This window comes from Nostoc sp. (assembly GCF_036917975.1).
Taxonomy (GTDB): domain Bacteria; phylum Cyanobacteriota; class Cyanobacteriia; order Cyanobacteriales; family Nostocaceae; genus Nostoc.
In genome coordinates, this window is sequence record NZ_JBALEJ010000112.1 from 1 (window position 1) to 52,662 (window position 52,662).

Below are 52,662 nucleotides of genomic sequence, written 5' to 3' on the forward strand. Positions count from 1 at the left end.
CTTCGTTTACCGTTTTTTCTAATCTCAGTAGAATCACAGTATGGACAATACACAGTAGAAAACCTCAATTCATCCCTCTATTATGCAACGCCGAAAATAACTTACTTTTGATTCACAATGATCGTGACTTTGAAACTATTGCCCAAGTGCGTAGGCGTAGCCCGTCGTAGACATCGCTCCAACAACTACGTTTTCAAGCTTAAGTGTTTAATGCGTAGGCGCAGCCCGTCGTAGACATCGCCTAGTTTATTGTCGAGTGAGGGCTTAGGCGTAGCTCGTCGCAGACATCACTACAAGGGGTTACTTCTTGTGCATTTTGCACACTATTTTTAAATATACAGTGACTTTTTGTAAAGTTTGGGCTAATCATATATCTACCCCTAAAATTTAGAACTATACTAACTTGACTAGTTAAATTCTCTAGGAAAATTTCTCTGTGATCAGCCTAGCAAGTGTCTCCAGTACCGTGTCGGAAGTGGAAAGTGATGGTTTAGATGAAATTGACAACCTTGATAGGCAACTGTATCAGCGCTTCCAGAATAAATTTTTGGTTCATCCTTCATTGACGCGACTTATAGTTAGTTTTCAAGCTAACAAAACTAGACCTATCTATCGATGGTATAAATACAAAGAAGCTTTTTCTGCATCTCTTATAGAATATCTATTGCAACAATATAAAATTACTCAAGGCAAGGTTCTAGACCCATTTGCAGGCAGTGGAACTGCACTATTTGCTGTTAGGGAAGCTGGGATTAATTCTGACGGTATTGAATTATTACCTATTGGTCAACAAATAATTAATGCTAAAAAGATTTTAGATTATGAATTCACTCCTGAAGATTTCGAGAGTATAAAATATTGGTCAAAATTACAGGTTTGGAGGCAGCATGAACAGAAAAAACACTTACCCGAATTGAGAATTACAAAAGGGGCTTATCCTGAACTAACTAGAAATGCAATTGAGCAGTATCTTGAAGCTTGTAAACAAGAGAATAGTAGAGTACAAGCAGTTTTAAACTTTGTCTTACTGTGCGTTTTAGAATCTATAAGTTACACACGTAAAGATGGACAGTACCTCCGTTGGGATTATCGTTCTGGTCGTGGACAGGGCAAGAAACCTTTCAATAAAGGCGAAATTCTAGAGTTTGATAATGCGATCGCCAATAAAATCAGTGAAATTATTGATGATTTACTGCCCTCTACACAACAAATTGAGCTTTTCCCAATTAAAAATTCTCAAGGTAAAATACATCTTTATGGAGGATCTTGTCTTGAGATTATGCCGCACCTAGCGAATTCCGTATATGATGCAATTATTACATCCCCACCCTATTGCAATCGATACGACTATACTCGCACTTATGCATTAGAACTAGCTCTACTTGGTATTTCCGAAAAAGAGTTAATTAACCTTCGTCAGGAAATGCTAAGTTGTACAGTTGAAAATCGCCCCAAAGATTTATTGACTATCAACTCAGACTGGAAAAGAGCTTTAACTATTGCTGATTCACACAATTTGTTGCAGGCTATCTTGAAATATCTAGATAACCAAAAAGCAAAGGGTGTGTTGAATAATAATAATATACCAAGAATGGTTAGAGGATATTTTTATGAGATGGCGTGTGTAATACAAGAATGTTTTCGTGTTCTTAAACCAGGGGCACTTTTATTTATGGTTAACGACAATGTTCGTTATGCAGGCGCAAGCATTTCAGTCGATATGATCCTCTCTGATTTTGCTGAACAACTAGGTTTTGTGATTGAAAATATTCTTGTTTTGCCAAGTGATAAAGGTAATAGTAGCCAGCAAATGGGAAATCATGGACGCGATCCATTGCGAAAGTGCGTTTATGTGTGGAAAAAGCCATAACTCGAATTCTTATGTGTTCCTATCGTAATCATCTTCAATCTATTGATGATCTGATAACAACTTATGAAGCAATCCGTGCAGGTTTTGTAGCTCTTGCCCTGGAGAAAAATCGACGTGCTACGCCATTCGTCGCAGAAGCAAGGGCGCTTAAAGAAGCTGCTGCTCAAGCTGAGAATCCTATTGAATTACTAAAGATTAAGGGCATTGAAATGGGACTGTTAACTGCGGCAGGCTTATCTGATAAATCTCTAGCGCACCTGATGTCAGAGGATAAAGTGGAAGCTATAAATGGTCTGATCAAAAATTTTCTTGAACCAGCAGGTGCAAACTTTCCAGAGGAATTGGTTTTTAGATTTTTGCTGACTCGTGGTGATACACTTGGTGGCTCAATGCGAAATGTTGGAGGCGCGTTGGCACAAAGAAAGCTGACTCGTGCAATTCTCTCCACTCTCACGATCGCAGGCACAAGATACCACTGGCAAAACTCAAAGAGTAAAAAGTGGATAGCCATGACAAATAATGACTCAGAAATTGAGTTATCTTTACGAGGAATAAGCTGGGAAAGCGAGATTGGTAATCGCACACTAATTTATAACCTGACTGTCCCGCTAGTTAGAAGTAATGTGGATCTATGTTTGTTTAACTTAGCCCCAGCAGAATTAGCAGCCAACAAATCTAGCGCCATTGAACCATCTGTAGTTGCACCATACGTTATCGCCCTTGGTGAACTTAAAGGGGGTATAGATCCCGCAGGCGCAGATGAACATTGGAAAACTGCACAAGCAGCACTAAATCGTATACGTGATGCATTTTCCAGGGTAGGGCATTCACCTCTGACTTTCTTCGTAGGATCAGCGATTGCTAGAAGGATGGCAGGCGAAATCTGGAATCAATTGGAAAATGGCACTCTCAGTAACGCTGCTAACCTAAATCAAGAAAACCAAGTTGCATCTATTTCTCGTTGGTTGTGCAGTCTATAAAGACGTATTTGAGTATGTTGATTGTGTCTCTGGATTATGCGATCGCACCATTTAATCTAAAAAATCGTCATTATAAATAGTCTTTCATTTTACAGTTATTCTTTAAGCAAAATGCAAGCAAAATCTCAAAACCAGACTCCATAAGAGTTATACTATCTAAAGTATCAAAACAAATTCTTCCTAAATAACCCTGCAACTTGTATTTAGGCTAGAAATAGACTCTTTTTTCTCCCACCGCCAAAAAACCTTGCATTATATAATGTTGAGGAGCGTTGGTGCGTAGCCCGCCGGAGGCATCGCTAGGTTCGGAGTAATCCCAAGAGTGCATTTGACGGAAAGGAAGACCCATCTTTTGGAAGACGTACTTCTCTTTCACACCAGAGGCTACAAGGTCGGGCTTGAGGGCTTTGATAAATTCCTCGAATTCGTAAGCGGTAACGTCGTCATAAACGATGGTGCCGTTTTCGATGTAGCCAGTGGTACGTTTGTAGTCGTCATTATGAGCGAACTCATAACCAGTACCAATCATCTTCATTCCCAAATCTTGGAAAGCTGGGACAACGTGGCGAGGACGTAGACCACCAACCATGATGGCAACGGTCTTACCTTCCAAGCGGGGGCGATACTTCTCAAGAATCGTATCCATTGTTGGCTGATACTTGGCGATGACTTTCTCTGCGTTTGCTTGGATTGTCTCGTCAAACTTAGAAGCAATTTCCCGTAAAGATTCAGCAATCTTTGTGGGGCCGAAGAAATTGTATTCTAGCCAGGGTATTCCATAAGCTTCTTCCATGTGACGGCTGATGTAGTTCATCGACCGGTAACAGTGGATGAGGTTCATCTTCACATTGGGGGTCATCAACATTTCGTTGATGGTGCCATCACCAGACCACTGAGCGACTACGCGCAAGCCGATTTCTTCTAACAGGATGCGGCTAGCCCAAGCATCTCCACCGATGTTGTAGTCACCAATAATGGCTACATCATAAGGAGTACCTTCAAACTTGAGTGTACCGTCTTTTTTCGCTTGGTCGGATCTGGTGAATACCCAGTCACGAACCATGTCGTTAGCGATGTGGTGTCCCAAAGATTGAGAAACACCCCGGAAGCCTTCGCAACGCACGGGTACAACTGGCTTGCCGATTTCTTTCGATGTCTTCCGAGCAACTGCTTCGATGTCATCCCCAATTAGACCGATGGGGCATTCAGATTGAATGGAAACACCACGGTTGAGGGGGAAAAGTACATCAAGTTCTTGGATCAGCTTGACGAGTTTCTTGTCACCACCAAACACGATATCTCTTTCTTGGAAGTCAGAGGTAAAGTGCATGGTACCAAAGGTATCAATACCTGTGGTGCCGATGTAGTAGTTACGACGACCAGACCAAGACCAGTAACCGCAACCTACAGGCCCGTGGCTGATGTGGATCATGTCCTTAATAGGGCCCCAAACCACACCTTTAGAACCGGCGTAAGCACAACCACGAGCGGTCATTACCCCAGGCAAGGATTTGATGTTAGACTTAACGCCGCAATCGGACTTACCTTCTTCGTATACGTTTAAGTGCTTTTCGCGCTTTTTAGCAGCTTTTTCAGGATAAGCACTGAGAACTTCTTTAATTAGCTCTTTTCTTTCTTCGATGATGTTTTGATTTTCTGGAGGTGTCATACTTAGCCTCTGTGACTCGTAAGGATGGGGGCATAGGGGGACTAGGAGTCCCCTCTAAGGTTAGGGGGGAGATGGAAGAGAGAGAGGATAAAAGGGAAGATATGAAACTCTTCCTTTTTCCTTGTGCTAAAGCGTTATTTCTTAGCGGCTACTTAGACTAAACTTCAGCAGCAGTCTGAGCAACCAACTTAGCAGTATTTTCTTCGCTTTCGAGAATACCGAATTCAATCAACAATTCTTCTAGTTCTTCCATTTCGATAGGTGTAGGAATAGCTAGGTTTGTGTTGTTGATGATCTTGGTAGCCAATGTCCGGTATTCGTTAGCTTGGTTGCTTTCGGGTGCGTATTCGTTAACAGTCATGCGGCGCAATTCAGCGTGTTGAACAATGTTGTCACGGGGTACGTAGTGAATCATTTGGGTGTTCAACCGTTTTGCCAAGGTTTCGATTAGTTCGATTTCCCGGTCAGTGTTACGGCTGTTACAAATCAAACCACCCAAGCGCACACCGCCTGTGTGAGCATATTTAAGAACACCACGAGCGATGTTGTTAGCAGCATACATCGCCATCATTTCACCTGATGTAACGATGTAGATTTCTTGTGCCTTACCTTCACGGATAGGCATTGCGAAACCACCGCACACAACGTCACCTAATACGTCGTAAGATACGAAGTCTAGGTTTTGGTAAGCACCGTTTTCTTCTAAGAAGTTGATGGCGGTGATGATACCACGACCGGCGCAACCTACACCGGGTTCTGGTCCACCAGATTCTACGCAACGAACGTCACGGAAACCGGTTAGCATTACTTCTTCGAGTTCGATATCTTCTACTGCACCACGTTCTGCTGCGAGGTGAAGAACGGTTGTTTGAGCTTTGCTGTGCAGCATCAAACGGGTGGAGTCAGCTTTAGGGTCGCAACCGACGATGAGGATGCGTTGACCCATTTCTGCCATAGCTGCTAAGGTGTTTTGGGAAGTGGTAGATTTACCGATACCGCCCTTACCGTAGAAAGCTATCTGTCTAATCTTTTCTTCTGTCATGATTCGTATTTCCCTGCAATTGGTTGGTTGGTGGGTATGCGCGTTTGTCAGTTGCGTTCACGCCAGTTGAGCGACAGTAGTGAGCGCGTGTAGAGCATCGTTGGTACAGTTGGCATAAATGCCTGCTGGGGGCGATCGCTCCACAGCCAAAATTATTGACAGTAAGTACATCGATCTTCCTCGTTAAAAATTTTTTCTTTTGGTTTTTTGTCCTTTGTCCTTTGTCATTTGTTTTGACAAAGAACAAAGAAAATTACGCAATTTACAAATACGTCATAATGTGTTTCAGCTTGCAAGATTCAATAGGACTTGATGTTGTTATTTGTCAACAATCAATGCATAAGTCCTATTACTTGTTCAAAATAGCGCCCTTCATATTTGTGACGCGATCTAGTGCAGCTTTGGTGTTTTCTGGTGACACTCCACGCACAGCCATTGCTTCGCCGAGATGCTTGGCGATCGCATCGAAGTGTTGTTGCTGTAAATTCAATCCTGCGTGGGTTTTGTCCATTGGACGACCGCCGTATTGCTTTGGCCCTTCAAATATTTGAGCTAAGAAAGCAACTAGATGATTGCGTTGCTTCGCCATATCTGTACCAGCAAAAACGGGACTGAGGAGGCTGTCTGTGGCAATGCGTTTGTGGAGTTCATCTACTACTTGTTCAATAGCTGGTTGTCCGCCAATGTTGTCGTACAATGTACTCATATTCTGTTCCTTTGAAGCGAGTTAGATGATGAAATTTGCAAGTAGGCGCTTAATCTTTTTGCCTATATGCTGTTAGCCGTAATAGTGGTAGGACTGATACCAATTCGTAATTCGTAATACCTTGGGGGGAGCGATCCTTTGGGTGTCTACGTAATTCGTAAAAAAGATAAGTTAGATTTCAATCTGTATCTTTCTTTTGGCGAATTGGGATGAAGCATTGAGTGGAGACAATGATTCAATTCAAATCCTACTTTCTGTTCCTGGCTGAATGCATATTAGGGCGTATTTGTAGAATACGATAAGTCCTACAGCAATTCCTAAACTGCTTCGACTACAAGGCTCTTGCTGACACGATCTTGTAATCTGGCTTCGATCGCAATTTTCAGAGTTGCTGTACTACTAGAACAGGAACCGCAAGCACCTTGCAGTACAACTTTAACGCGATCGCCTTCGACATCATAGAGTTCTACATCTCCCCCATCTGCAATGAGTACGGGTCTGACTTCTTCATCAAGAACCTTTTGAATTAGAGCAATCTTTTGGACGTTGGTTAGCGATCGTTCCTTAGATGTAACAATTTCTGTGGCAACTTGTACGCCGTAATTGTTGAGAGCAGGTGAGGCGTATTCCTGTTGAACTGATCTAATAATATCATCAATGTTCGCCAGACAGGAACCGCATCCGCCACCAGCTTTTACATAATTTGTTACTTGTTCGGCATCCGTGAGATGATTTTCTAGAATCACGCGGCGAATCTTAGACTCGCTGATGCCAAAGCAACTGCAAACTAATGCACCTTCATCATCATCATCGTGGGTAGCTAGAGGAATGCCACGATAATTATAGATAGCGGCTTCTAGCGCTTCTTGTCCCATGACAGAGCAATGCATCTTTGCTTCTGGTAAACCACCCAGGTAATCTGCAATGTCTTTATTGGACACTTTCAAAGCTTCATCTAAGGTTAAACCTTTAACCATTTCGGTTAATGCACTAGAAGATGCGATCGCACTAGTACAACCAAAGGTTTGAAAACGGGCATCTAAAATTTTATCAGATTCTACTTCCACTTTCAGGTGCAATCTCAGAGCATCGCCGCAAGCAATGCTGCCGATTTCACCCGTTGCAACCTTAACTCCAGCTTCGCCCGTTTCTTCAATTTCTCCCTGATTTTTGGGATCGTAAAACAGTTCTAATACTTTATCGGTGTAGTCCCACATAATGAATTTTAGATTTTAGATTTTGGATTGTAGATTGGGGGATTGGCAGGCAATTTTGGATTTTAGATTTTGGATTTTGGATTGGATTTCAATCTAAAATCTAAAATCCAAAATCTAAAATTCCTAGTCTCTACCGATGCGCTAGTGCTTGTTCTTGTCCTTGCAACCAACCTGCATCATCATTTTTGAAGGGTGAGAGGGCGCGTAAACGTTCTACAATACTGGGCATTACCTCTATTACTTGATCGATTTCGGCTTCTGTGGTGTAGCGACTAAGACTGAAGCGGATAGAACCGTGCAAAGTTGTGTAGGGTAAGCCCATTGCCCGCAGGACGTGGGAAGGTTCCAGAGAACCGGAGGTGCAAGCAGAACCGGATGATGCACAGATACCGTATTTGTTCAATAACAGTAGAATTGCTTCACCTTCGATGTACTTGAAACCGATATTTGTGGTGTTTGGCAATCTCTGCGTAACGTCACCGTTGACTACACAATTGGGAATTGTAGCGAGTAAAGTTTGTTCGAGGCGATCGCGCAGCTTTCTTTCTTTTGCGATCGCTTCTTCTAAGTGTAACAGTTCTAGTTCCGCAGCTTTGCCCAAGGCGATAATTGCTGGAACATTCTCTGTTCCCGCCCTACGTCCGCGTTCTTGGTGTCCCCCAATCATGAAGGGACGGAACCGCACCCCGCGCCGAATATATAAAGCACCAATTCCTTTCGGCCCGTGCAGCTTGTGACCAGACAGGGTTAACATATCCACAGTGCTAGTCTTCATATTTAAGGGGATTTTTCCCACTGCTTGCACCGCGTCTACATGGAAGATAGCACCAGATTCTTTGACGCGCAACCCAATTTGCTCAATCGGGAAAATCGTGCCTGTTTCATTGTTAGCATACATAATTGTCACCAAGGCGGTGTTACCCGTCAAGGAAGCTTCTAGTTCATCTAGATCCATCTGCCCTTGATGATTTACTGATAGATAGGTAACACTATAACCTTGGGTTTCTAATTGTTTGCAGACATTGAGTACTGCGGGGTGTTCAACTTGGGTAGTGACGATATGTCGCTTTTCTGGTTGCGCTAACAGTGCGGCTCGAATCGCGGCGTTATCTCCCTCAGTTCCACAACTTGTGTAGACAATTTCTGACTCATCGGCTCCCAGGATGGCTGCAAGTTGTTCTCTTGCGGTTCTCACTGCTTTACCGACTTGCCCACCAAAGGTGTGCATACTGGAGGGATTGCCGTAATAATCTGTGAGGTAAGGTAACATTACCTCTATAACTTCTGAGTCTACCTTAGTGGTAGCATTATTATCAAGATAGATGCAGTTATTTTGCATTGTTGTCTTCAATTACGAATTACGAATTACGAATTACGAATTATTTGGGGTTGGCGCTTTTGCAACTGTTCGGAGTATTTCTGAGAATAGGTGTTAAACCAACGTTCCCAGTAATCTTGTTTATTTGTTAATTTAGCGACTACACGGTTGTAATTGGCAAACCAGCCTTCCCAATAATCGCTAGGCAGCTTAACGCAACCGTCGCAGGTGGGACAACCAGCTTTACACTGAGCCACGGTATGAATGCTACCAACGCAGTTTGTACAAAGTTCAGGGTCAATCCAGTGCTGTCCGTCAACCACTTTAATTGCATTTGTCGGACATACCGTTAGACAGAGATTGCAGGAAATACACTGGCTAGTAAGAATTTTGTAAGCCATGATTTATTCTCCTTTTGGGGATTGGGTACTGGGGATTGGGTACTGGGGATTGGGTACTGGGTAATGGGTAATGGATACTGGGAAAATTCTTCCTTAATTCCCAGTCCCTAGTCCCTAGTCCCCAGTCCCTAATCCCCTGTCCCTATTCCTAATTCCCTAATTCCTTAACGTATTGCTCGTAGAACTCCAAAGCAACCTTTTCAATCACGTCGTAAGCTTCAACAGCCTGTATTCCAGCTTCTTGCAATTTTTCTTGAGGACTGTTACCAATCTTAGAGACTAAAACTGCTTTGCAATCTGCGATCGCTTTCATAATATAGTCAAAAGAAGCTTCTTCGCCGTATCCACCTTGGCAGTATTGGTCAATTTTGCGATGACCGATAAAGCGAACTTCATTCCCACCCACTTCGTAAATTTGGAATTCTTTCGCATGACCGAAGTGTTGGTTAACTAATCCGCCGCCTTTGGTTGCGACTGCAACGAGAACTTTCGGACTATTGGCAATTTTCTTACCAGCTAACGCCTTATCTTTGGCTACTTTAAGTTCTTCTTTAAACTTCTCAATTCCTTCGTGAACGGTAGCGCGTTGTTCCATGTCATATTCGGGAGCCATTTCTAAGAACTTCTCTTTAGAAAATTCTTGGCTGCGGTCTTCTCCCAACAATCCGACTGCATCGGCACGGCACTGGCGACAGTGACGCATCATTTTCATGTTACCGGAGCAGTTATCTTGAACTTCTTTGAGTTCTTTGGGTGTGGGGCCGCGTTGACCGGTTAAACCGAAGTGTGTGCCATGTTCTGGTGCAGAAATCAATGGCATGATGTTGTGCAAGAATGCACCTTTTTCACGGATGACTCGATTCACTTCGACTAAGTGATGGTCATTAATTCCGGGAATCATCACAGAGTTGACTTTGCACAAGATGTCAGCATCTTTCAGAGCTTGCAATCCTTCCATCTGTCTTTCGTGGAGAATTTTTGCGCCTTCAAGACCTCTATAACGCTTGCGTTTGTAGTGAACCCAAGGATAAATCTTAGCACCGATCTCTGGATCTACCATGTTAATGGTGATCGTCACGTGATCTATATTTAATTGTTTAATGCGATCAATGTAGTCTGGCAGCATTAAACCATTGGTTGATAAGCACAGCTTGATATCTGGTGCTTGCTCTGCAATCAACTCAAATGTGCGGAAGGTTTTTTCTGGGTTCGCCAATGGGTCGCCAGGGCCGGCAATTCCCACAACTGTCATTTGGGGAATCTTACCACCAATGACCAAAGCTTTATGTGCAGCTTCTTCTGGTGTTAGCAATTCGCTAACTACTCCAGGACGGCTTTCGTTAGCGCAATCATATTTGCGGTTGCAATAGTTGCATTGAATGTTGCAAGCTGGTGCAACTGCAACGTGCATCCGGGCGTAGTGGTGATGAGCGTCTTCGCTGTAGCAGGGATGTTTAGCAATGCGTTCTTGGAGCTTTTCGTCCCTTTCCACGGTGGCGCTGCTGGTGCTGTCACAGCCGCAACCACCTGATTTTGCTTGGGTTGGCGATTCCGTAGCGTTGGAGTTGAGGAGTCGTGTAGACGATGATGTCATTGAGTTTCGCAAAAGGTCGGTGGACTTGGCTGCCACTGTGGGAGATGTTGTTGCTGCTCTTTCATGCCCAGAATTGAAGTCGCGTCTTCCACACTGCCTGCAAACCCTTGGGTTGGGGCGACTTGTTTGCAAGTCAGGCAGGCGATAGATATCTGATGTTCGGCTGGTGTGTGTCAACGTTCGGTTCTTGGGTAGAATTAGTGCTTACAGCCGCGACTTCTCTTCACTTCAGGCATGGTGCTATGTCATCCCTCCACTCACTTTTCGCTTTGTTTTGTTTCAGAGCGTCAAGTGATTGGCGATATAAGATTTATAGCAGCCGTCTCCCAGCCAGATATTGCGTCTCTCTAGGATAGAATTTATTGGATTTATTACTTTTGTACTCAAACACTAAAAACCCTAATTATTCAAGCATTACAAGAATTAAAAAAGTTTTTTTCGGGTAGGGGTTCTAGTCTTTTTTGGTTGGGGTTCTAGTGTTTATATATGGGGGTTCAGGATTTCTTTGTACTCAGTCAAAACCCAATCCCAGCAATAACTTTAACTAAATTTAAACTGGGTTTGGGTTATTTAAATGTGTACTCAGATTGCCCTCAATTTCCGTCAAAAGCAATAAATGCCAAGGGTTTGAGGGTGAAAAACTGGAGTAGTCTATATCGTTCTACTCCAGAAAAAAAGCGAAATTCAATTCTGTATCTAACATATCATTTTTTTGAAGGTAAAAATGCAATTCATATTTTTTTAATTTTTGCTTTGACAATCATATTCAGTTGTGGTTGTAAGTCTTGTCTGGTAAGCCATTTGAACTGGTAAGAATAGATGTGTTGCTGCACATAATTTTCAAACAACTTAACTTTTAACTCCTTTTTTTCATTCCCACAATGAGGAGATGGGTAAGAAACTGTGGGATTTTGTGTTTAAGAGAAACAACAAACTATAATCTAACATGATTATGCGATCGCAATGAATTTTCTGAATTGCTCACTACAAACCTTAACGAAAAACCCCCTTCCCGTGTTGGGAAGGGGCAAAAATTAAAATATTTCTTCTTTTAGGAGAGAGGTTATCCAGATACCGCTCTTTGTTGCTGATACTATTTAGCTACAATCAAACCAACCCTGAAAAAATCTGAGTTATGATCGCCATCCCCCAACAACCGCCAAAAATGACAGTTGAGGAATATCTGGAATGGGAACCTCAGCAAGACCTTCGCTACGAATATGCCAATGGCGAAGTATTTGCCATGACAGGCGGTACAATTCCCCATAATGACATTGCGCTAAATCTCTACAGACCTTTGTACCCTCATCTGCGCTCCAGAGGTTGTCGAGTGAATGTGTCAGATGTAAAAATGCAACTCACTCCCCAGAGTCGCTACTATTATCCTGATGTTATTGTCAGTTGCAACCCTGAAGACCTCAATGCCCGCAAATTTATTCAACATCCCAAGCTGATTGCCGAAGTTCTTTCGCCAGGTACAAGCGCGAAAGATCGGGGTGAAAAATTCACTTATTATTTGACAATCCCCAGTTTGCAAGAATATATCTTGATTGACTCGGAAAAAATCTCCGTTGAGCGTTACTGTCGGGGTGAGGGGAGGATGTGGCTTTACTATCCCTACACGGCTGGAGATATCGTCACTTTATCGAGCATTGAGTTTGAATGTCCAATTGAATTGCTGTATGAAGGTGTTGTATTTACCACTGAAGAATAAAGAGAATATTCCATGTTAACTTTTAAAGAGCGATGTTTACGACGGCCTGCGCGGCCTGCGCCTACGCACCTTAAGCAACTGCATAGCCAGTGTAGGGTCTTAACTCCGGTGGACGAAACCCCAGAACAATGTGTTCTTTAGGAATTCCAGCCCGTTCTAAATCGGCGGCAATGCCTTCTTCCGTGCCATCCCGTTGAATCCAGATTTTGCCATCAATCAGGTCAATATGAACCAGACAGCCATGAATGCGGCGATCGCCATCCCAACCTAGATCCATCCACAAATAGCGAGTCTCTTTCAGAGAGGCTGCGCCAACGCGGGTTCGATCAAACACCACTTCTGATTGAATCTTGGCATAGGAATAGGGTAGTGAAGCATATTCACTGAGGATAGTTTCAATTACCTGGCGATAGTGGTCTAATTGGGTATAATCCATTGTTTGATGACCTCCTGTTTTGGATCAAAGGTAATCAGCTTTAAACGATGATTTTTTAGTAATAGTTTGCCGATAGGTTCTTCAAATAAATCATCAAAAACACTGTTAGGTACTGCAAGATATAACACCCGTTCTGGCTCTAATTCAATCAATATATCTTGATATAAAATATACTGGCCCAATGCTTTTTCTAAATCATCAACATCTGATCTTCCAGTAAAACTTTTAATTTCAACTGCAATTTTAGATTCTGCTTTTTGCGCCGCTAACAGTTGTCTAGCACCTAAATCAATATACAAATCTTTTTTACCAAATTTAAGAGTCAGTGGGTCATGAGTAATTGTCCGAATGGCACTAAGAAAAGATACAGCCCTTGCTCTGACTGGTTCCCAGCCTCCAGGCTGGGAACCCACTCTGGGAGGCTCCGCCTCCAGTAGCTTGACAAGAGGCAGAGCCTCTTTTAAATACATTCCCAGCCTGGAGGCTGGGAACGAGGTGACACAAGCCTTTGGGCTTTTTTTAGTGCCATTCAGTAATTGTCCATTTATCTTTAATCAAAGCATTTTTGACACTATTGTGATAGATGTCTCTAGCTGGCATACAGGTGTAGTCTTAGACTGATATTTCTATTTTAGGAAATCGCTACACTAGATTTATCAGGAAAAACAGGCTGTCTGAGTTCATTCAGCAAAACAGGGTAGCAGGAGGAATGCGATGAAAGCAGTGGTTATCCGTCGGTATGGCGCGGCTGAGGTGTTGCAGTACGAAGACGTGGAACAGCCGAAAATTGAGCCAACTCAGTTACTTGTGAAAGTTCGTGCTAGTAGCGTTAATCCCGTTGATTGGAAAATTCGCCAAGGGATGTTGAGTTTGATTACCGGCAGTAAATTTCCGAAGATTCTGGGATTTGATGTGGCGGGAGATGTGGTAGAGGTTGGTTCTGGTGTTACGCGCTTTAAACCGGGAGATGCTATTTATGGCAGTACTAGCTTCCCTGGAGGAGGTTACGCGGAGTTTGCAGCCGTTCCAGAAAACTTGGCGGTGCTTAAACCAACAAATCTAAACTATGAAGAAGCTGCTGCTGTGCCTTTAGCAGCGCTCACGGCTCTGCAAGCGCTGCGAGATCAAGGAAATATTCAAACAGGACAAAATCTCTTAATTAATGGTGCTGCGGGCGGTGTAGGGATTTTTGCAGTGCAAATTGCTAAGGCTTTAGGGGCAGTGGTGACGGGAGTTAGCAGTACCAAAAATTTGGATTTGGTAAAATCTTTGGGAGCAGACCGCGTGATTGATTATACGCAGCAAGATTTTACCGAAGATACAACGCAGTATGACATTATCTTTGATGCAGTGGGTAAGCGATCGCTCTCAGAAACCAAAAGAGTCCTCAAACCCAACGGAGTTTATATCACCACATCACCCAGCCCGAAAGTCTTCTTAGAGATCGTCTTAACAGCGTTCCTTCCGGGTCAAAAAGCCAAATTGGTGTTTGAAAAGCCTAACGCGAAGGATTTAGTTTATCTGAAAGAATTGATTGAATCTGGTAAAATTCGTGTGGTGATTGATCGCACATATCCCTTACAAGAACTAGCGGCGGCTCATGATTATAGCGAAACTGGGCGTGCTGTGGGAAAAATTGCGATCGCACTTACCAATTGATCCAAAAAACCAACGCCAAACCTAACCCCTACCCCCTTCCCGACGCAGAAAGGGGGAAATTTCAAAGTCTCTCTCCTCTTAGGAGAGAGATTTAGAGAGAGGTTCTTCAAATACCCTGAAATCTGGAAACATTACTCCAGCTAGTGGATATACTCGTAATCAAACTCTCAAGAAAAGCGAGTATTATGCTGGACTGGTTAGCTATGTGGGGTGTAACTCAGACCGCCGGGTTGATTTTTAAACCCATTCTGGAAAAATTAGCCAAGGATGCTGCTAAAGATTGAGCTAAAGATTTATTAAAAGGCATCCCTGGCAAGATTGTGCAGAAACTTAAGAAGGAAGACATAGAGATTGCTGCTGGTAAAGCGTTAAAGGAATTTTTGCAACTCATGCAGCAGCAGTTAAAGGTTCGTTGCAAACTTGCTGAAGCTGAGATTAAAGAGTACACCAAAGATATCCAGAAATTTATCAGCGATAAGTCAGTTACAGAAATTCTTGGTCAGGCTTTTGATATTAATTGTGAATCTCTAGACGCTAAAACCCTAGAAGATAGTTGGAACAGGCTGCAATTAAAACCTCTGGCATCTAAGTTTAACTGGCAATCAATTACAGAACAGTATTTAACACAAGTCCAAGAACTTCTTTTAGATTCAAAAGAATTACACCATATCCTAGAATTACAAAAGTTGTCTGATATTGAAATAAATACCAAAGAAATTACTGGTGTTTTTGTAGATTTTAATTTAGTTAAATATCAAGAAGGAATCCGCGAACGATATGGCAATCTCAAGTTAGATAGCTTAGATACTAGCGGCTATGCCTATAATGAACTGAAGTTATGGCGGATTTTTACTGCTCAAAATGTCCGGGAAACTCATCAAGTTTTACCACAAGTTCACGAACTGCCTAAAGAACATCTTAGACGGTTGCGAGAAACTGACCAAGTAGAAGCAGAAGTCGAATTAGAAGAATTGGAACGCCACAAACGAATTTATTTTGAACAGCCGATCCGTTCAGTATTAGATGTTGTCAATAAAAAGCAAGATTATAAATATCTTGTGATTTTGGGCGATCCTGGTTCAGGTAAGTCTACATTGTTGCAATTTCTGGCTTTGAATTGGGCAGAATCTCCACTGGATAATGTTATCTCATTACCAATTCCCTTGCTAATTGAGTTACGAACTTATATGCGGCGACGGGAAGATAAAGAGTGCAATAATTTTCTAGAATTTTTTCATCAATGTAGTGGTGCTGTTCATCATCTCAATCAGCTTGAACTAGATAAACAATTAAAAGCTGGTAATGCCTTAGTGATGTTTGATGGTTTGGATGAGGTATTTGACCCTGGTAAGCGAGAGGATGTAATTACTGATATTCATCGCTTTACTAATGACTATCCTAATGTGCAGGTAATTGTCACATCTCGGATTATTGGCTATAAACCGCAACGATTGCTTAATGCTGAGTTTCGCCACTTTATCTTACAAGATTTAGACTCAGAACAAATTCAGGATTTTATCTACCGTTGGCATGAGTTAACTTTTACCGATGCAGTAGATAAAGTGAGAAAACGGGAACGGCTACAAAGAGGAATTGCAGCTTCCAAATCTATTGCAGAATTGGCGGGAAATCCTCTGCTGTTGACGATGATAGCAATTCTTAATCGGAATCAAGAGCTACCAAGAGATAGAGCTACACTTTACGATCAAGCATCGCGGGTACTGCTGCATCAATGGGATGTGGAACGCGCTTTGATGGAAGATAAGAGGTTAGATCCCAAGACGATTGATTATAAAGATAAGCAAGCGATGCTGCGTCAGGTTGCTTATCTTATGCAAACTGGTGAGAAAGGTTTGGCAGGTAATTTGATTAATGAAAATGATTTAGTCAAAGTTCTGACTGATTATCTCAAAACCATAGAATTTGATAAACCCAGAGAAGCTGCGCGAGTGATGATTAATCAACTGCGGACTCGCAACTTTATGTTATGTTTCCTGGGTGCGGATTATTATGCTTTTGTACATCGGACATTTTTAGAATATTTCTGTGCTTGGGAGTTTGTCTGGCAGTTTAAAGAAACGCAAATGTTGACTATTGAGGAACTTAAAAATGAAGTTTTTGGCAAACACTGGCAAGATGAAAGTTGGTATGAAGTTTTACGTTTGATTGCAGGAAGTCTTGAATCAAAATTCGCAGGAGAGATTATTGAACATTTAATTAAAATATTTGAGGACGGACTAAATGAAGGTGCTTATGAAGAAAAACTTACTGATATCCTTTTTCTTGCATCTGATTGTATTTTAGATGTAAAAAACCGCTCTACAATAACAGTGACTGACAATAAATTGCTTAACTATCTAAAAAAAGTAGCGGAGTATTATGTTCCTTACAGTTCAGAAGATTTTCTCTGTACAGACACAGACCTACTTAACTTAATCGATAAAATTAATACTAAGGTAGTTTCAGTCATTACAACTACATGGAGTAAGCACGTAGAGACATTACCTTGGTTAAAAACTTTAGCTATGTATGGTTTGAATGGAAAGGATGGAGGTATACCAGCTATGGCAGTGCGAGAATTAGCACAAGGTTGGAAAGATGACCCCGATACTTTACCAACACTCAAATCTCTTGCTCAAGCTATTCATTATGGAGAGAACACATATAGAGAGAACACATCTGCCTATGCAGCAATACAAGAATTAGCGCGAGGTTGGAAAGATGACCCAGATACTTTGCCAATGCTCAAATCCCTTACTCAATTTAGTGAGGATACGAGCATACAGACTATGGCAGTTCGAGAATTAGCACGAGGTTGGAAAGATGACCCAGATACTTTGCCAATGCTCAAATCCCTTGCTCAGTCTAGTGAGGATAAGAGCATACAAACTATGGCAGTGCAAGAGTTAGCGCAAGGTTGGAAAGATGACCCAGATACTTTGCCAATGCTCAAATCTCTTATTCAGTCTAGTAATGATTGGCTAGTAAAAAATACAGTACTTCAAGAATTAGCACAGGGATGGAAAAATCAACTTAATATTTTATCTTTCATCTTATCTTTCCTCAAAGAATCTGCTCAACTTGATAATTTCAACTATCTAAAACACAACGTCATGAAAGAACTGATTAAGAGTTGGCAGACTAATCCTGAAATTTATGATTTTCTTTATGAGTGTGCTGTTGATGATTCCTTTAATTCGATAGATTTGGATTTCTATTTTTCTAATACCATAAATGTTCCTTCCCGGCAAATAGCACTTAAGGCAATCATTGAGCAATTTCCCCAGCATCCCCAGACTTTAGCACTGTTGCGCGATCGCGCAGAGAATGACCCAGATGAGCAAGTGCGGGAATTTGCTCAGAAGAAGTTAAAGCAGTGGGAAGGGTAAATGTAAGCTGAGTATATGCTCAAGACAAGCAGAGAACTCAATAGCAGGTGAAAATCTTCAAATTATCATACCCCATAATGGAAACTGGAGGTTTTTAAATGAAACCGAACTTTGAAGCAATGACTAACAAAGAATTAAAAGCTTATATAGTTGCACATCGAGATGATGATGAGGCTATTCGTGTCTTGTTTAGTCGCCGTAATCCTCCTGATTCAGAAGCAACATGGTACGGGCCAATGGTAGCTGAAGACGGTACGCCAATAGAAGAAAATATTCGCATTGCAGAAGAAGCAATTAGACAACGCGTTGAGCAAGCAAATCAAAGCAAGCAAGATTCTCAAAGTTAAGAATAAAAGATCGGCTAAAAATTATGAACAACACAGAAGTTCGTCAGCAAATCAACCAATATCTAGATGTATTATCTTCAGAACGCCTACAACTGGTTGCTGATTTTTTAGCATATCTAGCAGATAAAGAGAGCGAAGACGCTACCCAAGAGTTGCTTGATATCCCTGGATTTACTGAATCCTTTGAAAAAGGTAAAAAAGATATTGCTGAAGGTCGGGTAAAAAACTGGAGAATGATTCAAAATGTAAGCTGAGAGTATGCCCAAGAAAATCAGAGAACTCAAAAGCTTATTGCTGCAAGCAGGGTTTAGTTACCGTCCTGGGAAAGGTAGCCACACTAATTAGTATCATCCTCTTTTACCTGGGAGAGTTACTATATCAGGTAAAGACGGAAATGATGCTAAAGCTTACCAAGAGAAAGACGTTAATAATGCACTTCAAAGGTTAGAAAAAATTAAAAATACTCAAGAGGAAGAAAAAGAATGAATTCTCACTACACGATAATTATTCAGTGGTCTGATGAAGATGAGTGTTTTGTTGTCAGTCTTCCTGAATGGGGAGAATTTTGTCATACTCACGGCGAGACTTACGATGAAGCTTTGAAAAATGCTCAGGAAGTTTTAGAAATGCTGATTGAATCATCTTTGGCTGACGGTGAACCTCTCCCGGAGCCAAAAACGCTAGGAAAATCTTTGGAAGTTGCATAGATAAGCAAAAAAAGTAATTGTGCGATCGCTATTGGCATCAGGATGAAAATCATAAGCCATTACTTTCTCCTGGAACGCAGTTCTCGCAACACCTGCTCACCAGAAATTAGAGTAACTTCGCCTTGTTCAACGGCTTGAAATCTTTTCTCTGCTTCCTCCGTCCACAGAGCATCAATTTCTAGTTGATTTTCAGCATCCAGACTTTTAAACAAATGTTCAGCAAGCATTGCTCTTAACCCTGGAGGTAATGACAATGCAGCATCGAAGATTTCATCATAGGTGTTAACCATACCTTGCTTGTGGCTATGTAGTCTAGATAGTCACAGCCCGCACCAGACACTCCTGCGATGCACAGAATCTTCCTCAGTTGCTGGATTTTCCGTTGAGGCAAAAAAAGAGCATGAAAAATTTACCCAAGTCATGCGATCGCATCAGTAGAGATGCTATGCCATCCGCTCAATGGCTAATAGAAAGTATAAAAACGTTTGCAAGCCTTACGTGTTAACAATTGGTTTAAAGTTATCAGAAATGCACCAAGGCAAATTATCTCGAACCATTGCATTTAAAATGACTAACATTTTATGAACGCAAGCGGTCAGAGCAAGTTTTTTGGATTTACCACGCTCAACAAGCCGTTCATAAAAAGCTTTGATAACTGGATTATGACGCATTGCAACAACACTGTGTTAGCAACTTTCAATGCTTTACCCATTGGACGGATATAAACATCGAGAGTAGCTTTACTCACATCAATGCCAACACAAGTGAGAAATATTTTCCATTGTTAACTCTCAACGAATTTCTGTACTTTCTTTTGAATTCATCCCCTTGATTTCACTCATCCTTGCCCGATACAGACTGTATACTTTAACAAAAGAGTGTTTAAAGCTTTGACCCCGGCGACTGTTCGAGTTCTGTCAAAGAGATTGTTGTAGTGACCCATGCTACGAAGCGGTCTATGATGACCAAGGTTGGGACGGTCTACTACTATTTCTAAGATACAAGGTTGGGTTGAGGCTTTGCGTAGGCGCAGCCTTCCCGCAGGGTAAACCCAAGGCCCAGATAAATGTTGGGTTTCGTTCCTCAACCCAACCTTGTATCTGTCCCTTGCCAAGTTGCCGAGGTAAATGAGAGTAAAAATCAAGTTCTGCTGAAGGGTAGTTATGGCGACTGTTTTGGATAGATTCATCCCAAAGTTCCTGGGATTCTTTATTTGTCAGGGTGATGGTCATGACTGGCAATGGGTAGATATCCAAAAATAAATGCTATTTATTCTTAATAATCTTACCGCGAATGACTAACTCTGAACTACAGCGATCGCTGCTCGTTGATTGTCAACAGTTACCAAGTAAACGAACCACTCCAGACGCAGATAAGCCAGTGCGTTGGGCGGGTTAAGATTACGCAAAACCCACACTGTAGGGGCAATTCATGAATCATGCGTGTCAACTTAAGCCTTGGCGAATAGAATGACTCTGTTGGCGAATTAATAGGGGGTCTAACCCATCATTCCTTATTACTCTGATTTCAGTGATTTCAGTCCGTTGAAACGGACTTTAGCTATTAGCCCGAAATTTATTTCAGGGCGGGAAAGCAACGCCAAACCAATGTTTTAGGGGTGAGGGTCAAGGAGGCAGGAGGCAGGAGGCAGGAGAGGAGCCACCCACAAGGGGTGGGGCTTGAACCTTCCCCCAAAAATGTTAATCGCCCACAAGGGGCGCGGCTTGAAATCCTCTTGGCTTTGTCAAACCCACCGTGAATTGACCAACAGTCTCATAGAATTCGCGGCTACACAAACGAAGTCCAACGACCTGGACTAATACAAAATCAATTCAAAATTCAAAATGACGCTCTCTACGAGAGGCTAAAAGCGTAGCTTGCTTCCCTGACCATAACACACCCTACAGATACTTAGATTTTTTCAGAAATCAAATCGCACTCCTATATATAGATAGTTTAAATTTCATAAAAAATACTGAAGTTAATCTTACTGAATTATGACCGGAGCTAACGGAAACGTCTCCGGCTCCGCTCCTGAGTTCTGAATTCTTCTTATAAATGATCAGCTGTTTTTTAGACCAAGCGGCTGTACCATTAGCATGAGAATATTCTGGGAGTAAATTCCATGCAAAGCAGCCTGACAGAAAGTATTTTGAGTTACTTAAAATTACTAGACCCAACTGTAAATCGCTTTAGAATGGAAAAACGGCAAAAGGGTTGGTGGCCAAAGAGGTCTAAATCTTTATCGGCCATTGAAATACTCTTGTTCTCTACTACACCTCTGTTGATTGCTTCAACGGCTGTAGTATCAATAGCAGCGCCACAAAAAATTGCTCAAGTAAATCCTGGAGATAGTATTAACCGCCCTATCCTCAAAATTGGTAGCCAAGGCGAACGCGTATCTGAACTTCAAGCAGCTCTGAAACTTTTGGGTTTTTACTCTGGTGCCGTAGATGGTACATATAGTGAGAATACAGCTAGTGCTGTTGCCCGATTTAAACAAGCTGCCGGCTTGAATCCAGATGGTATTGTTGATGCCAGCACTTGGCAACGACTTTTCCCAAAAGAAGCAGCAGTAGCATCAACCGTCCCTTCATCCCAGCCTAGATTTAACTCAGCTACAAATTTTCCTGTTCCAACCCAGGCTAGCAACCTCACCAACGTTGCAAATCCCAACCCCCCAAGACAAGCTGTAACACAAGTTGCGACTCGCCCTGAACCCAAACCTACTACCCCAAAGAAAGCTGTAACACAAGTTGCAACCACCCCTGAGCCAAGACCTGCCACTCCAAGAAAAGCTACAACTTCCAGCACAAAGAAAACGCCAAATCGTACTACATCAACCACTCGAACTCAGTCAAATACAACTACGAAACGAACCCCTGGTATTCAATACACCTCAGAAGGTTTGCCAATTTTGCGTATAGGATTACGTGGTTCTGAAGTTGTGAAGTTGCAACAACAACTGAAAAAGCTTGGTTTATTGAAAGGTGATGCTGATGGAGACTTTGGGGTGACAACGGAGACAGCTGTGAAAGCTGCACAAACGCGCTATGGATTAGAAGCTGACGGCGTAGTTGGTGGCTCAACCTGGGAGGTTCTTTTACACCCCCTTCGGGGCGGGAGTAAGGAGTAGGGAGTAGGGGAAGAAATTAGCCCTCGATTTAGGTTTAAAGCCGTACTTCTCTACGAGACGCTACCGCGAACGTCCCGCTGCGCTAACGCCGCAATTGGCGCGAACGCGAACAGCGTCTCGTCAGAGAAAAAATCCTTGTATCGCATATTGGTTGAAACCCCGCTTTTCGGAAAAGCTTTCTTAGTTTCCCTACTTCCCACTCCCTATTCCCTACTCCCTTTTACGGCTAATTATATGGACACTATATACGTATCCCACTCTTCAAACTTACACGTAGCGTCCCATCCGCCCGTGGCCAGAGGCGCGGGCAAAATACCAACCGTACAAAACTGGATAATTTATTTCTTGTAAATCCCCAATTACTGAAATTTCTCGGATTAGAGAAACCTTTGTAGGGGTTTTCCGCTTCAGAGCATTTTTTATGAATTTAATGCGGTACATCCTGCAATACGATAAAGATATACCGATTAGGAGTATCTCTGTATGACAGCACTGAAAAATTACAGAAGAAGAATTCAGAATTCAGGAGCCAGAATCCAGAATGGATTATGTGCGACTGGATGGAGAATCGAGGTTTAGAGCAAGCGATTTTAAACGCGCGTGATCTTAAATTCTTTCTTAGCGAAACCCCTGACTTGACAGAGTAGGGCATTCTGAATTCTGAATTCTGAATTCTGACTCCTTTTCATATTGCTTTTAGACCGATAAAAGATGATGGCAACTTTAGGAGTCAAGCACAAGACACCTAATCGTGTTACAGATCACAGATGGCAATAGTGAAATTAATTAAACTTACTGCTAATTACTCTAAAAAAACTTATGCAACACTTTTTATTAACTTGGCTCGGTACTGCGGTGGCGTTATTGATTACTTCTAGAATCGTTGATGGTTTTATTGTCAATAATTTTGTTGTCGCCCTTGTTGCAGCAGTGGTTATCGGGCTTGTTAATGCGTTTATCAGGCCCATTTTGCGTCTTTTGACGTTTCCGATTACCTTACTCACCTTTGGTTTATTTACATTTGTGATCAACGCTTTAACCCTTTGGCTGGCAAGTGCCCTAACTCCTGGTTATGGTTTTGAGATTAAAGGCTTTTTACCTGCTTTGTTAGGTTCAATTGTGCTAGCAATTGTTTCTAGCGTAATTAACTATTTTTTGAGAGTTGTTGACTAGAAAAACTAGTGAAGTTCTGTAATACTAGTAGTATTTAAAGCTTGGGCAACAGCTAGAGTTAGCGCTCCTGGTTGCCCTTGTCGCTGGAAAATTTGTTTGGGAACTAGGAACCTGACTCGCAACTCTTCCATGTTTGTAAAGGTAAAAATAGTCAACGATGTGAGTTGAGAAGCTGCAAGAATAGCAGCTGCCTCTGCTACGCTAGGTGTACCTACTTTGTGGTCAGTAATTGTGGCAGGGTTGGGGACACACACAGAGCGAAGGATTTCCGCAGAAAAGGTCTTTAGAGGCAAGTTGCGGAGGTGGCAAAGTTCTACTAAGCCAACTTCTGAGGCTTTAGTGTCAATGGTAGCAAGACCTGCGATCGCAGTTGTAAAAAGTTGATTTTCTCGAAACACTTGCTCAATCGCCCCATCAATCAACTGCCATGATGTTCTCCGTTTACAACCGATTCCTACCCATAAAACCTGTTGCACTTGGCCTATTTCCTTATTCAATTGGTCAGAATTTGGTTTACAACCCCTTCGGGGCGGGAGTAGGGAGTAGGGAGTAGGGGAGAAATTAGCCCTCGATTTAGGTTTAAAGCCGTACAACTCTTAGAGACGCTACCGCGAACGTCCCGCTACACGCTAACGCCTGCAAGTGGCGCGTTCGCGCTAGCGTCTCGTCAGAGAAAAAATCCTTGTATCGCATATTGGTTGAAACCCCGCTTTTCGGAAAAGCTTTCTTAGTTTCCCTACTCCCCACTCCCTACTCCCTACTCCCTTTCATTCCAACAGCCAACCAAATAAATCTCCCACCGTCAGCTTCAACTCACTTGCAAAATCTGGTACAGGAAGTAAAGCATCTAGTTCATCTAACATGATTGGTTGTTGATTGCGAATATACACAAATATTGTTTGTTCTTAAACCGCAAAGGAAACAAAGAAGCTTTAACTTAACTCTTACTCTGCGTACCTTTGCGCTACCTCAGCGTAACTCGGCGTTAAAAAATATTACATCCTCTCCAATACCTGAATTCCCAACAAAGATAATCCCAGTTTCAGAGTTCTAGCAGTCAAATCACATAAAATCAAGCGGGATGTACGCTGCGGTTCCTCCGCCTCTAATACCGGAACTCCCTGATTGCGATCGTAAAACTGATTAAACTTTTTACTCAGTTCGTACAAATACTCACATAAACGATTAGGTAGCAAGTCTTGCTCTACACTACTAATAACTTCATCCAGTTGAAGTAAATATTTTGCCAGCGCTAATTCTGTTTCATGCTCCAACAAAACAGCATTGTTTCCCAACTCTTTAAAGTTAATATTACCCTTGCGGCTAATCCCCTGAATCCGCGCATAAGCGTAGAGCATATAGGGTGCAGTATTACCTTTGAAATCCAGCATTTTGTCGTAGCTGAAAATATAGTTACTGGTGCGGTTTTGGCTTAAGTCTGCATATTTAACTGCGCTGATCCCAACTACCCTAGCAACTTCATTAATAAATTCGTCAGTTTCTTGGCGTTCTTCTTCTTGTAACCTAGTTTTTAGGTCAGCATGGGCACGAGAAACAGCTTCGTCTAACAAATCCCTTAACCGTACACTGTCTCCAGAACGAGTTTTGATTCTTTTACCATCTTCTCCTAATACCAGCCCAAAGGGCACATGCACTAATTCCACATCATCGGGAATCCATCCAGCTTTGCGTGCTACCTGGAAGAATTGGGCAAAGTGGTTTCCTTGTCCCGAATCTGTTACATAAATTATCCGCTTTGCTTGATCCTGCTGAATTCGGTAGCGCAGGGATGCTAAATCAGTTGTGGCATAGTTATAACCGCCATCTGATTTCTGCACAATTAAGGGCAAAGGTTCACCTTCTCTATTGGTAAAACCTTCTAGAAAAACGCATTTTGCCCCTTGGTTTTCTACTAGTAACCCAGATTTATCTAAATCTTCCACAACGCCAGCTAGTAAAGGGTTATAAAAAGATTCCCCTCGTTCAGTTAACTTGATATCCAGCAACTCATAAATTATCTGAAATTCCCGCCGCGACTGTTCGCACAACAGTTTCCAAGCATGGAGTGTATCTTCTGCGCCTGCTTGTAATCTGACGACTTCTTGACGTGCAGTCTCTTGAAAAGCTTCATCTGCATCAAACCGCAATTTGGCTTGGCGGTAAAAAGAGACTAAATCACCAATATCTAAAGCATTAGCAGTGGTAAGCGCGTCTGGGTAAACTTCCCGCAGATAGGCGATTAACATGCCAAACTGCGTACCCCAATCACCTACATGATTTAACCGCAGTACATCGTGTCCTTGAAATTCTAAAATTCGGGCGATCGCATCACCGATAATTGTAGAACGCAAGTGTCCGACGTGCATTTCTTTGGCAATATTCGGACTGGAAAAATCCACAATTTCCCGCTTCGGCGTTTTTGCGGCTGGAACTCCCAGTCTGGGATCAGCTTGAATCGCGTTTAGTTGTGCTTCTAAGTATGCTGTTTTCAGTTTCAGATTGATAAATCCTGGCCCAGCGATTTCCGGTGGTTCACAGATTTCGGATACATCTAGTTTCTCAACAATTGCACCTGCGATCGCTCTTGGTGGCAATCCTTTCTTTTTACTCAGGGATAAAGCCACATTCGCCTGATAATCACCAAATTTAGGATTGCTAGCAGGAACCAAAATTGGATCTACTCCAGCGAAGTCAGCGCCAAAAGCCGCAACTATTGCCTGTTCTACCCGATCTTTGAGTTTTTCTTGTGTAGCGTTCATATATAAATTTTATCTATGAGAGGAGGAATGTAGCTCTAGAAAAGCTTGATTATTTCACTCTAAAGTATTGAGGGATTTTAACAACCCCTGATTGTTCTTCGAGGGTTGTCATTAATCAGCAGCTGTTTGGAGATGGGAATAAAGTTTAGGACTCATATCTGAATTTTTGAAAAAATCCGTACATCTGAAGAGTCTCGAAATCAAAGCTAGAACCAATCAAACAGTAACGGCTAATGGGAAAAGCACAGAATTGAGGCATAAAAACGTCAAACCCATGTTTTGGCTTGTAAGCAAATATCTTCTTCAGGGTTTTTCTGGGCAATTAGGAACAATCTAGTAAGTATACGGGAACTTCTGGTTCTGGGTTATGGTCACTTGATGTCACTCTCTGAATTAGCATAGACCTAACTAACCGCAGCCCTCTGTGTCCAATTTAACTTACCCTAGCTTTTCGGCAAACCGCTATAGGCATCTAAAAGTGCCTATAGATGCTGTTATCCGTTACCGACTTTTCCTGAATTGTCTTTATATATACAATAATTACATTTTTTTAGTCAGATTAACGCAGACTTCAAACACTTTCAAATCCCTAAAATGGATGTTTGCTCATGGAAAGTTTTCGCAATATTCAACCAAATATTACCATAATTCTTTATATCTATACTAAAAGTTTATGAAAGCGATATCAAACGACACCTCAAACACTTTTGCAACCAAAAGCCTCTATACTAGACTAGACTTTGATCAATTTAAGAGTTTTGTTAATTGCAACACCAACAACCATCAATTTTTAGATGAAATACTAGCCTATCTTATAGTCTATAGTTTTTAAGGTTTAGTCAAAACTATATCCAGTATCATCAAAAAACTGCAAACTTCATGTGGTGCAAAAATCAAGCGGGGAGTGAAAACATGAATTTACGTAGAGATGCATTGCAAATCCTCAAAGAAACTAGCCGAACTTTTTATATCCCAATTAGTCTTTTACCGCCAGGATTACAAGAAGCAGTCGCATCAGCATATTTGTGTATGCGTGCCATTGATGAAATTGAAGATCATCCCAAATTAGATAACGCTACTAAAGCCAAGCTGTTAAAAACGATTAGTCTGACATTACAGGCAGGAGTTGATGGCTTTGCACTAGATGCTTTTTTTGCAGGATTTAGTGGGTATGAGAATTCATTAGAAGAAGTCACTTTGAGGATTAGAGAATGGTCACTGCTAGCACCAGACACCATTGCACCTCGAATTTGGGATGCCACTGCTGCAATGGCAGACCGAATGGCTTATTGGGCAGAAAGAAACTGGAAAATTCACACTGAATCTGATTTAGATCGTTATACCTTTGGGGTTGCAGGTGCAGTGGGATTGTTACTTTCAGATTTATGGAATTGGTATGATGGAACACAAACAAACCGTACCCAAGCCATTGGGTTTGGTCGAGGCTTACAAGCAGTCAATATCCTGCGTAACCATAATGAAGATTTGGGGCGTGGAGTAGAATTCTTCCCAGATGGTTGGAGTGCAGACAATATGCAGGAGTATGCCCGGCGCAACCTAGCACTGGCAGAAGCTTACATTCAAGACCTTCCTACAGGCCCCGCCTTAGATTTTTGCCAAATTCCTTTCACCTTAGCTAACGGCACTCTTGACGCTCTTGCTAATGGTAAAGAGAAACTTAGCCGCAGTGATGTTTTTGCACTTATCGAACAGCTGATTAGTGTGAACATGAAAGCAAGCTAATAGTCTCTTAAGGACTAATGGAGATGATTGTGAACTACCTACACCGTACCTGTACTCAGGTCGGTGTAGGCTTATGACTTCATTCAGATCAGCTATTTCCAGCTTAAGTTGACACCTATGGTCTAGAACTAGCTTTTAGATTGCCTCGTTCCCAGTCTCCGACTGGGAATGCTTGTCTTTGGGGCTGCCGCCTCTCTTTACTGGCGGCAGATCCACTTTTCGAGTTGCATTTCCCGACTCTGGCTGGAAACGAGGTTTTAAAGGAGTTTCAGCTTAAGTTGACAAATTCTCTCCCGAATTTGTCATCATTTAAATGTGTTGTTAATACTCTCTCTCCTTTCAAAATATTTATCTCCAATCAGAAAATAAAAGCCGTGAAAATTTAAACAATTTTACGGCATTTTAGTGTGGTGTAAGGAGATTTAATTTAATTACGATCATAAACCATCTGACTATTAGTAAGACATAGGTAACGCAATTTGTAACAGAATTATCCTTCTATGACATAAGCTCCATAGTCCCAATCCTTATGTCTAATTACTGACTACTGGTTTCTGTTTATTGCTAACTTCTAAAGGCAGGAAAATCGTCAAAACTTCCCCATAATGTGGACGCTGACGCACAATCAGTTTGCCACCGATCGCCTGAAACAAATGCTTGGTTGCGGCGATATTTAAACTAATCGTACCTGTTTCTGGCTGAAACATTAGCAATTGACCCAGAGCTTTACGAATTGGTGGCGTTGCAGGTGTGGCAGTTTTATTTGAATCTTTGCAGCCGAATTGGGGCGATAATTGTAACTTTAGTTGATCTCCAGCTGGGATAACCTGTACTTGAATATGGCTGCCAGCGGGTAAACTGCGAGTAAAATTTTCCATCAAACCAGTGAGTACCTGATCCAACATGGTGGGATTACTCACTACTGTTGGTAGTTGCTGAGGTAAAACAACATTTAAAGTTAAGTTCCGCCGATGTGCTGCTTGTTCCCAACGGGGAATACTCTGCTGCAACACTTGATCTAAAGACATCGGCGTGAGTTGAGTTTTTGATGATTTTGTTGAGGTAGTAGTTTCCAGTTCTGCTGCCTTAAATAGCAACTCCATGCGGTCAATTTGTTCAGTACATTCGTGATCGATAATTTTTAAGCGATTGATCACACTAATATCTAAGTCTCGCCGTTTCAGCAGTAGACGAGTCATGGTGCGAATAGTTGTTAAAGGTGTGCGAACTTCGTGAGCGAAGGCTTGGAGCAATTCTACATCAGGATTTGGGGATTGGGCATTGGGCATTGGGCATTGGTTATTCTCCTTGTCCGCCTTATCCCCAATGCCTAGTAAAGAGTCCCTAGTTTCTTCTGGTTCTGTTAATTTCTGAAGCAACAACTGGCTAAACTGAATCATGATGCGGTAGTCTGGTGCTACCGGGGAATACTGTTCTACTAATGCGTCCAAGCGGGCGAAAAATTCTGGATTAGCCAGCATTACTCGTGCCCCTAGCGATCGCCAAGCCTGCTGTACTACTTCTGGTTCAAAAGAAAATGAAAAGGTTTTTTTACCGTTTTTGTGGGTTGCTAAAACCAGTACTAATCTAAATTTATCTGTAAAAACCAAGCAAAATTGTTCTGCCCCTAGCGGATCGGCAGGTAGTAAGGGAAGTACCGATTCATGGGGAGCAATTTCTTCATTTACATGCGCGTTGGTGTAACCCGCAGCAGAGATCACACCTGGCATCTGAAATGGCATCAGTGCCAAGGGGTTAAATGGTTTTGCTGTAAAAGTTACTGTTTTTAAACTTTGAATCAGTTTTGGTTGACTAAATAAGGGTGCTGGTGCAGCTAAAACTAATCCTTGGATTGTGTCAACTGAATCAGATGCTAAAGTATTTAATAGCAAATGTTCTGTCGCTGCGAGGGTGACACGCCATTGCTGCTCTGCTTTAGCAGGTGAAGATTCGGCCACACTTGATTGATTTTCAGCCAAGATTTCGCTCAGGCTTGGCAATATCCATTCGTACACAGGTTTTCACCCCTTAATTCAAGAGCGACTAACAGCGTCTAGGGTAGACATTTCACTACTACCTAAGAGGTTATAGCTATTTGTGTACTGATGACAGTGGTAGAACCGAACAATTCGGGGGCAATTTCCCCTAACTGCGATCGCATCTCTTAAAATTTTAGGGTTGCTAAAAATTTACACTGTCCCCCAATAAAGAAGACAGTGTAGGTAATTTACGCCATTAGAATGACAGTCTAGCGAAACATACTACTGACTGAAGTATCTTCATGAATCCGCCAAATAGTTTCTCCTAACAGATTAGCTACTGACAGTACCACTAGTTGGGGAAAACGATTGTTTTCTGGTATGGGAATCGTATTTGTCACAATGACTTCCTCAAATAAGCCACTGGATAATCGTTCCATCGCTGGTGGAGAGAACACCGCATGAGTTGCACAGGCATATACCTGACGCGCTCCTTCTTCACGCAGTAATCGCGCTCCTTCAGCGATCGTGCCCCCTGTATCAATCATGTCATCCACTAATACTGCTGTTTTGCCCCTAACATCGCCGATGACATTTAACACTTCTGCAACATTATGTGCCTGACGACGTTTGTCAATAATCGCCAATGGGGCATCACCCAGTTTTTTCGCAAATGCCCTAGCTCTTGCTACACCACCAACATCGGGAGAAACAACTACCAGATCGGGTAATTGTTTGCTTGCTAGATAATCCAGCAATACTGGTGAACCGTAAACGTGGTCAAAGGGTATATCGAAATAGCCTTGAATCTGAGCCGAGTGTAAATCCATTGCTAAAACGCGATTGGCACCTGCTTCGGTGATCAAGTTAGCAACCAGCTTGGCGGTTATTGACTCTCGTCCTGCTGTTTTGCGATCGGCACGAGCATAGCCATAGTAGGGAATTACTGCTGTTACCTGTCGCGCAGAAGCCCGACGACAGGCATCAACCATAATCAATAATTCCATCAAATGATCGTTTACGGGTTGACAACATGGCTGGATTAAATAGACATCACAACCCCGAATCGATTCTTGGATTTGAACGTAAAGTTCTCCATCCGCAAATCTTTTGCGAATCATTGGCCCCAAGTCCATACCCAGATAACGAGCGACTTCTTGAGACAACTGTATATTGGCAGAACCAGAAAACAGTCGCAGGCGATGATTATCGTTCAGTCCTGTTGTAGATGGTTGCACTTTGAAAGTTGCAGAACTGAGTACAGCAGATCCTCTATGTGCATTCATAGTAATATTATCATTAGAGATTTAATAGATTTAACCGAGAAACAGCCTAAAAAAACATCTGTGAGTTTTGTTGAAGCTTCCATATAAAATTTAAACATTTCTGCATAAAATTATCAAATTATCATTCACTAATTATCTAGTCTTCTGGCAAATAAGGTATTGATAGCTTAACTGTCATCAATTTCATCCACTAGGTCTATAGTTCAATTTTTTAGGTTGAGGGAAATAATCCCAATCGCTTAAACATTGTTGTGGTAAGTTTTTCTAACTATCTTAATTTATAGCTGGCAGTAAAGCATTTACAACTTAATGAGTTTATTCTCACAACAGTATAGCACCTATGATTAAGTAGAACAAATATGATTTTTTGTTCTATATGTTACGCACTAATAAAAACGATAATCAATTGCGAAGTCTAAAAGAAGCTAGCAGCGACCAAAACTCACCTACGTACAAGCCAGTTTTTAGATAAAGATTGGATAAAGCTTGAATAAAGATTAAATAAAGATTAAATAAAAAAATTTTTGATACCAAAATAAAGGCAGTATTATCTAGACACAATCTTGTAAGTATTTTTACTAAAAAAATCTATTATTAATAAATATAAACGAAGTTGTTGAATCTAAATTCTCTTGAGATATAGAAGCGGTAGGTATACTTATGGACTCTCGGCGTACTTCAGTAGTAGAAAAATCATCGTTCTGCTGTCCAGTACCTGATAAAAAATCGCTCTTCTTCTACAGAATCTGTATTTTTATTTGCTAATCCCAGATTATTTGAATATTACGGTGACAATTTCACTCTGGATGCAATAAATTTGGGGGATCGGTTAAAAAAGGAAGTTCCAAATGAAAATTTTGCAGAAGACATTGAAAAATTAACAAATAATAAGGATACAGTTCTCCTGACAATTAATCGTGATTATCAATTTCCTAAAGGGTTGATTGAAAGAGAAATGAGTAGTTTGTATAAGCTGGATTCTCAAGTTGATTTTGCATATTTTAAAATATATCGTTTTGTCAAGAAGAAAAATTGAATTGGGGGATTGGAGGCTCTGAAGTTATGGAGTAAAAAATAACCTTGCTCTGGTGGGGGTGTAGTTGTTAGGTATAGTAGAATATTGCGGCAGGTAACTGTCAGTCGCCTCTTGGACTTAATCTTTGTGGGTGACTTCCTCCTCAGTTGCTACTACACTCAATCAATCGATCATGCAACCACCCATTACAGTTGGTACTGTCTTGCAAAACCGTTACCGCATAATTCAAATTCTCGGACAAGGAGGATTTGGTAGAACCTATCTGGCAGAAGACCAGAGGCGCTTTAACGAACTTTGCGCGATCAAGGAATTGACTTCAACAGCAACAGGGGCTTTGGCTTGGGAGAAGGCACAAGAGCTTTTTCACCGAGAGGCTGCCATTTTATATCAAATCGAACACCCACAAGTCCCTAAATTTCGGGAAAGATTTGAGCAAGATCAACGCTTATTTTTGGTGGAGGACTACGTTGCAGGTCAGACGTATCGGACTCTGCTAGCTGAACGTCAAGCTGTAGGTCAAACTTTTACAGAGGCAGAAGTATTACAGTTAATAGAGTTGTTGCTGCCTGTTTTAGAGCATATTCACAGTCGAGGGATTATTCACCGAGATATTTCGCCAGAAAATATTATTTTGCGAGATAGTGACGCGAAACCTGTGTTAATTGACTTTGGGGTAGTCAAAGAACTAGCAACGCGTTTACGATCGCCAGATAGTGCCCTGCCAGAAACCACTGTGGGAAAATTAGGCTACTCTCCTAGCGAACAAATGCAAACAGGGGGAGCTTATCCTAGCAGTGACTTGTATGCCTTAGCGGTAAGCGCGGTCGTTTTGCTGACTGGTAAAGAACCAAAGGATTTATTTGATGAAAACCAACTAACTTGGAATTGGCAGCGATGGGTAAAAGTGAATCCGCGATTTGCTGTAGTGTTGAATCGAATGTTGAATCATATACCGAGCGATCGCTATCAAAGTGCTGCTAGTGTATTGCAAGCACTCCAACCTTTACAGCAACTCAGTCTTCCTCCTCTGAATGTTTCCAACTTACAGACAATGGCTGTTGGTCGTCGTCCTGACTCAGTACCACCACCAGCTTCGCCTCAAAAACCCAATCCTGTGATTCCACCAAGCACCACTAACTCAATTTTGGATAATCCCTTAGCGATTACCGCAATTGGCAGCGCTGTCGTGATTATCGCCGGATTCGGTTCTTGGGCGCTGGTAAGTTCTATCCGCAGTCAACCGAAAACACCACCAATTGAAACGCTTCCACAAAATTTCCCTTCACCAGTGATTCCTGGTGGCACTACACCCACACTTACACCCACACCCACCAGCAATCAATCTGTTGTACCTAGTAAACGCCTCAATCTGGGAGCATCTAATAACACAGCCACGGTTAACGATACTCTGAAAACAAATCAAATAATCAGGTACACTTTTTTCGGGGAGAAAGGTGACAAGCTAACTGCGTTTCTTGATCCAGGAAGCAACATTCTGTTAACAGTCTTCAATCCCAATCAACAACCAATTAATATTAATGCCCAACAAGTAACAGCATATCAAGGCATATTGCTGGCTACTGGTAGATATACTATTGAGTTAACTCTAGTTCCAGGAGTTACCGAAAGCAATTACAACCTGAATGTTGCATTAGAAAAACTAGTTAAACCAACACCGACAGCAACACCCTTGCCAATTCCCATAGAGACACCCTTGCCGATTCCCACAGAGAAACCCTTGCCAATACCGACAGAAACACCCTTGCCAATACCGACAGAAACGCCCTTACCAATACCGACAGCAACACCCTTACCAATACCCACAGAAACACCCTTGCCAATACCCACAGAAACGCCAACTTTGCCACCGACTGATGGAACACAACCATTTTCTGGTCAAAGAAATTAATGTTAAACACACTACTAATTACTGGAACTGATACGGAAGCTGGTAAAACTGTTTTAACGACAGCATTAGCAGCCTATTGGCAAAAATATTACCCGCAGCGTAGCTGGGGAATCATGAAACCGATTCAATCGGGAATTGGCGATCGCGAGTGGTATCAAAAGCTATTTGCGCTAGAACAATCTGCTGAAGAAATTACACCTTTGTACTTTCAAGCACCTCTAGCGCCTCCCATCGCAGCAGCAAGGGAAAATCGCCAAATAGATTTAGCTCTTGTGTGGCAAGCTTTGTCGAAATTGCGATCGCACCGTGATTTTGTGCTTGTAGAAGCCTTGGGAGGGTTGGGTTCGCCAATCACAGAGGAATTAACGGTAGCTGATTTGGCAGGGGAATGGCGTTTACCAACGGTATTAGTAGTACCAGTGAGATTAGGTGCGATCGCTCAAGCAGTGGCAAATGTAGCATTAGCTAGACAATCGCGCGTCAATCTCAAAGGTATTGTTCTGAACTGCGTACAACTCCGAACAGATGCAGAAATAGCCGACTGGACACCACACCAATTGATTCAATCACTCACCAATACACCAGTTTTAGGCTGTTTACCTTATTTAGATAATCTGACTGATTTAGATAAACTTGCTCAAGTAGCATCAGATTTAGATTGGGAAACACTGACATTTTGAAAAAGAATTCAGAAGTCAGAATTCAGGAGTCAGAATTAATGAGTGGGGGATTCAGACCCAGCACTCGATTATTGCACCACTAAATCTCCGATTTAGTGAGGGACTTAAACCCGTTTATTCAGACGCGACGCTCGTGACGCTCGATGACTCGCTAACGCTGCGCTATCGCCTTTGGCGTCTCCCCTTCTCCCAAAGGGAGAGGCTAACGCCAAGGGAGAAGACTCGCTACCGCTCCGCTATCGCAGACTCGCTTGCCGCCGGCGCTATCCACCAGTTGCACAGAATTCAATTCTGAATTCTGACTCCTGACTCCTGAATTCTGTTTGTTAAATTGAGCATTGGGTATTGGGTATTAACAATATCAATTGCAAATTAAACAACCCTTGTTTTATATTTAAGTGAAATTGGTATAACGATATGGACATCAACCCAATTGACCTGCTTGGGGAGGACGACGATGAACCGGAAACGCCAGCTAACCGCGAAAAACGCAAAAGCCGTCTAAATAGTGCTGTAGCAATTGCAGTTGCATTGATAGCAACTTTTATTGGCATCTGCAAAATCAAAGACGATAATATAGTCCAGGCAATGCAGCAAGCTCAAGCAAATAAAATTGATGATTGGGCGTTATACCAGGCTCGTAATATTCGTGAAGAAATAGCCAAATCAAGTGTGGCGCAACTCAAATTGCAATCTCTTTCTCAACCTGCTGCTGTGAGGGCTGACTATGAAAAACAGATTGCCGCTTATCAACTCATTGCTGATAAAGAAGACCAGAAAAAGCAGGAACAGAAGGTAGCTGCCGAAAAAGATCAAACAACCTATGACCAACTTAATTACCATGACGACCAGTTTGATCTAGCTGATGCCTCCTTATCGCTCTCTGTCTCGCTATTTGCCATTACATCTCTATCTCAGAAAAAATGGTTGTTCTACGCCGCCTTAGTTCCAACTCTATTTGGCTTGGTTATGGGGTTATCGGGATTATTAAACTGGCAACTACATCCTGATGCTTTGACTAAATTACTATCGGAAAATTTCTTAGAAAAGCCAGCCGAAAAAAAAATAGTGCTTTCCATTGGCGTTTCCCCAAATCCCAAAGTGTTTTAATTTCTGGCTGATTCTTCCCCATTCCCGGCGATAAACTGGGAAAATAAACTAAGTTATGTACTTAAACTAGTTTGTATTCATAATGGTTTCTACCTTTCCCAATCCCTCTTCTGTTGATCTATCTCGCATCCGACTAGCGATTCGTTCATTGCAACCGCAATTAGTAGAATGGCGGCGGCGATTGCACCAACAACCAGAGTTGGGTTTTCAAGAAAAACTGACAGCTGAGTTTGTATCACAAAAGCTGCAAGAATGGGGGATTGAGCATGAAACTGGTATTGCCCACACTGGCATTGTTGCCACAATCAAAGGTAACAAACTCCCCACAAACAAAGTTTTAGCGATTCGGGCGGATATGGATGCTTTGCCAATCCAAGAACTCAACGAAGTACCGTACAAATCGCAGCATGAGGGAGTGATGCACGCTTGTGGACATGATGGACATACAGCGATCGCTTTAGGTACAGCTTATTATCTCCAGCAGCATCGGCAAGACTTCTCTGGTACGGTGAAAATTATCTTTCAGCCGGCGGAAGAATCACCAGGAGGCGCAAAGCCGATGATTGAAGCTGGAGTCCTGAAAAATCCTGATGTTGACGCGATTATTGGTTTGCACTTGTGGAATAATTTACCTTTGGGAACAGTAGGTGTGCGGGCTGGGGCGTTGATGGCCGCTGTAGAATGCTTCAACTGCACAATTTTGGGCAAAGGTGGACACGGCGCACTACCCCATCAAACTGTTGATTCTATTGTTGTTGCTGCCCAAATCGTAAGTGCTTTGCAAACCATTGTCGCTCGAAATGTGAATCCCATTGATTCGGCAGTGGTGACAGTGGGCGAACTTCATGCAGGAACCAAGCATAATGTGATTGCTGATACAGCAAGAATGAGTGCGACTGTCAGGTATTTTAATCCTAGTTTGAAAGGCTTTTTTCAAGAGCGTGTCGAGCAGATTATTGCTGGAATTTGTCAGAGTCATGGTGCGAATTATGACTTAGAATACTGGTCACTTTACCCACCAGTAATTAATGATATGAGAATAGCAGAACTGGTGCGATCTGTAGCCGAAGAAGTGGTAGAAACTTCTGTAGGTGTTGTACCAGAATGTCAAACTATGGCTGCTGAAGATATGTCATTCTTCTTAGAAGAGGTTCCTGGTTGTTATTTCTTTTTGGGTTCTGCTAACCCAGCGAAAGACTTAGCATATCCCCATCATCATCCCCGGTTTGATTTTGACGAAACCGCCTTGGCAATGGGTGTGGAAATATTTATTAGATGCGTGGAAAAGTACTTTCTTTAAACTTACTAGAAGAAAGGCAGGGGAGATATTAGCAGGGGGCACGAGAAAAAGATTCGCTCATTTCCCCAGAATCCGGGTTTCAAGCCCCTAAATTTATCGAAGAAAGGCAGAGGGCAGGAGGCAGGAGGAAAACAGCGCTGGTGCCTCCTACCGCGACCAGAGGGAGTAAGGGTTTAACCGAGTACCGTGGGTTTAAATCCCCCGGTTCAATAACCGGCAAGTTTTGGGTCGGGGTCTAAATCCCCGGACGCGACTCGAAAATACTCGCTTGCCGCCGGCGCTATCGCAGACTCGCTTTGCGCGTCGCTTTCACAAAACTTAATTACGAATTACGAATTACGAATTACGAATTATTTAAGACCCCACCGTTTATACGCAGTAAAAAATAAAAAGACCACAGTGATAATGCCAGCCACTTTGTGAATGTCAAAGTTCGCTCTTTGAGGATGAGCATTAAGCTTAATTTTGAAGCCTGCAATCAATCTGCCCAACCAGGACAGAGAACTAAACCTGTGATGGTGAGTATACAGATCTAATGCTTAATTTGATAGACTATCCTAAATTTGAAATTATAAAAACTGGTAGCTCAGGGCTGATAACTAACTATGAGTGAAGCCTTATTCTGTATCGAAAATCTGCGAGTTGCCTATCCTGCGCGGAGTGGAGAAAAAGCAAGCTGGGCGGTTGATGATGTATCTTTCACCTTGAAACCAGGTGAGAGAATGGGATTGGTGGGAGAGTCGGGTTGTGGTAAGTCAACTATTGGACGGGCAGTAATGCGCTTACTACCATCCTCTAGTCGTGTTGAGGGACGGGTGATATTTCAAGGACAGTCAGTGTTTGACTTGACACCTAACCAGTTGCGGAAATTTCGGGGAGAAGCGATCGCCTTAGTTTTTCAAGATCCCATGACACGCCTCGATCCGTTGATGACCATTGGTAAGCATTGTATCGAAACCCTCCAGGCGCACTCACCACAATTATCAACGCGGGAAGCTAAAGAAAAAGCACTTGCTACCTTGGCAAAGGTGAATATTCCCGCTAGTCGTTGGAATCAGTTTCCTCATGAGTTTAGCGGCGGAATGCGCCAAAGGGTAGCGATCGCTTTAGCTTTACTTCTCAACCCCAAGTTAATTGTTGCCGATGAACCCACCACCAGTTTAGATGTCACCGTTTCCGCGCAGATATTGCAAGAATTAACTCGCCTGTGCGGTGAAGAAAACATGGGATTATTGCTGATATCTCATGATTTAGCAATGGTGGCTGAGTATTGCGATCGCATTGGCGTGATGTACAACGGCAAGATGGTCGAAATGGGTGCTACAGAAACCGTATTTAGGCAACCTCAACATGAATACACGCGATCGCTCCTAAAAGCAGCTTTACATATTCAAGCAGTAAATGATAGTGGAGAATTGATCATTGCCAATGACGCAGAAAAGCAATTACCGATTATTAATGATAAATCCCCAATTTTGAGTGTCACAGAACTCAAGCAACACTACACCATAGAACCTAACTTTATCGAACGACTGTTTAATACACAAACGCAGACAATTAAAGCAGTAGATGGGATCAACCTGGATCTTTATTCAGAAGAAATTCTCGGCTTAGTCGGGGAATCGGGTTGTGGAAAAAGTACACTATCACGAACAATTTTGCAACTAATTCGTCCCACTAGTGGCAAAGTTGAGTTTTTAGGACAGGATTTAACTAAACTGTCGCGTCAAGAAATTCGTTCTTCACGGCGACAAATACAAATGGTTTTTCAAGACCCTCATGCTTGTCTCAATCCAGCGATGACAGTGGGACAAAGTATCGCCGATCCTTTATTTATCCACAATCTTGCCAATCCTGCCAAGGCAAAAGAAGAAGTTTTGTGGATGCTAAATAAAGTTGGGTTAACACCGCCAGAAGTGTATTATCAGCGATATCCATCAGATTTGTCTGGAGGACAACAGCAACGAGTCGCGATCGCTCGTGCTTTGATTACTCACCCTAAACTTTTAATCTGCGATGAACCTGTGAGTATGTTAGACGCAAGCGTGCAGTCGCAAGTACTGGATTTAATGTTGCAATTAAAGGAAGATTTTAAGTTAACTTATCTATTCATAACTCATGACCTTTGGTTAGCTCGATTTTTGTGCGATCGTATTGCCGTGATGAACGGCGGTAAAATTGTCGAACTCGGTCTGACAAAACAGATTTTCGCTAATCCTCAACACCCTTATACCAAAACCTTACTAGCTGCTGCTCCCTTCCTAGCACGAGATTAACTAAATAAAATCAAGAGTTATGAGTTTAAAATTCCTAACTCTTTTCTCTTCCTTCAAGTAATTTAGTTGCTTCTCCACTTGAACCATATAGCTCAACGAACCTTTTAAACAGCAACGCACTTTCGTGATTTGAAGTCCTACCTAAATTGAATAAACGCTCTATATTTTTCTCAGTTAAAGCTCTTAGATATGGCAAATCTTCAAAGAGTGTTAAACAAGAAGCAAAATGCAATATTATTTGTAACAATGGCTTTGGCCACCCTAGATCACTATAAATATCTATAAACAACTGATGTTCTGAGTGATTTAAAGGGAAAGCATGAAATATAACAATTATCCTTTTGTTATTGTAGACTGGAATACTCAGTTCTACAGTGTAGGGAGTATGTAATATTAAATCCACCTCTACAGTTGATTGTCGCCAAATTCTCAGAGGATTAGCTGGCGAATCTAATATAGTTTGAAATGTGATTTTACCACCGGCACTTGTAGTTTGGAACTCGCTAATACTAAGAATTTTAAGATTATTTAGGCTAAACCTATGAACTGTTTCCAAATGTTTTAAGTTCAATAGATGATAGATTTGGCAAATATAAGGGAAAGGTAAGATATACTCTTGGCTAATCATGTGTCGCTTTTTTAATTGAAGCTTGTTAGCTTGAGTGCGAGCAAGATATTCTTCATATTGCCTGGGGTCTAAATGATTGCTATTAAAGCTTTCTTCCGGCTTGAGATATAACCAACTTACAAAAAAGAAAGAGGCTGTAAATAGCTGAAATATTTCTATAGGAGATAAATAACCATCCGCAAATGCAGCTATACTTCTATCGGTTATTCCGAAAAGCCAAGATGGAATACCAAAAAGCCAAATACTACTTTTGATTTGATCTATAAAAAGCGCTATTTCGACAATATTTGGAATGTTACTATCTTGATGCCCAGTAAAACTTCTATTATTTTTTAAACAATTAATATACATAATAATTTCACTTAATTTTCATCTATGTAGTTGATACTTAGAATTATATTTATTAATTTTAAGGGCTTATATATGGTAGTAGCCTCTGTCTTTAGCTATATATAAAATTTGTACGGATTAATACAAAGTTAAAATCGTTTTTTGTAAAAATAGCTGCAAAATGCAATTTAGTGTTAGATATGAGCCTAAATTTTATATATACAAAAATATAATTGAATTATCTGTAAGACTTGTTAATAAAGAGTTTAGATGTTTTTAGTGGATAAAAACTTATAGTAAAAACGTTGCGGCAATATTTATATCCACTGAATTAAAAAAATAAATGATCTTAAGATGACAAAAGTACTATATGAATATTCAGAGAAATAGATAATTTTTCCTGACATAATAAAGTTATCTATTTCTCTAGGATGAATGCTGAACAATGCGTTAGAAATAAAAACTTAGAATTTAAAAGTAAGGAGTTATAAAGTCTCTCTGTTACACAAAATACAGTAGGTAGTGCGTTGGAATTTTCCTCTGTTATAGCAACGGTGGTGTTTTTCGTAGTGGCCCATCGCATACTTGCTAGTAGAGTTAGTCATTATCTTATGTAAGGTACGAAGCGCCTACCTGGTAAAGTATCTGTGACAATTACGATAGAATCCGTAGAATTGCTACTGTTAACACTGTATTATTTTTGAATATTTTCTGAAAATTTTTTCCGAGACGGTAGCAATGACTATTCGCCATGCGGCTGAAACTGACTTACCTGCAATTGTGGCAATTTACAATGCCGCAGTTCCCAGCCGCATGGCAACGGCTGACCTAGAACCAGTATCCGTAGAAAGTCGCCTTGCTTGGTTTAAAGGGCGATCGCCTTCGCAACGCCCACTTTGGGTAATTGAAGTAGACGGAATAATCGCTGGATGGCTTAGTTTTCAATCTTTTTATGGGCGACCAGCCTATAGTAAAACTGCCGAAATTAGTATTTACATAGCCCCTAACTTTCATCGGTGTGGCTTGGGACGGCAACTCTTAGCACAAGCAATTAGCGAAAGTCCTAGTTTGGGTCTAAAGAGCCTAGTATGCTTCATTTTTGCCCATAATCAGCCCAGTTTAAAACTCTTTGAAACATTTGGTTTTCAACGCTGGGGACATTTACCTAACATTGCCGAACTTGACAGTGTTGAACGGGACTTAGTGATCATGGGACTACGAATTAGTAAACCTGTTGTTTAAAGCGATCGCTATTTTCTTAGACTTATAAATTAAATTCGGTCACAATTGGTCTAAATTAATTCCCCGTTCTTGTAATAAAGCACGGAGAGCTTCCAACTGCGCCTCAGCTTGCTCTGCTCGTTGTCTTTCTTGCTGTCGTTGTTGGTCTAATTCCAAAAAGGTCAGAAAGCGATCGCCATCAGGACGATAAATTTGCAGTTCTTCCTCAGTCAAATCGAAACGTACCCCCAATCGAGGGCTGACCCAACCAACCATTTGGTCAATCACTTCTAATCTTGAGTTCCGTCGCTGCCAGCCTGTCAAGTCAATCACATCAGGTTCATACAGATAATATTCTTCCACACCGTAGCGCTCATAAAACTCTAATTTTTTCGCCATTTTAGAGATTCGGTTTCCAGGCGACCAAATTTCAAATACCACCTGCGGGGGAATGTTGTCTTCAAGCCACTGTTGATAAGAACCTCTGTATCCCTTTGGTCTACCAAATACTACCATCACATCAGGAGCTTGGCGGAGCTTGTTATCATCTTCTACCGAATACCACAACAAGTCCCCAGCGACAAACACATTTGAGTCATTGGCAAACAGCAGTTCTAAATTATTTTTAATCCAGACAATTAATTCAAACTGCTTAGTGTTGTCTGCCATTGGTTGTCCATCGCTGTCAGGGTAAATAATGCCTTTTTGGGTGGAAGATGGTAGCTGTGTAACCATTGCAATCATTCTCAGGTAATTCTTAGAGGATGGGTTAGCGATCGCTTTTTTCTCGCTCTTCTTATTTCACATCGTAGTATAACCAAAATCCACTATTTAGTCGGTGTAGTCATCTGGCTATAATTTATTACTAAAAATAAAAAATATCCAAATTAATGGTAAGGTATATAAACCAAATGATATAGCTATGGATGATTTGCCGGATATTGTGAAAAACTTTTCCGTAGCAAGTACATGAATAACGGTGAGTTATTTATTTTGAATTTTGAATTTTGAATTTTGAATTGATTCATTTCTCTAGAATTAATCAAATAAAATGCGGGATGCCCGATAATATAGCATTTATGGCTGAGATCGCACACAAAATAAAAGACGCAAAGTATAAATTTGCGTCTTCTTTTAAGATTTTAAAAATTAGAAAGTGAATGTGGTTCTGACTGTACCAATGACGATATCGTCGTTTTGATTGTTATGATCTGGTGCTGTCAGCCAGATAACTCCTGGAGTGATGCTGATATTGTCACTCAGTTTATATTGATAGAAACCTTCAATGTGATATGAAGTGTCTGGATCTTTGTTGATGCCTGCATCGCTGAGAGAACTGCTCACACCGGTAACTTTAGGTTCCATACCTACAACAATACCTGCAACGTTACCTTTTTTACCAAGATCCGGGAAAGCCAGGGTGACGGCATAGTTCCAGATATCAGCATCGCCAGGAGTAACCGTAAGAATGCGAGCTTTGGTAAAGCCAGCCCAACCGCCAATCGCAAATTTTGAGCTAGGTTGAAAGGATGCTTCTATACCGTAGGAGTTACTCGAAGCATTCTGCAATATGTTATCAGCATTCCGCAATATGTTATTGGCGTTATTGCTACCACCACTACCATTGGCAGAAAAATTATTGTTGTAGGCGTTAAGGTAGGTTAAACCAAGGGTAATTTGATTGCTAGGCTTAACAGTCAACTGTGCGATCGCACCATAAGCACCGTTGAACAATCCAGAGCCTAGCTGAGGGTTAGCAGCATCATTCGCTAAATACCCTAAGCTTAGTTCCAGCTTATCACTGAACTCGTGTTTGATTCCGATGCCAGTACCATTGGCTAGATAATAAATTGGGTTGCGAGTCCCAAAATGGGAAAGGGCACCAGTACCACCATCCCCATCTAGGTATGGGTTGACTGTGTTAGTGAAATCATCAATTGCACCTGCATTTGCTTCCAAAGTGACGTTTGTTTTCTTACCGAGAGGGAACTGATACAACAACGCATCTATCACAACTCCATTACTATTGTTACCACCAGCAAATCGGAAGTCACCTTCTGGTGTAAAGGTAGCAGTCTGAGAGAAGGGGTCTAGGTTTGTTGCCTGAAGTCGTGTTCTGAGTAAATCTTGACCTGTAAAACTGGTGTCGAGGTTTAGGCGCACTCGGTCTGCAAGGACAGCATTTTGGTTGACTTTTTGACCATTAACTGTATTTCCACTTACGACACCTGCGATCGCAATTACCACTTCCCCATTCAGTTTGGTTGTGGTTGAAAACTGATGTGCCTCCAATTCCGCAGTACGTGTTTCTACTGCATTTACACGACCTCGGAGTGTCGCTAGTTCTGCTGAAAAGTTTTCTTGCAGCTTTTGTAATTTAGCTAAATCTTCTTTTGTCACCAAATCAGCTGTACCAGTGGCTATTAGTTCGTTAACCCGATCCAGACAAGCATTCAAACCAGCAGCAAACTCATATCGCGTTAATGCCCGATTACCACGATAAGTGCTATTTGGGTAGCCTGCAATACAACCATAGCGCTCGACCAACGATTGTAAGGCTTGGAATGCCCAGTCTGTAGTTTGCACATCAGATAACTGAGACACTGAATTGACTTGCGCCATTGTCTGATCTTTGGTGCTTGGACTAGCTAAAACTTGTGGTTGATTGATTTCAGAGGTGCTAGATGTTTCACCTGCAAATACAGCCGTATTTACAAATAGCATTACACCGCAGACTGCTGGACTAACTAGCAGATATTTACAGAATTTTTGCATTTTTCTCCTCACACTGATCTCTAACTCACACTCAAACCACGTTTTTTCAAACGTGTATTTTATGAAAATATTTCTCAGTAATTTTATCAGATTTTAGGAAACTTTTTCAGAAAAAAGTCAATAAATCCTAATTATTCAGGGAAAACTAAATTGCAAATGGCTATACCCCATGAAAAGTTTTGTTGTTACTCATTACACAGGAAATCTAGAATGATATTATTTGTTTTGAATAAGAATGAGAATTATTATAGTATAAAATTTAGAATAGGTCTCATTGTCAATAGGAACTGTGACAGAAGTAAATCGCCATTGCGATTGCGTGCTTTGTCTGAACCAAAGCATTACACATCTCCGAAAAAGAATTGTTTTGACGTAGCAGTGCTACGTCTCTACAAGGGTTGTGGATAATGCATATTTAATTTCTGGAGATGTTTATTGTTTGTACTGGTAAGCCAGAAATTGCTATTTGTAGCCGTTTTCATTTGGTTCAAGTTGAAGTTGAAAGCTGCATAAATCTTTTTTCTTCAAGGGCTTGCTATATTCTTAGATGTTTGCTACATTGAATAATCGTGGCTCACAAAAGCCCCAGCCGGGATAGCTCAGTTGGTAGAGCAGAGGACTGAAAATCCTCGTGTCACCGGTTCAAGTCCGGTTCCTGGCACTTTTAACCAATATTCATTACCCACTCGTACAGAATTCATACGCTCATTCTGACCGGAGCAACGGAAATGTCTCCGGCTCCGCTCCTGAGTTCTGAATTCTTCTTATAAAAGTGCGATCGCAGCCTTGCTACTGCTAACACCAGTTGTTGAAAATACACAAACATTCTGCCAGATAAGTCAAAATCCTGGGGAAATACCAGTTGGTGATTGAAACTGCGATCGCGGCTTTCATCCCAATACGGTTCAGTTAAGACTAAAACCCTTTGAATAGATTCATGGGTTTGGAAGCATCTAAAAGTGTAGTAAATGCTTTCATTTCCACAAAGCAATCAACTAAACAACAAGCGCAGAGTTATAGCGGTTCCCATTCAGATGCGGTACACATCACGAGGTGTAGGGGCAGGGCAGTGGCCATTGGTGTCAACTTAACGCGAAACCGCTTGTCCGTCGGGAATTGAAATTCCCGTCTCATGGCTATACTAAAGACGGGTTGCAGCTTTAGTTTTAAAATCGCCAGAAGTATTGATATACAAAGATTTTTGCCTGGGCAAAAGTCTAGCAATCATCCGTTTTTAGTATAAAGTCATCTGAAGATGACTGAATATCGCCAAAAATCTCCAGTCTACTTTAGTAGACTTAAGCTAAAAGCCCGATAATTTATTTTTGAAGTAATAAGTAATAAATAATGAGTAATGAGTATTAGTTATTACTTATTACTCATTTATCGAACAGAATTCAGGAGTCAGAATTCAGCAATGTTTTCTGACCGAAAAAGCGGATAGCGTAGCGTTAGCGAGTCTTGTCTGCGACACGCTACGCGAACGAGCGTCTGAATAATCGGCGTTTTTGCACCCCCACTAAATTGAAAATTTAGTGGTCTTCTCCCAAGGGGAGACGCCAAAGGCGAACAATCAGTCGCGGGTCTGAATCCCCTACTGATAGCGCAGCGTTAGCGTACCACTCCGTGGAAGCAAGCTACGCGCAGCGTCTCGTAGAGAGGAACGAGCGTCTTGATTCTGACCGGAGGCGGAGCGTCTCCGGCTCCGCTCCTGAATTCTGACTTCTGAATTCTTCTTCAATTATTCCCTGGCGGGCATGGAAGCCAACAGATAAGCTATTTCCAGCTTAAGTTGACACCAATGGGCAGTGGCTGTTAGATATAGCGACGCGGTGTATAAACCCAGGTACTACCATCGCTGCGCTTGATGGTTCTGGTTTTTGTGGAACCAACGAGAATAATTGTCCGCATATCAGCGCTTGCTGGTATTAACTGGTCAAGTGCGATCGCTTTTACCGTCTGTCCGGGTCTACCAAGATTCCGTGCCAATACTACTGGTGTATCTGGTGTGCGATGTTGCAGCAAAATATTTCTCGCTTCTGCTAGTTGCCAGGTGCGCTCTTTGGAAACAGGATTGTAGAAAGCAATCACAAAATCAGCCTCAGCAGCAGCGGTAATTCGTTGTGCGATCGCAGACCAAGGTTTCAAGATGTCAGAGAGGGAAATAGCACAGAAGTCATGCCCCAAGGGCGCACCAATGGCTGCTGCTGCTGCCTGCATTGCGGAGATACCTGGGGCTACATGAATATCGATACTTTCCCATTCGGGTTTACGATCGCGATCGCATACCTCAAAAACTGCTGTTGCCATTGCATAGATACCAGGGTCGCCAGAGGAAACTACAGCTACATATCGCCCAGATGCGGCCAAATCAAGAGCCATCATTGCCCGTGCCTCTTCTTCGCGGTTGTCGGATTCATGCCGTTCTTTGCCATCAGCCAGAGAACCAACTAAATCCAAATACGTTTTATAACCCACAAGGTCAGTTGCCGATTTGAGTATCTCTTTCACTTCTGGAGACATCCATTGCTTCCCACCAGGGCCAGTGCCAATAATCGCTAACCGTCCGCGTGGCTGACCGATGGTGTTGGGGTCAATTGGTTGGGGGGCAATAGCGATCGCAATGTTAGGAGAAGGGGAAGATAAGGGAGATGTGCCTGTAGCGGCGATTGCTGCGGCTTGGGCGGGGCTATAACCTTGTGAAAGTAGACTTTCTAGCTGATTTGGGGTAAAAAAGCGCGCAGGTACTCCCAAGGCGCTAGCAACGGCGTGGATTGTGGGATCGGCGGCGGTAGCGATGGGTGCAAATATGCCGGCGACTGATGCTTTTTCTAGTTTGACATCAACTAGTAGCTGCTGGACTAAAGCTACTGCATCATCATTGATGTCACTAATTGCGATCGCGATCGTTGCTGGGTGGTAGACAAGGCAGTTGGCTGTAGGAGTTACTAAGCGTTCTGTAACTTTGATGGTCAAATCTCCAATTGGATCTATGGGCAGTTTGTGATCGCTCAACCAAGGCGCTATTCCTTCTAGCTTGACTTGCGCCCCAGCTAGCACATCTGAGATAAATTTCTTCGCATCGTCTGGGTTCGCTAAATGGTATCCAGGGGGAGGAGATAACAGCGTTGTGCCCAAACGTAAATCACCTGTGGTCGTAATTGCAGGTTTGACATCCAGGGCTTCAGCAATGCGGCGTGCCAAATCATTGACCCCACCAAGTCCGCCCAAGAGGGGCACAACAGCACTTCCATCTTCAGCCACAGCTAGCACTGGTGGTTCCTGTCGTTTATCCGAGATTATCGGAGCTAACGTCCTAATTAAAATACCGGCGGCACAAATGCCAATCAGCGGCCTTCCCTGAACAAATAACTCGCGCAGCGTCTCGCCAAAGTTCGTAAAGCTGACATCAACTCCAGATGTGCGACCCTCTAGACCGTATAGCGTCGCCCCTGGTAGAACACTGATTATTTTGCGTGCTACTGTCACGCTATTTTGACCTAATATTACAATGGCGGGTGCAACGTTTATCATTACTTAATTACGAATTACGTAGCTTGCTTCTCGCCGGAGGCGAGTATTACGTTAGCGTAGCCCATTACGAATTATTTAATTAGCACTTTAAATAAATGTTCTTAGAAATTTGAGTGCTTCAATTTTATTGTTAAATATGGCGTGAATTAAGTCACCATTATTATAACGAATATCAATCTCGTATTTTAATGGTGGGGCTAATGTAGGTTGATTATCTGGATAATTATGAATATATTCAATAGCATTTTCGACAGTGGCAGCTTGTTGAGATAGACCATGTAGGACAATGATATTTACTTGTTGGACTAGTCTAGCAAATGACTGCTCTAATGTATTGATAAATTTATCTATTTGGAATTTTTCAAGACTTAGCATTTGATTTTTGATGTTAGTAATATCCGGCGCTGATAATTTTTTCCATTGCTCAATCTTATTTTGAAAGTCTGCTTCTAACGTACTTTCATTGAAAGATGCATTTATACCAACAGATGTAAATGATTTAACGATGTTTTCATACTTAAGATAAAGAATTTTAAAGCCCTTAGATTCTAATTGATCAAGCGCTCCTTGAGTAAACACACCTGCTAGAATAGCTCCTAAAAATGGGTTAAGGTGATTATAGGTGTCTGCCAAAGGAATAAGCGCTCCTTCAATTTCTTGAACCTTGTTTCTAGAATGCTTGGTGTAACGCCGCCATGCAGTCTCAATAAATGCTACTGGAAGACCAAGAGTATCTTCTGTACCTCCTCGTTCCAGTACATAGTCAAGATCGTGATAGTTACCGTAGCGATCTTGCCATGATACCTTTTTAGTGATTCGTGCCTTGCGCTTTCTCTGAGAGTCTAAGTAAAAACCATGCTCATCAGCCACTTGTTGAAGTGTCTCACAAATAAATTCTTGGATGAAATGCCCTAAAATCTGACCCCATTTATGTGAAAATGATTCTGCCATTACATTTGTGCAAAAATAATTTGGGTTGTGATTACCCTATCCGTAAACCCACAAACAACCTTCGCAAAGAGGAACTCTATGCTTGCGATTTTTCCACTTCACATTTCGGTCACGAACTTTTTCAAAATTAAAAGATTCAAACCCTGCGGCTTCTGCTAATAAACCCATCCATTCAATCACCGGAATATAAACACCATAGGGAGCAGAATCGCCAATCATAAAGCAAACTGTTGCAGGACTTTTGCATACTCTGCGAAGTGCTATCCAAACTCTAGCCATATCCAAAAAATAGCAGGCAATCATCAAATGATAATTCTTTTTACCTCCATGTAAATGTCGTTCTTGGGACAATTTGTGACAGATTTCAATAATACTAGTCTTGATTGGATATAGCTCATGAGATGCTAGAACTTCATCAATGTTTACATTCTTATTGGTTACGTGCTGCGAACATGAACGAATTAAGTATTGCCTCACCGCACTTTGTAAATCACTCCAACCGGAAATTTCTTTCATAAAACACATTTCTAGACGTGTAGCATCTGCATAGTCATAGTTGTTAGCATACGGTGGTGAGGTGATTACCAAGTTGGCAAAATTATCAGGTACACCCTGGCAAGTCCGAGCATCAGATTGAATAAGTGTAGCAATAGAAGCCGCCATTTTTCCGGCAATTCTCATATCTGTAGCTATACTGTCTGCCATTAGCCCAAAAGCAGACATTGCATCTAAAGAATATTGTTTCTTTTTATTTGGTAAAATGTACTGCCAAGGTGCAGTTCCAGCATGAGAAACATGACGAAGAATTGATACAAGTGTTAACCAAACTAACTGAGATTCAGATGAATCATCAGCAAATTTTTCCCAAGACTGGCGCAATCTATCTAAAGACTCAAGTGAAGATATACTAAAGCATTCATGAATAAGTTTCGGGTATGTATCTATACAGGGCTGAATATTTTCGGCACATTTTATAACTTTTTCTATATGTTCAAGATAAGCATCAGCGTCAGTTTGATATAAAAGTTTAGCTCTTGCTATACGCACAACAAAGGGATGAGCCTCAATTCCCAAACATTCAACTCCAAGCTTTTCAGATGTAAGTAAAGTTGTACCAGAACCAGAGAATGGATCTAAGACAGTAGTTTCTCCTCGTTCTTTAGCTTGGGTAATTATAGTTTCTACCCATTGTGCAGAGAAACCTGCACTAAATCTAAACCAGCGATGAACTGGCAGTTTCATGTTATTAATGAATGTAGATGAATTGTCCAAGGATTGGGAAGTGCAAGAGGAAAATTCCTGAAATGGCAATTCTAATTGTAGATTCATGTGGATAGTTATTATTGTTTATGAAGCGATCGCTGGAAAATAAATAGGTAAAATGCGGCTTTGCAATACTAGTACACAGTAATTATCGCAGTTGGTTAAAATGTTCCTCTGTAATACCCAACTGCTTTAGAATTTCATAAAATGCATAGGAATTGTGTAGTCTTGTAAAGAATTCATAGGTATAGCCGCAAGTTTGAGTTAAACCTTCAGTTTACAGTAGACATCTCCAGAAATTAAATATGCGTTACCCAGAATCCTTGTAGAGACATAGCAGTGCTACGTCTCTACATTCATTTTCGGAGATGTCTAGCGATCGCATTCTCTTAAAAAAGTGCGATCGCTTCTTAATTGGGGACTGTAAACTCCTAAAATTTGAATGGAGACTGGGATTCCAAGCAAATACCCAAAGGATTTTTCCCCAATCCCCAATCCAACTCAACTCACTTTACGCTCTTTCAAGACTTGATCTAACAAGTTTCTAGCAGGTTGCGCTTTCGCCAACGCTACTTGATGGTCGTTATAAGCACGAACAAGGCGAGAAAGACTGCTCACACCTGCCTTGAGTTGCTCAAGTTCTTCACCAGCTACCAGTTCTCCATCGAGCATCCGCCCAATCAATGGTTTGATATCACCCACTTCTTGCCGGACTTTTTGGAGTTTTTCTAGGGTACTCAGTAAAGTTTTTAGTGAGTTCAATATATCGTCAATATCCTGGGCATCCTCTACTGGTTCTGGCGAATTTTCAATTGTTGCCGTGTCTTTGTCTGCAACTGTAGGCAATTCCTCTACAGACGTTTCACTTGTAACCCCGTTTGCTCGTGCCATCAACGCTTCCTCAAGGAATTTTCCTCAGTGTATCGCTGATCTCAAGTTGCCAAAGATAGTATTGTCATAATTCGTTAAAGGAGATTGCATACATTTGAGCATATCCCTCTCATCCTTAAAGCCAAGGTTGGTAAATTACAGAAGATTTTACAGCTTTGTTATTAAGTTATTATTGCCTTGAAACCGCTTCACTGACTCGATGATTCGCATTGGCGTAGCCCACCGTAGTTAGCACAATATTAAAATACCTGCGACATGGCCGCAGGCAATATTGAGATAGAAAAAGCTGGTTTACTACTTTAAGGCTAGAAAATAAATTCTAGCCTTTTGTGTTTAAGGCATTTCAGTAATGAGGATATTGAGTAAACTATTTTATTTAAGAGCTGCTAAAGTCCGGCGTCCAATTATTCCGTCTGCTCTTAATCCTTTAGACTTCTGAAATCTGATTACTGCTGCACGAGTCCTGTTATCAAACACACCATTCACATCTGCTGTATAGAATCCTTGCTGCTTTAAAGAATTTTGAGCAGTTTTTACTGTCTCTCCCCGGCTGCCTACTGTCAGTACATTACTACGCTTTGCTAGACTCCTGGGCTTTTGCTTGGCAACAGCATTAGTTTTTTTAGTCGTGTTTTGTTGCGGAGTATTTTGGGCGATGTAGGTAGCAGTAGCCGGATTTTGACTTTTATGATTGCTTAAAGAGAAAGCAGGCAAAGCAGTAGCTAGAGTTAGAGCAGGGAGTAAAGCAAGTACTTTCCAATTCATCTTCTTGTTCCTTCTAAACTATATGAAATTTTGCAATTTTGATTTGAAGAGTCATCTTCATAAAGGCCTGTGCCTGAAGTGATTCTCTTCGGTAGACTCTGGCGTGTGGGTTTAGCATAAGACTACTTCCGAAGCCAGAGCTATAGCATCACACGTCATATTGACAAAGTTATTGCAAAATTGTGACAAAAGCATGACTAAATATATTAAAATTTATGTCGGACGAGGTTGCGCTCTTGATTTATGAGAATTTCTCTAAGCTGGATTTAGATACCCGATTTTTTGAAGAAGCTAGTACCGCAAGGCGGAATTCAAAATGACGCTCGTAGACTCGTTCTAAGCGAAGCCATGCCGTTCGCGTAGCGTCTCGTAGAGAAGGCTTTACGCTGCGCTAACAAAATTCAAAATTCAAAATGAATAGAGCATAAGGTTTTCAGAAATTTTGAATGGTATGTCTATTTACGCCGTGGTGTACTAGATACCTGAGTAGTAACAGTTCAAGAGCAAAAAGTAGCTAGATTTCAAAGATTATTTTTTCTAGGCGCGTTAAGTTGGGCATTGATAGTTGTTTTAGGATTAGGGATGGTGAATTTTGAGTATAAAAAGCATTGCCCAGCGATCTCAAACCCATTACTAAATCAACTGTGAAGGATGCAGTTAGAGAGACGCGATAAATCGCCGTCTCTACAGGAGACATCTCCGAAAAATAACGTAGAGACGTAGCACTGCTACGTCTCTAAAAGGGTTCTGGGTAACGCATATTTAATTTCTGGGTGCGATTCGTTCAGTCTAAACCGAGTAATCGGGGGATGACTGGCTTTGATTGAGTAACCCATAAAGGGTGGAGTTCGCACTTTAAGCCTCAATC

General features: G+C 41.7%; 45 protein-coding genes, 1 tRNA gene and 3 pseudogenes. 21 read left to right on the top strand and 28 right to left on the bottom strand.

Features of this window, described 5'->3' with window-relative positions; all coding sequences use genetic code 11:
- The first annotated feature begins 436 nt into the window (after positions 1–436).
- Positions 437–1,870 (top strand): DNA methyltransferase, encoded by a 1,434-nt coding sequence (locus V7K76_RS33335; RefSeq protein ID WP_442936254.1) that lies wholly within the window; start codon positions 437–439, stop codon positions 1,868–1,870.
- Positions 1,871–1,881: 11 nt separating this feature from the next.
- Complete coding sequence (locus tag V7K76_RS33340) at positions 1,882–2,850, top strand: type II restriction endonuclease (RefSeq protein ID WP_334778759.1); 969 nt, start codon at positions 1,882–1,884, stop codon at positions 2,848–2,850.
- A 208-nt stretch (positions 2,851–3,058) separates the two neighbouring features.
- Here the strand turns inward: V7K76_RS33340 and nifD are convergent, their stop codons facing one another.
- The 7 genes from nifD to nifB form a co-directional block, all read right to left on the bottom strand.
- Positions 3,059–4,519 (bottom strand): nitrogenase molybdenum-iron protein alpha chain, encoded by a 1,461-nt coding sequence (gene nifD, locus V7K76_RS33345; protein WP_334778760.1) that lies wholly within the window; start codon positions 4,517–4,519, stop codon positions 3,059–3,061.
- Positions 4,520–4,676: 157 nt separating this feature from the next.
- Positions 4,677–5,561, bottom strand: a complete 885-nt coding sequence (gene nifH, locus V7K76_RS33350) for a nitrogenase iron protein (RefSeq protein WP_334778761.1) — start codon at positions 5,559–5,561, stop codon at positions 4,677–4,679.
- A 349-nt stretch (positions 5,562–5,910) separates the two neighbouring features.
- On the bottom strand, positions 5,911–6,267 hold the full coding sequence (locus V7K76_RS33355) for a globin domain-containing protein (protein ID WP_334778762.1): 357 nt from the start codon (positions 6,265–6,267) through the stop codon (positions 5,911–5,913).
- 317 nt (positions 6,268–6,584) lie between these two features.
- Positions 6,585–7,484 carry a Fe-S cluster assembly protein NifU gene (nifU, locus tag V7K76_RS33360; RefSeq protein ID WP_196511238.1) on the bottom strand — a complete coding sequence of 300 codons (900 nt, stop codon included), beginning with the start codon at positions 7,482–7,484 and terminating at the stop codon, positions 6,585–6,587.
- Between the two features lie 130 nt (positions 7,485–7,614).
- On the bottom strand, positions 7,615–8,823 hold the full coding sequence (gene nifS, locus V7K76_RS33365) for a cysteine desulfurase NifS (RefSeq protein WP_334778763.1): 1,209 nt from the start codon (positions 8,821–8,823) through the stop codon (positions 7,615–7,617).
- A gap of 26 nt (positions 8,824–8,849) precedes the next feature.
- Positions 8,850–9,203, bottom strand: coding sequence for a 4Fe-4S binding protein (locus V7K76_RS33370; RefSeq protein WP_334778764.1), 354 nt, complete (start codon positions 9,201–9,203; stop codon positions 8,850–8,852).
- A 148-nt stretch (positions 9,204–9,351) separates the two neighbouring features.
- Positions 9,352–10,797: a nitrogenase cofactor biosynthesis protein NifB gene (nifB, locus tag V7K76_RS33375; protein WP_334778787.1), complete on the bottom strand. Its 1,446-nt coding sequence runs from the start codon at positions 10,795–10,797 to the stop codon at positions 9,352–9,354.
- Between the two features lie 1,135 nt (positions 10,798–11,932).
- On the opposite strand from nifB, the gene V7K76_RS33380 reads away from it, so the two are divergent.
- Positions 11,933–12,511, top strand: a complete 579-nt coding sequence (locus tag V7K76_RS33380) for a Uma2 family endonuclease (protein ID WP_334778765.1) — start codon at positions 11,933–11,935, stop codon at positions 12,509–12,511.
- A 70-nt stretch (positions 12,512–12,581) separates the two neighbouring features.
- On the opposite strand, the gene V7K76_RS33385 is transcribed toward V7K76_RS33380, so the two are convergent.
- Both V7K76_RS33385 and V7K76_RS33390 read right to left on the bottom strand, forming a co-directional pair.
- Positions 12,582–12,947, bottom strand: a complete 366-nt coding sequence (locus tag V7K76_RS33385; protein ID WP_334778766.1) for a XisI protein — start codon at positions 12,945–12,947, stop codon at positions 12,582–12,584.
- On the bottom strand, positions 12,929–13,360 hold the full coding sequence (locus V7K76_RS33390; protein WP_442936256.1) for an element excision factor XisH family protein: 432 nt from the start codon (positions 13,358–13,360) through the stop codon (positions 12,929–12,931). The genes V7K76_RS33385 and V7K76_RS33390 overlap by 19 nt, the downstream gene beginning before the upstream one ends.
- Here V7K76_RS33390 and V7K76_RS34760 point away from each other — a divergent pair.
- The 7 genes and pseudogenes from V7K76_RS34760 to V7K76_RS33425 all read left to right on the top strand — a co-directional run bounded on the left by V7K76_RS34760 (position 13,296) and on the right by V7K76_RS33425 (position 19,049).
- Positions 13,296–13,568 (top strand): hypothetical protein, encoded by a 273-nt coding sequence (locus tag V7K76_RS34760; protein ID WP_442936257.1) that lies wholly within the window; start codon positions 13,296–13,298, stop codon positions 13,566–13,568. The genes V7K76_RS33390 and V7K76_RS34760 overlap by 65 nt on opposite strands.
- A gap of 93 nt (positions 13,569–13,661) precedes the next feature.
- On the top strand, positions 13,662–14,606 hold the full coding sequence (locus tag V7K76_RS33400) for an NAD(P)-dependent alcohol dehydrogenase (RefSeq protein WP_334778768.1): 945 nt from the start codon (positions 13,662–13,664) through the stop codon (positions 14,604–14,606).
- Positions 14,607–14,791: 185 nt separating this feature from the next.
- Positions 14,792–17,995, top strand: a pseudogene (locus V7K76_RS33405) (HEAT repeat domain-containing protein).
- Positions 17,996–18,093: 98 nt separating this feature from the next.
- Positions 18,094–18,342 carry a DUF6887 family protein gene (locus tag V7K76_RS33410; protein ID WP_334778770.1) on the top strand — a complete coding sequence of 83 codons (249 nt, stop codon included), beginning with the start codon at positions 18,094–18,096 and terminating at the stop codon, positions 18,340–18,342.
- Between the two features lie 23 nt (positions 18,343–18,365).
- Positions 18,366–18,596, top strand: a complete 231-nt coding sequence (locus V7K76_RS33415; protein WP_334778773.1) for a hypothetical protein — start codon at positions 18,366–18,368, stop codon at positions 18,594–18,596.
- 4 nt (positions 18,597–18,600) lie between these two features.
- Positions 18,601–18,828, top strand: a pseudogene (locus tag V7K76_RS33420) (type II toxin-antitoxin system HicA family toxin).
- Complete coding sequence (locus tag V7K76_RS33425; RefSeq protein WP_292721692.1) at positions 18,825–19,049, top strand: type II toxin-antitoxin system HicB family antitoxin; 225 nt, start codon at positions 18,825–18,827, stop codon at positions 19,047–19,049. The pseudogene V7K76_RS33420 and the gene V7K76_RS33425 overlap by 4 nt, the downstream one beginning before the upstream one ends.
- A 59-nt stretch (positions 19,050–19,108) precedes the next feature.
- Here V7K76_RS33425 and V7K76_RS33430 read toward each other — a convergent pair whose 3' ends face one another.
- The 3 genes and pseudogenes from V7K76_RS33430 to V7K76_RS33440 all read right to left on the bottom strand — a co-directional run bounded on the left by V7K76_RS33430 (position 19,109) and on the right by V7K76_RS33440 (position 20,238).
- Positions 19,109–19,339: an addiction module protein gene (locus V7K76_RS33430; protein WP_322641350.1), complete on the bottom strand. Its 231-nt coding sequence runs from the start codon at positions 19,337–19,339 to the stop codon at positions 19,109–19,111.
- A 204-nt stretch (positions 19,340–19,543) separates the two neighbouring features.
- Positions 19,544–19,732: pseudogene (locus V7K76_RS33435) on the bottom strand (IS110 family transposase); the annotation flags it as partial.
- A gap of 155 nt (positions 19,733–19,887) precedes the next feature.
- A complete protein-coding gene (locus V7K76_RS33440) occupies positions 19,888–20,238 on the bottom strand; it encodes a hypothetical protein (RefSeq protein ID WP_335030419.1) in 351 nt (116 codons plus the stop codon).
- A 936-nt stretch (positions 20,239–21,174) separates the two neighbouring features.
- Between V7K76_RS33440 and V7K76_RS33445 the strand changes: the two genes are divergently transcribed.
- Complete coding sequence (locus tag V7K76_RS33445) at positions 21,175–22,185, top strand: peptidoglycan-binding protein (RefSeq protein ID WP_442936255.1); 1,011 nt, start codon at positions 21,175–21,177, stop codon at positions 22,183–22,185.
- A gap of 267 nt (positions 22,186–22,452) precedes the next feature.
- Here the strand turns inward: V7K76_RS33445 and V7K76_RS33450 are convergent, their stop codons facing one another.
- Entirely contained in the window at positions 22,453–22,626 is a 174-nt protein-coding gene (locus V7K76_RS33450; RefSeq protein ID WP_334778775.1) for a hypothetical protein, read from the bottom strand.
- Between the two features lie 378 nt (positions 22,627–23,004).
- Here V7K76_RS33450 and V7K76_RS33455 point away from each other — a divergent pair, with 378 nt between their 5' ends.
- On the top strand, positions 23,005–23,358 hold the full coding sequence (locus tag V7K76_RS33455) for a phage holin family protein (protein ID WP_334778776.1): 354 nt from the start codon (positions 23,005–23,007) through the stop codon (positions 23,356–23,358).
- 5 nt (positions 23,359–23,363) lie between these two features.
- On the opposite strand, the gene V7K76_RS33460 is transcribed toward V7K76_RS33455, so the two are convergent.
- The 3 genes from V7K76_RS33460 to argS all read right to left on the bottom strand — a co-directional run bounded on the left by V7K76_RS33460 (position 23,364) and on the right by argS (position 26,117).
- Positions 23,364–23,834 carry a cobalamin biosynthesis protein gene (locus tag V7K76_RS33460; protein WP_334778777.1) on the bottom strand — a complete coding sequence of 157 codons (471 nt, stop codon included), beginning with the start codon at positions 23,832–23,834 and terminating at the stop codon, positions 23,364–23,366.
- Positions 23,835–24,125: 291 nt separating this feature from the next.
- On the bottom strand, positions 24,126–24,248 hold the full coding sequence (locus tag V7K76_RS33465; protein ID WP_334778778.1) for a hypothetical protein: 123 nt from the start codon (positions 24,246–24,248) through the stop codon (positions 24,126–24,128).
- 105 nt (positions 24,249–24,353) lie between these two features.
- A complete protein-coding gene (gene argS, locus V7K76_RS33470; RefSeq protein ID WP_334778779.1) occupies positions 24,354–26,117 on the bottom strand; it encodes an arginine--tRNA ligase in 1,764 nt (587 codons plus the stop codon).
- A 912-nt stretch (positions 26,118–27,029) separates the two neighbouring features.
- On the opposite strand from argS, the gene V7K76_RS33475 reads away from it, so the two are divergent.
- Complete coding sequence (locus V7K76_RS33475; RefSeq protein WP_334778780.1) at positions 27,030–27,860, top strand: phytoene/squalene synthase family protein; 831 nt, start codon at positions 27,030–27,032, stop codon at positions 27,858–27,860.
- Positions 27,861–28,393: 533 nt separating this feature from the next.
- Here the strand turns inward: V7K76_RS33475 and V7K76_RS33480 are convergent.
- Entirely contained in the window at positions 28,394–29,875 is a 1,482-nt protein-coding gene (locus V7K76_RS33480) for a sensor histidine kinase (protein ID WP_334778781.1), read from the bottom strand.
- Between the two features lie 233 nt (positions 29,876–30,108).
- The gene (locus V7K76_RS33485; protein WP_334778782.1) at positions 30,109–31,125 is read right to left on the bottom strand and encodes a ribose-phosphate pyrophosphokinase; all 1,017 of its coding nucleotides are present in this window, start codon (positions 31,123–31,125) and stop codon (positions 30,109–30,111) included.
- Between the two features lie 817 nt (positions 31,126–31,942).
- Between V7K76_RS33485 and V7K76_RS33490 the strand changes: the two genes are divergently transcribed.
- The 6 genes from V7K76_RS33490 to V7K76_RS33515 all read left to right on the top strand — a co-directional run bounded on the left by V7K76_RS33490 (position 31,943) and on the right by V7K76_RS33515 (position 39,436).
- Positions 31,943–32,161, top strand: a complete 219-nt coding sequence (locus V7K76_RS33490; RefSeq protein ID WP_334778783.1) for a hypothetical protein — start codon at positions 31,943–31,945, stop codon at positions 32,159–32,161.
- A gap of 172 nt (positions 32,162–32,333) precedes the next feature.
- Positions 32,334–34,070: a protein kinase domain-containing protein gene (locus V7K76_RS33495; RefSeq protein WP_334778784.1), complete on the top strand. Its 1,737-nt coding sequence runs from the start codon at positions 32,334–32,336 to the stop codon at positions 34,068–34,070.
- The gene (gene bioD / locus V7K76_RS33500) at positions 34,070–34,750 is read left to right on the top strand and encodes a dethiobiotin synthase (protein WP_334778785.1); all 681 of its coding nucleotides are present in this window, start codon (positions 34,070–34,072) and stop codon (positions 34,748–34,750) included. The genes V7K76_RS33495 and bioD overlap by 1 nt, the downstream gene beginning before the upstream one ends.
- A gap of 417 nt (positions 34,751–35,167) precedes the next feature.
- Positions 35,168–35,860, top strand: coding sequence for a DUF4337 domain-containing protein (locus V7K76_RS33505; RefSeq protein ID WP_334777116.1), 693 nt, complete (start codon positions 35,168–35,170; stop codon positions 35,858–35,860).
- An 82-nt stretch (positions 35,861–35,942) separates the two neighbouring features.
- Positions 35,943–37,160 carry a M20 family metallopeptidase gene (locus tag V7K76_RS33510; RefSeq protein WP_334777117.1) on the top strand — a complete coding sequence of 406 codons (1,218 nt, stop codon included), beginning with the start codon at positions 35,943–35,945 and terminating at the stop codon, positions 37,158–37,160.
- A gap of 605 nt (positions 37,161–37,765) precedes the next feature.
- Positions 37,766–39,436: an ABC transporter ATP-binding protein gene (locus tag V7K76_RS33515; RefSeq protein WP_334777118.1), complete on the top strand. Its 1,671-nt coding sequence runs from the start codon at positions 37,766–37,768 to the stop codon at positions 39,434–39,436.
- Positions 39,437–39,470: 34 nt separating this feature from the next.
- On the opposite strand, the gene V7K76_RS33520 is transcribed toward V7K76_RS33515, so the two are convergent.
- Positions 39,471–40,415 carry a hypothetical protein gene (locus V7K76_RS33520; protein ID WP_334777119.1) on the bottom strand — a complete coding sequence of 315 codons (945 nt, stop codon included), beginning with the start codon at positions 40,413–40,415 and terminating at the stop codon, positions 39,471–39,473.
- A gap of 717 nt (positions 40,416–41,132) precedes the next feature.
- Between V7K76_RS33520 and V7K76_RS33525 the strand changes: the two genes are divergently transcribed.
- Positions 41,133–41,636 (top strand): GNAT family N-acetyltransferase, encoded by a 504-nt coding sequence (locus tag V7K76_RS33525; RefSeq protein WP_334777120.1) that lies wholly within the window; start codon positions 41,133–41,135, stop codon positions 41,634–41,636.
- A gap of 39 nt (positions 41,637–41,675) precedes the next feature.
- Here the strand turns inward: V7K76_RS33525 and V7K76_RS33530 are convergent, their stop codons facing one another.
- Together V7K76_RS33530 and V7K76_RS33535 are read right to left on the bottom strand one after the other, a co-directional pair.
- Entirely contained in the window at positions 41,676–42,350 is a 675-nt protein-coding gene (locus V7K76_RS33530; protein WP_334777121.1) for a Uma2 family endonuclease, read from the bottom strand.
- 414 nt (positions 42,351–42,764) lie between these two features.
- On the bottom strand, positions 42,765–44,390 hold the full coding sequence (locus tag V7K76_RS33535) for an iron uptake porin (protein ID WP_334953768.1): 1,626 nt from the start codon (positions 44,388–44,390) through the stop codon (positions 42,765–42,767).
- A 588-nt stretch (positions 44,391–44,978) separates the two neighbouring features.
- Between V7K76_RS33535 and V7K76_RS33540 the strand changes: the two genes are divergently transcribed.
- A tRNA-Phe gene (locus V7K76_RS33540) sits at positions 44,979–45,051 on the top strand.
- 36 nt (positions 45,052–45,087) lie between these two features.
- Here the strand turns inward: V7K76_RS33540 and V7K76_RS33545 are convergent.
- The 7 genes from V7K76_RS33545 to V7K76_RS33575 form a co-directional block, all read right to left on the bottom strand.
- Positions 45,088–45,381 carry a hypothetical protein gene (locus tag V7K76_RS33545; protein ID WP_334777123.1) on the bottom strand — a complete coding sequence of 98 codons (294 nt, stop codon included), beginning with the start codon at positions 45,379–45,381 and terminating at the stop codon, positions 45,088–45,090.
- Between the two features lie 824 nt (positions 45,382–46,205).
- Positions 46,206–47,924, bottom strand: a complete 1,719-nt coding sequence (gene cobJ, locus V7K76_RS33550; RefSeq protein WP_334777124.1) for a precorrin-3B C(17)-methyltransferase — start codon at positions 47,922–47,924, stop codon at positions 46,206–46,208.
- Between the two features lie 87 nt (positions 47,925–48,011).
- Entirely contained in the window at positions 48,012–48,875 is an 864-nt protein-coding gene (locus V7K76_RS33555) for a hypothetical protein (RefSeq protein WP_334777125.1), read from the bottom strand.
- Positions 48,876–48,911: 36 nt separating this feature from the next.
- On the bottom strand, positions 48,912–50,117 hold the full coding sequence (locus V7K76_RS33560; protein ID WP_334777126.1) for a DNA methyltransferase: 1,206 nt from the start codon (positions 50,115–50,117) through the stop codon (positions 48,912–48,914).
- Between the two features lie 522 nt (positions 50,118–50,639).
- Positions 50,640–51,029 carry a hypothetical protein gene (locus V7K76_RS33565; protein ID WP_334777127.1) on the bottom strand — a complete coding sequence of 130 codons (390 nt, stop codon included), beginning with the start codon at positions 51,027–51,029 and terminating at the stop codon, positions 50,640–50,642.
- A gap of 372 nt (positions 51,030–51,401) precedes the next feature.
- Entirely contained in the window at positions 51,402–51,794 is a 393-nt protein-coding gene (locus V7K76_RS33570; RefSeq protein ID WP_334777128.1) for a peptidoglycan-binding domain-containing protein, read from the bottom strand.
- A gap of 514 nt (positions 51,795–52,308) precedes the next feature.
- The gene (locus V7K76_RS33575) at positions 52,309–52,491 is read right to left on the bottom strand and encodes a hypothetical protein (RefSeq protein WP_334777129.1); all 183 of its coding nucleotides are present in this window, start codon (positions 52,489–52,491) and stop codon (positions 52,309–52,311) included.
- Positions 52,492–52,662: the final 171 nt, after the last annotated feature.

What these genes read in the sequence shown, in the direction of transcription:
- argS (WP_334778779.1), bottom strand. Translation starts at nt 26,117, where the DNA reads ATGAACGCTACACAAGAAAAACTCAAAGATCGGGTAGAACAGGCAATA.
- V7K76_RS33340 (WP_334778759.1), top strand. Translation starts at nt 1,882, where the DNA reads ATGTGTTCCTATCGTAATCATCTTCAATCTATTGATGATCTGATAACA.
- V7K76_RS33515 (WP_334777118.1), top strand. Translation starts at nt 37,766, where the DNA reads ATGAGTGAAGCCTTATTCTGTATCGAAAATCTGCGAGTTGCCTATCCT.
- nifB (WP_334778787.1), bottom strand. Translation starts at nt 10,797, where the DNA reads ATGACATCATCGTCTACACGACTCCTCAACTCCAACGCTACGGAATCG.
- V7K76_RS33475 (WP_334778780.1), top strand. Translation starts at nt 27,030, where the DNA reads ATGAATTTACGTAGAGATGCATTGCAAATCCTCAAAGAAACTAGCCGA.
- V7K76_RS33380 (WP_334778765.1), top strand. Translation starts at nt 11,933, where the DNA reads ATGATCGCCATCCCCCAACAACCGCCAAAAATGACAGTTGAGGAATAT.
- V7K76_RS33400 (WP_334778768.1), top strand. Translation starts at nt 13,662, where the DNA reads ATGAAAGCAGTGGTTATCCGTCGGTATGGCGCGGCTGAGGTGTTGCAG.
- V7K76_RS33510 (WP_334777117.1), top strand. Translation starts at nt 35,943, where the DNA reads ATGGTTTCTACCTTTCCCAATCCCTCTTCTGTTGATCTATCTCGCATC.
- V7K76_RS33520 (WP_334777119.1), bottom strand. Translation starts at nt 40,415, where the DNA reads ATGTATATTAATTGTTTAAAAAATAATAGAAGTTTTACTGGGCATCAA.
- V7K76_RS33385 (WP_334778766.1), bottom strand. Translation starts at nt 12,947, where the DNA reads ATGGATTATACCCAATTAGACCACTATCGCCAGGTAATTGAAACTATC.
- V7K76_RS34760 (WP_442936257.1), top strand. Translation starts at nt 13,296, where the DNA reads ATGGCACTAAGAAAAGATACAGCCCTTGCTCTGACTGGTTCCCAGCCT.
- V7K76_RS33370 (WP_334778764.1), bottom strand. Translation starts at nt 9,203, where the DNA reads ATGGCTTACAAAATTCTTACTAGCCAGTGTATTTCCTGCAATCTCTGT.
- V7K76_RS33445 (WP_442936255.1), top strand. Translation starts at nt 21,175, where the DNA reads ATGCAAAGCAGCCTGACAGAAAGTATTTTGAGTTACTTAAAATTACTA.
- V7K76_RS33430 (WP_322641350.1), bottom strand. Translation starts at nt 19,339, where the DNA reads ATGGTTAACACCTATGATGAAATCTTCGATGCTGCATTGTCATTACCT.
- V7K76_RS33555 (WP_334777125.1), bottom strand. Translation starts at nt 48,875, where the DNA reads ATGGCAGAATCATTTTCACATAAATGGGGTCAGATTTTAGGGCATTTC.
- V7K76_RS33565 (WP_334777127.1), bottom strand. Translation starts at nt 51,029, where the DNA reads ATGGCACGAGCAAACGGGGTTACAAGTGAAACGTCTGTAGAGGAATTG.
- nifU (WP_196511238.1), bottom strand. Translation starts at nt 7,484, where the DNA reads ATGTGGGACTACACCGATAAAGTATTAGAACTGTTTTACGATCCCAAA.
- V7K76_RS33530 (WP_334777121.1), bottom strand. Translation starts at nt 42,350, where the DNA reads ATGGTTACACAGCTACCATCTTCCACCCAAAAAGGCATTATTTACCCT.
- V7K76_RS33455 (WP_334778776.1), top strand. Translation starts at nt 23,005, where the DNA reads ATGCAACACTTTTTATTAACTTGGCTCGGTACTGCGGTGGCGTTATTG.
- V7K76_RS33575 (WP_334777129.1), bottom strand. Translation starts at nt 52,491, where the DNA reads ATGTCTCCTGTAGAGACGGCGATTTATCGCGTCTCTCTAACTGCATCC.
- cobJ (WP_334777124.1), bottom strand. Translation starts at nt 47,924, where the DNA reads ATGATAAACGTTGCACCCGCCATTGTAATATTAGGTCAAAATAGCGTG.
- V7K76_RS33415 (WP_334778773.1), top strand. Translation starts at nt 18,366, where the DNA reads ATGAACAACACAGAAGTTCGTCAGCAAATCAACCAATATCTAGATGTA.
- nifH (WP_334778761.1), bottom strand. Translation starts at nt 5,561, where the DNA reads ATGACAGAAGAAAAGATTAGACAGATAGCTTTCTACGGTAAGGGCGGT.
- V7K76_RS33410 (WP_334778770.1), top strand. Translation starts at nt 18,094, where the DNA reads ATGAAACCGAACTTTGAAGCAATGACTAACAAAGAATTAAAAGCTTAT.
- V7K76_RS33560 (WP_334777126.1), bottom strand. Translation starts at nt 50,117, where the DNA reads ATGAAACTGCCAGTTCATCGCTGGTTTAGATTTAGTGCAGGTTTCTCT.
- nifS (WP_334778763.1), bottom strand. Translation starts at nt 8,823, where the DNA reads ATGCAAAATAACTGCATCTATCTTGATAATAATGCTACCACTAAGGTA.
- V7K76_RS33535 (WP_334953768.1), bottom strand. Translation starts at nt 44,390, where the DNA reads ATGCAAAAATTCTGTAAATATCTGCTAGTTAGTCCAGCAGTCTGCGGT.
- V7K76_RS33355 (WP_334778762.1), bottom strand. Translation starts at nt 6,267, where the DNA reads ATGAGTACATTGTACGACAACATTGGCGGACAACCAGCTATTGAACAA.
- nifD (WP_334778760.1), bottom strand. Translation starts at nt 4,519, where the DNA reads ATGACACCTCCAGAAAATCAAAACATCATCGAAGAAAGAAAAGAGCTA.
- V7K76_RS33505 (WP_334777116.1), top strand. Translation starts at nt 35,168, where the DNA reads ATGGACATCAACCCAATTGACCTGCTTGGGGAGGACGACGATGAACCG.
- V7K76_RS33495 (WP_334778784.1), top strand. Translation starts at nt 32,334, where the DNA reads ATGCAACCACCCATTACAGTTGGTACTGTCTTGCAAAACCGTTACCGC.
- V7K76_RS33425 (WP_292721692.1), top strand. Translation starts at nt 18,825, where the DNA reads ATGAATTCTCACTACACGATAATTATTCAGTGGTCTGATGAAGATGAG.
- V7K76_RS33450 (WP_334778775.1), bottom strand. Translation starts at nt 22,626, where the DNA reads ATGTACCGCATTAAATTCATAAAAAATGCTCTGAAGCGGAAAACCCCT.
- V7K76_RS33485 (WP_334778782.1), bottom strand. Translation starts at nt 31,125, where the DNA reads ATGAATGCACATAGAGGATCTGCTGTACTCAGTTCTGCAACTTTCAAA.
- bioD (WP_334778785.1), top strand. Translation starts at nt 34,070, where the DNA reads ATGTTAAACACACTACTAATTACTGGAACTGATACGGAAGCTGGTAAA.
- V7K76_RS33440 (WP_335030419.1), bottom strand. Translation starts at nt 20,238, where the DNA reads ATGAATCTATCCAAAACAGTCGCCATAACTACCCTTCAGCAGAACTTG.
- V7K76_RS33570 (WP_334777128.1), bottom strand. Translation starts at nt 51,794, where the DNA reads ATGAATTGGAAAGTACTTGCTTTACTCCCTGCTCTAACTCTAGCTACT.
- V7K76_RS33525 (WP_334777120.1), top strand. Translation starts at nt 41,133, where the DNA reads ATGACTATTCGCCATGCGGCTGAAACTGACTTACCTGCAATTGTGGCA.